48 protein-coding genes and 10 tRNA genes (1 of these 58 running past the window's edge) are annotated in these 56,885 nt (G+C 66.4%); 37 read left to right on the top strand and 21 right to left on the bottom strand.

Translation table 11 applies throughout. The annotated features are described in order from the left end of the window. The 5 genes from ABE483_RS15325 to ABE483_RS15305 all read right to left on the bottom strand — a co-directional run. Positions 1-205: the 5' end (the start) of a glutathione S-transferase N-terminal domain-containing protein gene (locus tag ABE483_RS15325; protein ID WP_346481970.1), read on the bottom strand. The gene continues 407 nt to the left of window position 1, outside the view; the window shows 205 of its 612 coding nt (coding positions 1-205); its start codon is at positions 203-205; its stop codon lies off the left edge, out of view. A gap of 89 nt (positions 206-294) precedes the next feature. Next, positions 295-753 (bottom strand): cell wall hydrolase, encoded by a 459-nt coding sequence (locus tag ABE483_RS15320; protein WP_088435200.1) that lies wholly within the window; start codon positions 751-753, stop codon positions 295-297. Positions 754-1,044: 291 nt separating this feature from the next. Then, positions 1,045-3,078, bottom strand: coding sequence for an NADPH-dependent 2,4-dienoyl-CoA reductase (locus ABE483_RS15315; protein ID WP_346481969.1), 2,034 nt, complete (start codon positions 3,076-3,078; stop codon positions 1,045-1,047). Positions 3,079-3,183: 105 nt separating this feature from the next. Then, complete coding sequence (locus tag ABE483_RS15310; RefSeq protein ID WP_313217333.1) at positions 3,184-3,795, bottom strand: hypothetical protein; 612 nt, start codon at positions 3,793-3,795, stop codon at positions 3,184-3,186. A 98-nt stretch (positions 3,796-3,893) separates the two neighbouring features. Beyond that, positions 3,894-4,919: a zinc-binding alcohol dehydrogenase family protein gene (locus ABE483_RS15305; RefSeq protein ID WP_346463654.1), complete on the bottom strand. Its 1,026-nt coding sequence runs from the start codon at positions 4,917-4,919 to the stop codon at positions 3,894-3,896. Positions 4,920-5,292: 373 nt separating this feature from the next. Between ABE483_RS15305 and ABE483_RS15300 the strand changes: the two genes are divergently transcribed. The 4 genes from ABE483_RS15300 to ABE483_RS15285 all read left to right on the top strand — a co-directional run bounded on the left by ABE483_RS15300 (position 5,293) and on the right by ABE483_RS15285 (position 8,427). Next, entirely contained in the window at positions 5,293-6,384 is a 1,092-nt protein-coding gene (locus tag ABE483_RS15300) for an OmpA family protein (protein ID WP_088435197.1), read from the top strand. 226 nt (positions 6,385-6,610) lie between these two features. Next, complete coding sequence (locus ABE483_RS15295; RefSeq protein ID WP_313209609.1) at positions 6,611-7,120, top strand: hypothetical protein; 510 nt, start codon at positions 6,611-6,613, stop codon at positions 7,118-7,120. Between the two features lie 19 nt (positions 7,121-7,139). Continuing rightward, positions 7,140-7,991, top strand: coding sequence for a pseudouridine synthase (locus ABE483_RS15290; protein ID WP_313209607.1), 852 nt, complete (start codon positions 7,140-7,142; stop codon positions 7,989-7,991). Between the two features lie 91 nt (positions 7,992-8,082). After that, complete coding sequence (locus tag ABE483_RS15285; protein ID WP_313209605.1) at positions 8,083-8,427, top strand: hypothetical protein; 345 nt, start codon at positions 8,083-8,085, stop codon at positions 8,425-8,427. A gap of 249 nt (positions 8,428-8,676) precedes the next feature. Here the strand turns inward: ABE483_RS15285 and kbl are convergent, their stop codons facing one another. Continuing rightward, positions 8,677-9,888, bottom strand: a complete 1,212-nt coding sequence (kbl, locus tag ABE483_RS15280; protein ID WP_313209603.1) for a glycine C-acetyltransferase — start codon at positions 9,886-9,888, stop codon at positions 8,677-8,679. Between the two features lie 192 nt (positions 9,889-10,080). Here kbl and ABE483_RS15275 point away from each other — a divergent pair, with 192 nt between their 5' ends. Continuing rightward, a complete protein-coding gene (locus tag ABE483_RS15275; RefSeq protein WP_137190938.1) occupies positions 10,081-10,782 on the top strand; it encodes a TorF family putative porin in 702 nt (233 codons plus the stop codon). Positions 10,783-10,964: 182 nt separating this feature from the next. Here ABE483_RS15275 and tdh read toward each other — a convergent pair whose 3' ends face one another. Beyond that, positions 10,965-11,987 (bottom strand): L-threonine 3-dehydrogenase, encoded by a 1,023-nt coding sequence (gene tdh, locus ABE483_RS15270; RefSeq protein ID WP_123728470.1) that lies wholly within the window; start codon positions 11,985-11,987, stop codon positions 10,965-10,967. Between the two features lie 220 nt (positions 11,988-12,207). Between tdh and ABE483_RS15265 the strand changes: the two genes are divergently transcribed. The 7 genes from ABE483_RS15265 to ABE483_RS15235 all read left to right on the top strand — a co-directional run bounded on the left by ABE483_RS15265 (position 12,208) and on the right by ABE483_RS15235 (position 20,973). Beyond that, the gene (locus ABE483_RS15265; protein ID WP_313209599.1) at positions 12,208-14,370 is read left to right on the top strand and encodes a S46 family peptidase; all 2,163 of its coding nucleotides are present in this window, start codon (positions 12,208-12,210) and stop codon (positions 14,368-14,370) included. 345 nt (positions 14,371-14,715) lie between these two features. Further along, entirely contained in the window at positions 14,716-15,360 is a 645-nt protein-coding gene (locus ABE483_RS15260) for a histidine phosphatase family protein (protein ID WP_313209597.1), read from the top strand. A 51-nt stretch (positions 15,361-15,411) separates the two neighbouring features. Next, positions 15,412-16,689: a bifunctional tetrahydrofolate synthase/dihydrofolate synthase gene (gene folC / locus ABE483_RS15255; RefSeq protein ID WP_346481968.1), complete on the top strand. Its 1,278-nt coding sequence runs from the start codon at positions 15,412-15,414 to the stop codon at positions 16,687-16,689. Positions 16,690-16,787: 98 nt separating this feature from the next. Continuing rightward, positions 16,788-17,816 carry an SPOR domain-containing protein gene (locus tag ABE483_RS15250; protein WP_346463648.1) on the top strand — a complete coding sequence of 343 codons (1,029 nt, stop codon included), beginning with the start codon at positions 16,788-16,790 and terminating at the stop codon, positions 17,814-17,816. 58 nt (positions 17,817-17,874) lie between these two features. Further along, complete coding sequence (locus ABE483_RS15245; protein WP_346466517.1) at positions 17,875-18,606, top strand: CvpA family protein; 732 nt, start codon at positions 17,875-17,877, stop codon at positions 18,604-18,606. A 30-nt stretch (positions 18,607-18,636) separates the two neighbouring features. Next, the gene (gene purF / locus ABE483_RS15240; protein ID WP_019185825.1) at positions 18,637-20,103 is read left to right on the top strand and encodes an amidophosphoribosyltransferase; all 1,467 of its coding nucleotides are present in this window, start codon (positions 18,637-18,639) and stop codon (positions 20,101-20,103) included. 9 nt (positions 20,104-20,112) lie between these two features. After that, a complete protein-coding gene (locus ABE483_RS15235; protein WP_313217344.1) occupies positions 20,113-20,973 on the top strand; it encodes a ferritin-like domain-containing protein in 861 nt (286 codons plus the stop codon). Here ABE483_RS15235 and ABE483_RS15230 read toward each other — a convergent pair. The 10 genes from ABE483_RS15230 to ABE483_RS15185 all read right to left on the bottom strand — a co-directional run bounded on the left by ABE483_RS15230 (position 20,946) and on the right by ABE483_RS15185 (position 35,911). Further along, on the bottom strand, positions 20,946-22,433 hold the full coding sequence (locus ABE483_RS15230; protein ID WP_346481967.1) for a DUF2235 domain-containing protein: 1,488 nt from the start codon (positions 22,431-22,433) through the stop codon (positions 20,946-20,948). The two genes, ABE483_RS15235 and ABE483_RS15230, sit on opposite strands and share 28 nt — an antisense overlap. A gap of 87 nt (positions 22,434-22,520) precedes the next feature. Continuing rightward, entirely contained in the window at positions 22,521-23,264 is a 744-nt protein-coding gene (gene lpxH / locus ABE483_RS15225) for a UDP-2,3-diacylglucosamine diphosphatase (protein ID WP_313217347.1), read from the bottom strand. An 88-nt stretch (positions 23,265-23,352) separates the two neighbouring features. After that, positions 23,353-23,886: a phosphatase PAP2 family protein gene (locus tag ABE483_RS15220; RefSeq protein WP_313209580.1), complete on the bottom strand. Its 534-nt coding sequence runs from the start codon at positions 23,884-23,886 to the stop codon at positions 23,353-23,355. Further along, positions 23,867-25,006, bottom strand: coding sequence for a glycosyltransferase family 1 protein (locus ABE483_RS15215; RefSeq protein WP_346481966.1), 1,140 nt, complete (start codon positions 25,004-25,006; stop codon positions 23,867-23,869). Before ABE483_RS15215 ends, ABE483_RS15220 begins: the two co-directional genes overlap by 20 nt. A gap of 147 nt (positions 25,007-25,153) precedes the next feature. After that, the gene (locus ABE483_RS15210) at positions 25,154-28,063 is read right to left on the bottom strand and encodes a TonB-dependent receptor (protein WP_346481965.1); all 2,910 of its coding nucleotides are present in this window, start codon (positions 28,061-28,063) and stop codon (positions 25,154-25,156) included. 229 nt (positions 28,064-28,292) lie between these two features. Then, complete coding sequence (gene ppx / locus ABE483_RS15205; protein WP_313209572.1) at positions 28,293-29,819, bottom strand: exopolyphosphatase; 1,527 nt, start codon at positions 29,817-29,819, stop codon at positions 28,293-28,295. Positions 29,820-29,941: 122 nt separating this feature from the next. Next, a complete protein-coding gene (gene ppk1 / locus ABE483_RS15200; protein WP_313209570.1) occupies positions 29,942-32,023 on the bottom strand; it encodes a polyphosphate kinase 1 in 2,082 nt (693 codons plus the stop codon). Beyond that, the gene (gene phoR / locus ABE483_RS15195; protein ID WP_313209568.1) at positions 32,020-33,360 is read right to left on the bottom strand and encodes a phosphate regulon sensor histidine kinase PhoR; all 1,341 of its coding nucleotides are present in this window, start codon (positions 33,358-33,360) and stop codon (positions 32,020-32,022) included. The genes ppk1 and phoR overlap by 4 nt, the downstream gene beginning before the upstream one ends. A 98-nt stretch (positions 33,361-33,458) precedes the next feature. Continuing rightward, positions 33,459-34,148 carry a phosphate regulon transcriptional regulator PhoB gene (gene phoB, locus ABE483_RS15190; protein ID WP_121042967.1) on the bottom strand — a complete coding sequence of 230 codons (690 nt, stop codon included), beginning with the start codon at positions 34,146-34,148 and terminating at the stop codon, positions 33,459-33,461. Positions 34,149-34,270: 122 nt separating this feature from the next. Further along, positions 34,271-35,911 carry a M48 family metalloprotease gene (locus ABE483_RS15185; protein WP_346481964.1) on the bottom strand — a complete coding sequence of 547 codons (1,641 nt, stop codon included), beginning with the start codon at positions 35,909-35,911 and terminating at the stop codon, positions 34,271-34,273. Between the two features lie 141 nt (positions 35,912-36,052). On the opposite strand from ABE483_RS15185, the gene grxC reads away from it, so the two are divergent. The 5 genes from grxC to ABE483_RS15160 all read left to right on the top strand — a co-directional run bounded on the left by grxC (position 36,053) and on the right by ABE483_RS15160 (position 39,979). Further along, positions 36,053-36,352: a glutaredoxin 3 gene (gene grxC / locus ABE483_RS15180; protein WP_019185813.1), complete on the top strand. Its 300-nt coding sequence runs from the start codon at positions 36,053-36,055 to the stop codon at positions 36,350-36,352. Then, positions 36,349-36,741: a carboxymuconolactone decarboxylase family protein gene (locus ABE483_RS15175; RefSeq protein ID WP_256776270.1), complete on the top strand. Its 393-nt coding sequence runs from the start codon at positions 36,349-36,351 to the stop codon at positions 36,739-36,741. Before grxC ends, ABE483_RS15175 begins: the two co-directional genes overlap by 4 nt. Before the next feature lie 334 nt (positions 36,742-37,075). Next, positions 37,076-38,083, top strand: a complete 1,008-nt coding sequence (locus ABE483_RS15170) for an isocitrate dehydrogenase (RefSeq protein WP_313209560.1) — start codon at positions 37,076-37,078, stop codon at positions 38,081-38,083. 210 nt (positions 38,084-38,293) lie between these two features. Next, positions 38,294-38,992: a cysteine hydrolase gene (locus tag ABE483_RS15165; RefSeq protein WP_346481963.1), complete on the top strand. Its 699-nt coding sequence runs from the start codon at positions 38,294-38,296 to the stop codon at positions 38,990-38,992. Positions 38,993-39,055: 63 nt separating this feature from the next. Then, on the top strand, positions 39,056-39,979 hold the full coding sequence (locus ABE483_RS15160; protein ID WP_346481962.1) for a LysR family transcriptional regulator: 924 nt from the start codon (positions 39,056-39,058) through the stop codon (positions 39,977-39,979). 47 nt (positions 39,980-40,026) lie between these two features. Here the strand turns inward: ABE483_RS15160 and ABE483_RS15155 are convergent, their stop codons facing one another. Then, positions 40,027-40,785 (bottom strand): Bax inhibitor-1/YccA family protein, encoded by a 759-nt coding sequence (locus tag ABE483_RS15155; RefSeq protein WP_313209552.1) that lies wholly within the window; start codon positions 40,783-40,785, stop codon positions 40,027-40,029. A gap of 178 nt (positions 40,786-40,963) precedes the next feature. Between ABE483_RS15155 and ABE483_RS15150 the strand changes: the two genes are divergently transcribed. The 16 genes from ABE483_RS15150 to ABE483_RS15075 all read left to right on the top strand — a co-directional run bounded on the left by ABE483_RS15150 (position 40,964) and on the right by ABE483_RS15075 (position 51,598). After that, a tRNA-Pro gene (locus ABE483_RS15150) sits at positions 40,964-41,040 on the top strand. A 45-nt stretch (positions 41,041-41,085) separates the two neighbouring features. Beyond that, positions 41,086-41,162: transfer RNA gene (locus ABE483_RS15145), tRNA-Arg, on the top strand. Positions 41,163-41,197: 35 nt separating this feature from the next. Beyond that, a tRNA-His gene (locus ABE483_RS15140) sits at positions 41,198-41,274 on the top strand. A gap of 81 nt (positions 41,275-41,355) precedes the next feature. After that, positions 41,356-41,431, top strand: a tRNA-Lys gene (locus tag ABE483_RS15135). Positions 41,432-41,592: 161 nt separating this feature from the next. Beyond that, positions 41,593-41,668 (top strand) — tRNA-Lys (locus tag ABE483_RS15130). 189 nt (positions 41,669-41,857) lie between these two features. Further along, positions 41,858-42,130, top strand: coding sequence for a hypothetical protein (locus ABE483_RS15125; protein WP_346481961.1), 273 nt, complete (start codon positions 41,858-41,860; stop codon positions 42,128-42,130). A 106-nt stretch (positions 42,131-42,236) separates the two neighbouring features. Next, positions 42,237-42,321: transfer RNA gene (locus tag ABE483_RS15120), tRNA-Leu, on the top strand. A gap of 234 nt (positions 42,322-42,555) precedes the next feature. Next, entirely contained in the window at positions 42,556-43,848 is a 1,293-nt protein-coding gene (tig, locus tag ABE483_RS15115) for a trigger factor (RefSeq protein WP_121042977.1), read from the top strand. 66 nt (positions 43,849-43,914) lie between these two features. Then, positions 43,915-44,541: an ATP-dependent Clp endopeptidase proteolytic subunit ClpP gene (gene clpP, locus ABE483_RS15110; protein WP_019185804.1), complete on the top strand. Its 627-nt coding sequence runs from the start codon at positions 43,915-43,917 to the stop codon at positions 44,539-44,541. Between the two features lie 126 nt (positions 44,542-44,667). Continuing rightward, positions 44,668-45,957, top strand: coding sequence for an ATP-dependent Clp protease ATP-binding subunit ClpX (gene clpX / locus ABE483_RS15105; protein ID WP_019185803.1), 1,290 nt, complete (start codon positions 44,668-44,670; stop codon positions 45,955-45,957). A gap of 142 nt (positions 45,958-46,099) precedes the next feature. Beyond that, on the top strand, positions 46,100-48,574 hold the full coding sequence (gene lon / locus ABE483_RS15100; RefSeq protein WP_313209543.1) for an endopeptidase La: 2,475 nt from the start codon (positions 46,100-46,102) through the stop codon (positions 48,572-48,574). A 207-nt stretch (positions 48,575-48,781) separates the two neighbouring features. After that, on the top strand, positions 48,782-49,054 hold the full coding sequence (locus ABE483_RS15095) for an HU family DNA-binding protein (RefSeq protein ID WP_019185801.1): 273 nt from the start codon (positions 48,782-48,784) through the stop codon (positions 49,052-49,054). An 11-nt stretch (positions 49,055-49,065) separates the two neighbouring features. Then, positions 49,066-49,140, top strand: a tRNA-Val gene (locus tag ABE483_RS15090). Between the two features lie 28 nt (positions 49,141-49,168). Further along, positions 49,169-49,245: transfer RNA gene (locus ABE483_RS15085), tRNA-Asp, on the top strand. Positions 49,246-49,335: 90 nt separating this feature from the next. Next, positions 49,336-49,412, top strand: a tRNA-Asp gene (locus tag ABE483_RS15080). 212 nt (positions 49,413-49,624) lie between these two features. Continuing rightward, on the top strand, positions 49,625-51,598 hold the full coding sequence (locus ABE483_RS15075; RefSeq protein WP_346481960.1) for a peptidyl-prolyl cis-trans isomerase: 1,974 nt from the start codon (positions 49,625-49,627) through the stop codon (positions 51,596-51,598). Positions 51,599-51,710: 112 nt separating this feature from the next. Here the strand turns inward: ABE483_RS15075 and ABE483_RS15070 are convergent, their stop codons facing one another. After that, positions 51,711-52,925, bottom strand: a complete 1,215-nt coding sequence (locus tag ABE483_RS15070; protein ID WP_313212251.1) for a transglycosylase SLT domain-containing protein — start codon at positions 52,923-52,925, stop codon at positions 51,711-51,713. Continuing rightward, positions 52,922-53,689: a hydroxyacylglutathione hydrolase gene (gloB, locus tag ABE483_RS15065; RefSeq protein ID WP_313217366.1), complete on the bottom strand. Its 768-nt coding sequence runs from the start codon at positions 53,687-53,689 to the stop codon at positions 52,922-52,924. The genes ABE483_RS15070 and gloB overlap by 4 nt, the downstream gene beginning before the upstream one ends. A gap of 11 nt (positions 53,690-53,700) precedes the next feature. On the opposite strand from gloB, the gene ABE483_RS15060 reads away from it, so the two are divergent. Genes ABE483_RS15060 through dnaQ form a run of 3 tightly spaced genes read left to right on the top strand, consistent with a single transcriptional unit; the run spans position 53,701 to position 55,545 of the window. Next, positions 53,701-54,345 (top strand): methyltransferase domain-containing protein, encoded by a 645-nt coding sequence (locus ABE483_RS15060; protein ID WP_313212249.1) that lies wholly within the window; start codon positions 53,701-53,703, stop codon positions 54,343-54,345. Between the two features lie 11 nt (positions 54,346-54,356). Further along, on the top strand, positions 54,357-54,809 hold the full coding sequence (gene rnhA, locus ABE483_RS15055; protein ID WP_121042991.1) for a ribonuclease HI: 453 nt from the start codon (positions 54,357-54,359) through the stop codon (positions 54,807-54,809). A 4-nt stretch (positions 54,810-54,813) separates the two neighbouring features. After that, positions 54,814-55,545, top strand: coding sequence for a DNA polymerase III subunit epsilon (gene dnaQ / locus ABE483_RS15050; RefSeq protein ID WP_313212247.1), 732 nt, complete (start codon positions 54,814-54,816; stop codon positions 55,543-55,545). A gap of 45 nt (positions 55,546-55,590) precedes the next feature. On the opposite strand, the gene ABE483_RS15045 is transcribed toward dnaQ, so the two are convergent. Then, the gene (locus ABE483_RS15045) at positions 55,591-56,295 is read right to left on the bottom strand and encodes a protein phosphatase 2C domain-containing protein (RefSeq protein ID WP_019185793.1); all 705 of its coding nucleotides are present in this window, start codon (positions 56,293-56,295) and stop codon (positions 55,591-55,593) included. Between the two features lie 166 nt (positions 56,296-56,461). Between ABE483_RS15045 and ABE483_RS15040 the strand changes: the two genes are divergently transcribed. Further along, positions 56,462-56,552 (top strand) — tRNA-Ser (locus ABE483_RS15040). Positions 56,553-56,885: the final 333 nt, after the last annotated feature.

The following is a 56,885-nucleotide window of genomic DNA, read 5'->3' as shown; positions in this document are numbered from 1 at the left end:
TGTAACCCATGATGGCGGCGTTCTGGGTCAGCACGAAATCGCCATCGACCACCACCGGGACCGAACCGGCCGGATTGATGGCCAGAAACGCGGGCGCCTTCAGGGTGTCCTTGTCGAGCAGTTCCACCTCGAACGGCTGGCCGGTCCACTGCAGGGCGATGTGATCGGCGGTGGAGCAGGCTCCGGGCTTGCTGTACAGCTTCATGGGAACTCCGTTGCGGATGGGTGGAAGGTGAGCCGCCCACTATTCCAGAGCCGGCCCCGCATCCTCAACGGTATGGCCGTAACAGATCGTTACGACGCGCGTGGCTTGAGTTTCTGCACGCGATAGAAGGTGTGATCACCGATCGTGGCCACCTGGTAGGCGTTGCGCCAGCTCGGGTTGGCGATCGCCAGGGCGGCGAAGTGGCTGGCGCCGGGCACGATTTCCTTGCGCTCACCAGCCGGCAGGGCCCAGTTGCGCTCGGCATCGAAGGCGACGGTCATCGCTTCCTGCCAGGCATCGGCGTTGCCGAGCTGGGTGCCGGGCGCGACGATGGTCGGGGCGAACTGCTTGCGGGCGGTCACCACCTGGCACATCGAGTCGCCCCACAGGCCGCTGTCCAGGCGGCGCAGGGCCACTTCCGCGACGGCTTGCTGGCCGCGCAGGGTCTGGTCACGCGCTTCGAGGTAAACGGTCGTGCTCAGGCACAACGAATCGGCGGCAGGCTGCGGCAACAACTGTGACAGCCAGAGAATCCAGGCCAGTTTCATAAATCTCCTTGCTCCGTGTGGGCCGCACCTGGCTGTTCCATCCGATCATTCGGACGGGGCGAGGGTTACGACTTGGCGTCATGGGGAGGCGGCCATCGGGGCCGCCCGGGGGCGGACCCGAATAGACGTGGGGTCCGCGCGCTCACTCGAACTGGGTGGTGAGCGGGAAAGTTGGCGCACGATAGGGGGGGATTTCCCAATACATCCTGAACCCGAAAGCTTGACATTCAGGTTCGGAGGCAGGGCTGAATCGGCGGTTCAGCCCCGTATTCAGGTTGATGTCGATGCGGATCAGAGCGCGGCGGCGACCCGGCTGCCCTGATCGATCGCGCGCTTGGCGTCGAGTTCGGCGGCCACATCCGCACCGCCAATCAGCTGTGCGTTGATGCCGGCGGCCTGCAGTGCGGCGTGCAGGTCACGGCGCGGTTCCTGCCCGGCGCAGACCACCACATGGCTCACCGGCAGCAGCTGTTCCTGGCCGTCCACGCGGATGCGCAGGCCGGCGTCATCCACACCCAGGTACGTCACGCCACCGAGCATGGTCACGCCCTTGGCCTTGAGCGTGGCGCGGTGGATCCAGCCGGTGGTCTTGCCCAGGCGGGCGCCGGGCTTGCCCGGGCTGCGCTGCAGCAGCCAGACCTTGCGGGCGGGGGCTTCAGGTGCCGGTTTGGCGAGCGCGCCGCGGCCCTCGAACGTCGGGTCCACGCCCCACTCGGCCATCCAGCGTGCCGGGTCCAGCGCGGAGGAGGGCCCTTCGTGGACCAGGAACTCGCCGACATCGAAGCCGATGCCGCCCGCGCCGATGATCGCGACCTGCTCGCCCACCTGGACCCTGCCAAGCAGCACATCCAGATACGTGACCACCTTGGGGTCGTCGGCACCGGGGAAATCGACCCGGCGCGGGGTGATGCCGGTGGCGATCACCACCGCGTCGAAACCGGCCAGCGCGGCCACGTCGGCCACGGTGTCCAGCTTCACCTCGACGCCGGTCTCGCCCAGCTTGTGGCGGAAATAGCGCAGCGTCTCGTGGAATTCTTCCTTGCCCGGGATGCGCTTGGCGACATTGAACTGCCCGCCGATCTCGCTGCCGGCATCGAACAGCGTGACCGCGTGGCCGCGCTCGGCAGCCACGGTCGCGCAGGCCAGCCCGGCCGGGCCGGCGCCGACCACGGCGATCCGGCGCGGGGCGCTGGTCGGGCGGTAGACCAGTTCGGTCTCGTGCACGGCACGCGGGTTGACCAGGCAGCTGGCGGTCTTGTTCTCGAACACGTGGTCCAGACAGGCCTGGTTGCAGGCGATGCAGGTGTTGATCGCCTCCGGACGGCCGGCGCGCGACTTGTTGGCCCACTGCGGGTCGGCCAGCAGCGGCCGCGCCAGCGAGACCATGTCGGCACCGCCCGCGGCAAGGATGCGCTCGGCCACGTCGGGCATGTTGATGCGGTTGGTCGCGATCACCGGCACGCGCACGTGCGGTTTGAGTTTGCCGGTAACCGCCGCGAAGGCGCCGCGCGGTACCGAGGTGGCAATGGTCGGGATGCGCGCTTCGTGCCAGCCGATGCCGGCGTTGATCAGGGTCGCGCCCGCCGCTTCGATGGCCTGCGCCTGCTGCACGATCTCGGCCCAGTTGCTGCCGTCGGGCACCAGATCCACCAGCGAGAGCCGGTAGATGATGATGAAATCCGGGCCGCAGGCCTCGCGGATGCGACGCACGATCTCCACGGCGAACTGCATGCGCTGGGCGGCGTCACCGCCCCAGCGATCGGTACGCTGGTTGGTACGCGGGGCGATGAACTCATTGATCAGATAGCCTTCCGAGCCCATCACCTCGACGCCGTCGTAGCCGGCCTCGCGGGCCAGCCGCGCGCTGCGCGCGTAATCGGCGATGTGGCGCTCCACCCCGCGCGCCGACAGCGCCCGCGGGGTGAACGGGTTGATCGGGGCCTTCAGCTTGGAGGGAGCCACCGAGAGGGGGTGGTAGGCATAGCGGCCGGCATGCAGCAGCTGCAGGCAGATCTTGCTGCCGTTGTCGTGCACGGCCCGGGTGACCTGGCGATGCGGTCGCACCTCCCACGGCCAGGACAGCTTGCCGCCGAATGGCTTGAGCCAGCCAACCACGTTGGGCGCGAAGCCACCGGTGACGATCAGCCCGACGCCGCCGGCGGCACGCTCGGCGAAATAGGCCGCCAGGCGCGGGAAATCGCGCGCACGGTCTTCCAGGCCGGTGTGCATGGACCCCATCAGGACCCGGTTGCGCAGCTGGGTGAAGCCCAGGTCGAGCGGGGTGAACAGGTGCGGATAGGCGGTGGATTCGGCGGCTGGCGACATGTGGATACGCTTGCGTACGGAAGCCCGCAGGGTGCCGCGAATGCCCCTGAAGAGCAAGGGCATGTGTCCGCCAGGGGGTCGGCCGTTGGTCGGCACGGACGCCCGCTAGGGCGTGGCAGCTGCCGGGCTGGGCTTGCGGATACCGAACAGCGGCAGGGTGACGCCGCACAACGGGCCGATCAGCAGCGCGAAGGCGAGCGTGCCCACGCCGACGTTGCCGCCAAGCCACCAGCCGATCAGCAGCACGGTGCCTTCGATCGCGCTGCGCACGATCCAGATCGGCCAGCCGGTGCGGGCGTGCAGGCCGGTCATCAGGCCATCGCGCGGGCCGGGGCCGAAGCGTGCGCCGATGTACAGGCCGGTGGCCACCGCGACCATCAGCAGGCCGCAGATGAACATCGGGATCTGCCAGGCCAGGCCCTGCACCTGCGGCAGCAGCCACAGCCCGAACTGCGCGCTGGGGCCGATCAGCAGTACGTTGAGCACGGTGCCCAGACCGGGCTTCTGCCGGATCGGCCACCACAGCAGCAGCACCAGCGCGCCGATCACATTGGTGGCCACGCCGAAGGACAGCGGCGTCTGCAGCGCGATGCCCTGTGACAGCACATCCCAGGGCGCCACGCCGATCGCCGCGCGGATCATCACCGCCGCGCCGAAGCCATACAGGAACAGACCAAGCAGGAGTTGCAGCAGGCGCAGGGGCAGGGACGTGGGCATGTCGGCTTCACCGGAAGGGCCACTGACTGTAGGGGGCCCTTCGCATGGCCGACAGATACAGATGCGCGCGAATCTGCGCAGACACATTGCCGCGCGCGTCAGTCCCAGCCGGACAGCACCAGTTTGCCGATCACGCCGCCGCCTTCCAGCTGGCGATGTGCCTCGCGCAGGTTCGCTGCCGTGATCGAGCCCAGATGCGTATGCGCGGTCGTGCGCAGTTCGCCGGCGTCGATCAGACTGGCGGCCCGGCTCAGAATGCGGTGCTGTTCGATCATGTCGTCGGTCTGGAAGCGCGACCGGGCAAACATGAACTCCCAATGGATGCCGATACATTTGGCTTTGTAGGGATCGCCGATGCGCAATGGTCCGCGCGGCTCAACGATCAGCCCCACATGTCCCTGCGGGGCCAGCAGCTCGCCCAGCGCCTCCCAGTAGTGGTCGGTGTCGGCCAGGTTCAGCGCCACCTGCACCTGCGCGATGCCCAGTGCCTGCAGTTGCGCTGCCAGCGGCTGGCGATGATCGATCACGTGGTCGGCGCCCATCTGTACGCACCACGCGCGGGTCTGCTCGCGCGAGGCGGTGGCGATCACGCTGAAGCCGGCGTGGCGCGCGAGCTGGATCGCAATCGAACCGACGCCGCCGGCACCCCCGATGATCAACAGGTGCTGCCCGCGGTGGCGGCTGTCTTCAAAGTGCAGCGGCATGCGCTGGAACAGCAGTTCCCATGCGGTCAGCGTGGTCAGCGGCAACGCTGCAGCCTCGGCGAAATCCAGCGTGGTGGGTTTGCGCCCGACCAGGCGTTCGTCCACCCACTGGTATTGGGCATTGCAACCGGAGCGGGTGACATCGCCCGCGTAATACACCTCATCGCCGGGGGCGAACGCCGTGACCTCCGGGCCCACCGCCTCCACCACACCGGCCGCGTCATACCCCAGGATGCGCGCAGGATTCTCCTGCTGCGGGCGCGGCGCGCGCTGTTTGGTGTCGACCGGATTGACGGAAACAGCATGTATTCGTACCAGCAGGTCGCGTCCCTGCGGCACGCCCGGTGGCGCAATGCGCAGGTCCTGCAGCGCGGCGGGGTCTTCAATCGGCAGATACTGGGTCAATCCCACGGCTTTCATATCGGCTCCGGATACGGGGGAATCGCCCTCATCATACGGATCACGACGCTGCTGTTTTTGCGCTGAATCAAGGCGCAATCGCCATTTGAACCCTAACGTGAAAAATGTGTCGCTACGTCGCCTGAATTAGGCAAAACCCTTGTCATTGCTGGGTCTTGCGGAATTTCATCAACCTGTATAGGGTGCCACCAGCTGGACCCGGTAGAGGTCTGGCGGTCGTCTTCACATGTTACGGGACTGTTAACATCACCTTCACTCGCCTGAGCATAATGTTCGCGGCGGTGGCGTGCTGAATCGGCAGTCTGAAAACGACGCAGTAGTGCTGGCCCATGCCTCTACCGGTTTCATACCCCCGAAATAGGAGCTGTACTCAATGAACAAGAAGATCCTCACTGCCGCGCTGCTGGGCGGTCTGGCTTTCGCCCAGGCTGCATCGGCGCAGGATTTTGACGACCGCTGGTACCTGACCGGTTCGGCCGGCTTCAACTTCCAGGATAGCGACCGTCTGACCAACGACGCTCCGTTCGTTACCCTGGGCCTCGGTAAGTTCATCAGCCCCAACTGGTCGCTGGATGGCGAGCTGAACTACCAGAACCCGAACTTCGACGCCAACCAGGATCTGAACTGGAGCCAGTACGGCGCCTCGCTCGACCTGCGTCGCCACTTCATCCAGGAAGGCCGCGGCTGGAACCCGTACCTGCTGTTCGGCCTGGGCTACCAGAAGTCGGAAGAAGAGTACGCAGCGCTGAACACCAACGGTCCGCGTGAGCGCAAGGACGGCAACTTCGCCGCCAAGCTCGGCGTCGGTCTGCAGACCACCTTCGAAAAGCGCGTCGCCGTGCGTGCCGAAGTGGCCTACCGCGCTGACTTCGACGACCAGAGCATTGCTGCTCCGAGCGAAGACTGGTTCGGCGACGTGCTGGCTTCGGTCGGCGTCGTGATCCCGCTGGGCCCGGCCCCGGTTGCTGCCGTGCCGGCTCCGGCTCCGGTTGCGCCGAGCTGCGCCGATCTGGATGACGACGGTGACGGCGTCAACAACTGCGATGACAAGTGCCCGAACTCGCAGCCGGGTCAGACCATCGGTCCGGACGGTTGCCCGGTCCCGGTGTCGATCGATCTGAAGGGCGTGAACTTCGACTTCGATAAGTCGAACCTGCGTCCGGACGCGGTTGCGATCCTGAGCGAGGCTTCGGAAATCCTGAAGCGTTACCCGGATCTGCGCGTTGAAGTGGCCGGTCACACCGATTCCAAGGGTACCGACGCTTACAACCAGAAGCTGTCCGAGCGTCGTGCTACCTCGGTGTACAACTACCTGACCCAGAACGGCGTTGACGCTTCGCGTCTGGTCGGTCCGATCGGTTACGGCGAGAGCCGCCCGATTGCGCCGAACACCAACCCGGATGGTTCGGATAACCCGGAAGGTCGCGCCAAGAACCGTCGTACCGAGCTGAACGTCCAGAACTAATCCTTCTGGCAGTACAGTCTCAATAAGCAGGGCCCGGCATTGCCGGGCCCTGTTTTTTTTTGTCTTCTCTCACCTCGACACATAGGCCCTTCCGCGCGCGCCGTCGGGTCGAATCCTGAAAATCGACAATAAATCCAACAAGTTGCCGTATTCATTGAAGGTGGCGCTTGAAAGACGTTGTGGCGCTGTTAAACTCGCCGCGTCGACCCCTTCCTGGATGCATCCCATGCAGCGTTTTGCACTGGCCGCCGCGCTTGGCCTGGCCCTGGTTCCCACCGCCCACGCTGCCGTGGACTGTTCGGCACCTGCCAGCGCATCGCCGCTGCCGCTGCCGGCCACCGCGATCGCACCGGTGGCCGAAGAGCTGTACATCCGCAACGTCCAGTTGGGCATGCCTGCCGGCGTATTGACCTCCAGCTACGACCGCGAGCAGTCGCTGGACAGCGTGCTGCAGCGCCTGCGCATCGACGGCTGCCAGAACATCGCCAAGGCGATCCCCAGTGCACCGGTGATCAACCCGAACGATCCGGCCGCCTACAAGCCGCAGACCGAGTTCGACAACACGCCGTGGCGCTTTGACATGAGCCAGAACGGCAAGCGCATGACCGCCGAAGAATTCGACGCCTGGATGAAGGCGCGCGGTGTGCGCGTGGTCAAGGCGCGCCCGGTACCGGCTGCCGTGCCGGCCGCCACCACCGAAGCACCGGCTGAGACCAAGCCGGCGGACAAGAAGTAAGCCGCCTGAGCGGAGCACGATGACGACACGCCGGCCACCCGCCGCGAACGCGTCCCGACCACGCCGCCCCGAGCGGCGTGCGAGCCCCGCAACAGGCACCCGCAACGCCGCCTCCAGCCCCCCCGCGGGCGCACCGCGGCATGGTCTGGCGCGCGTGCTGTCCAAAGCCGGGCTGTGCTCGCGCACCGAAGCCGCACGCTGGATCGCCGATGGCCGGGTGACGGTCGACGGCCGTGTCATCAACAACCCCGAATTTCCGATCATCGACGGGCGCCATCACGTGCGCGTGGATGGTCAGCCGCTGGATGCGCCCAAGCGCGTGCACCTGATGCTCAACAAGCCGCGTGGCCTGGTCACCACCGCGCAGGACGAGCGCGGTCGCGATACCGTTTACCGCTGCTTCGATGCTGCCGGCCTGCCGTGGATCGCGCCGGTCGGGCGCCTGGACAAGGCCAGCGAAGGGCTGCTGCTCTTCAGCAATGATCCGCAATGGGCCGCGCGCCTGACCGATCCGGCCACCGGCCCGGACAAGACCTATCACGTCCAGATCGATGCCATCCCCGATGCGGCGCAGCTGCAGGCGTTGTGCGCGGGGATCGAGGACGAAGGCGAGCTGCTGCGGGCGCGGCGCGCCACGCTGCTGCGCAGCGGCGACAAGACCGCCTGGCTGGAAGTGGTGCTGGAGGAAGGCCGCAACCGGCATATCCGCCGCCTGCTCGCCGCATTCGACATCAACGTGCTGCGCCTGGTGCGCGTGGCGATCGGCCAGCTGCCGCTGGGCGAGCTGGGCAAGGGCGCCTGGCGCGAGCTCAGCCAACACGATCTGGATCTGCTTCATGCCGTGGCCGACAGCGCCGCGGCCACACCGTGACCTTGTGGCCTGCCGGCATGTGGCAGGCCAATCGACCCGGGCAATGGATGGCCTTCGAAGGGACGTTCCGTTCAACACCGGGAGTAAGACCATGCACGTCAGTACCCTCAACCGTTCCCTGTTCCGCGGCGCCTGCCTGCTGTTGCCGGCCGCGCTGCTGACCGCCTGTGGCGGCCACAAGCAGATCGCCAAACAGGATCCGCCGGTGACCGACAAGGTGGTGGAGATCAGGATCCCCGAACTGGATGGCCGCGGCAGCTACCGCTTCCTGATGAGCGATGGCGACAAGCGCATGAGCGCTGATGAGTTCGATGCCTGGATGAAGGCCAACGGTATCCGGGTGGCCAAGGGCAATGGCCAGGATGGTCCGGTTGCGGCACCGGTGGTGGTGGCCAGCAAGGAAGAGGCCAAGGACAAGAAGAAAAAGAAGAAGTAACCCCGCCGCGCGCGTCGCACCGACGGTAGAGCCGACCGTTGGTCGGCTGAGGCACGCAAGGCGTGCCCCCGCATCCGCTATCCACACCCCCACGACGGTAGAGCCGACCGTTGGTCGGCTGAGGCACGCAAGACGTGCCCCGTATCGGCTGTTCATGACCTGCGACGAGAGGCAGCCGACCAACGGTCGGCTCTACCTCCGTGACGCGCGGGTGCGACGGCCGTGCCGACCGTGGGGCGGCTGGGGCCCTCAGGCCTTGATCACGCCCAGCTCGACGCCGATCCGGGTGAAGGCATCGATGGCGCGGTCCAGGTGCGCACGCGTGTGCGCGGCGCTGATCTGGGTGCGGATGCGGGCCTGGCCCTTGGGCACCACCGGGAAGAAGAAGCCGATCGCGTAGATGCCTTCCTCGAGCAGGCGCTCGGCGAACTTCTGCGCCAGCGGCGCGTCGTACAGCATCACCGGGCTGATCGGATGCACGCCCGGCTTCACATCGAAGCCCGCCGCGGTCATCTTCTCGCGGAAGTAGGCGGTGTTCTGCGCCAGGGTATCGCGCAGGTCATCGGCGGCGGCCAGCATCTCGAAGGCCTTGATGCCGGCGGCGACCACGTGCGGCGGCAGCGAGTTGGAGAACAGGTACGGGCGCGAGCGCTGGCGCAGCAGTTCGATCACTTCGGCGCTGGCGCAGGTGAAACCGCCCAGTGCGCCGCCCATGGCCTTGCCCAGGGTGCCGGTGATGATGTCGATCTTCTCCAGCACGCCCTTGACCTCGGCCGAGCCGCGGCCCGTGGCGCCGAGGAAGCCGGTGGCATGGCATTCGTCGATGTGGACCAGCGCGTTGTACTTCTTCGCCAGCGCGGTGATCTCATCCAGCGGGGCGATGAAGCCGTCCATCGAGAACACGCCGTCGGTGGTGATCAGCTTGGTCTTGCAGCCGGCCGCATCGGCGGCCTGCAGCTGGGCTTCCAGATCGGCCATGTCGCAGTTGGCGTAGCGGAAACGCTTGGCCTTGCACAGGCGCACGCCATCGATGATCGAGGCATGGTTGAGCGCGTCGGAAATGATCGCGTCGTGCTCGCCCAGCAGCGGCTCGAACAGCCCACCGTTGGCGTCGAAGCAGGCCGCGTACAGGATGGTGTCCTGCTTGCCGAAGAAATCGGCGATCTGCTTTTCCAGCTGCTTGTGCAGGTCCTGGGTGCCGCAGATGAAGCGCACCGAGGCCATGCCGAAGCCGTGGGTATCCAGCGCATCCTTGGCGGCCTGGATCAGGTCGGGGTGGTCGGCCAGGCCCAGGTAGTTGTTGGCGCAGAAGTTCAGCACCGTACGTCCGTCGTCCAAGGTGATCTCGGCCGACTGCGGGCTGGTGATGATGCGTTCGGACTTGAACAGGCCCTGGGCGCGGATCGCTTCCAGTTCTTCAACGTAGTGCTGGGTCAGCGAGGCGGTGGTGGCGTCGGTCATGGCAGGCAGTCTTCGGCACGGGAAACCCGGGATTTTACCTGTCGGCGCCGGGCCCGGGGGCGCAGGCGGGGTCTGGCCGGGCCGGCGGTGGGCGAAACGGTTGCACACGTGATTGTTGCATCGCAATATCAATCAGGTTAAAAAACCGTAAACCCCGCTGCACTGCCCACCCCACGTCTGGAGAGACCCCGCATGAACCACGCCACGCGCTGTACCGCCGCCGCTGTGCTATGCGCCGCCCTGCTTGCCCCGTTTGCCGCCAGCGCCCAGGACGAGGCCGAATCGCCGTTCAGCTGGAACGTCACCGCCGTATCGGACTACGTGTTCCGTGGTGTATCCCAGACCGATGAGGATCCGACCCTGCAGGCCGGCTTCACCTATACCTCCCCGGTCGGCCTGTATGCGGGCGTGTGGGGCTCGGGCGTGGACTTCGGGCCGGGCGACCCGAGCACGGAGATCGACTACCTGATCGGCTACGGGGTGGATGTCACCGACGGCGTCAATTTCGACGTGCTGCTCAACCGCTACACCTATCCGGGCGCCAGCGAGCTGAACTACAACGAGCTGATCACCACCACCACCTTCGCCGAGCAGTACAAGCTGACGGTGGCCTACACCGACGACCTGTCCGGGTCCGATACCAAGAGCTGGTATTACGCGGTGGGCGGCGAGTGGGGCCTGCCCAATGATTTCACCCTGAGCGCGAACGTGGGCCGTACCTCGCTCGAGACCGATTTCGGCAAGGACTACACCGACTTCAACGTCGGCGTGAGCCGCCAGTTCGGCCTGTTCAACCTGGGCCTGGGGTACCACGGTACCGACGGCGCTGGTCGCGACAACAACGGCAAGCTGGCGGACAACCGCGTGGTGTTCACCGTAGCCGTGGGCAAATGACCTGACGCTGCGATGGACATGAAAAAGGCGCCGCAAGGCGCCTTTTTCGTTTGCCGAGGCGCGCACCGACCAACGGTCGGTACCTACCGGGGCCATGCCACCGCCGAGGCCCGAACCGACCATGCCTGGTAGGTCACGACCGTTGGTCGTGACACCGACCGGCGCGCCAACGGCGCGATGCCTCAGTTCCAGCTCAGCACGACCTTGCCGGCCTTGCCCTGTTCCATCAGATCAAAGCCCTTCTGGAAATCATCGATCGGCAGCTGGTGGGTCATCACCTTGCCGAGCGGGAAACCGGACAGCACCAGCTGGGTCATCTTGTACCAGGTCTCGTACATCTTGCGGCCGTAGATGCCCTGCACGGTCAGGCCCTTGAAGATGATCTTGTCCCAGTCGCAGCCGGCGCCCTTGGGCATGATGCCGAGCATGGCGATCTTGCCGCCGTGGTACATGCAGTCGAGCATGTCGTTGAACGCGCGCGGATTGCCGCTCATTTCCAGGCCCACGTCGAAGCCCTCCATGTGCAGTTCCTTCATCACGTCCTTGAGCGAGGTGTTGGACACGTTCACCACGCGGGTGGCGCCCATGTCGGCGGCCAGCTTCAGGCGGAAATCATTGACGTCGGTGACCACCACGTTGCGCGCACCGATGTGCTTGCAGATGCCGGCGGCGATGATGCCGATCGGGCCGGCACCGGTGATCAGCACGTCCTCGCCGATCACGTTGAACTCCAGCGCGCAGTGCGCGGCGTTGCCGTACGGATCGAAGAAGGCGGCCAGCTCGGAGGGGATCTGATCCGGGATCGGCCACAGGTTGCTGGCCGGCATCACCATGTATTCGGCGAAGGCGCCGTTGACGTTGACGCCGATGCCCACGGTGTTCGGGCACAGGTGCTGGCGGCCACCGCGGCAATTGCGGCAATGGCCGCAGACGATATGGCCTTCGGCCGAGACGCGCTGGCCGATTTCATAGCCGGTCACGCCCGGGCCGATCTCGGCGATGCGGCCGACGAATTCGTGGCCGATGGTCAGGCCGGGCTTGATCGTGCGCTGGCTCCATTCGTCCCACAGGTAGATGTGCAGGTCGGTACCGCAGATGGCGGTCTTTTCCAGCTTGATCAGGACCTGGTTCGGGCCGGGTGTGGGGACCGGAACTTCTTCCAGCCAGATGCCCTTGGCGGCTTCGCGTTTGACCAGGGCCTTCATTGTTTGCTGCGCCATCGGGGTGGAACTCGTCTGGGGGAAAACGCGGATTATAGAGCCGCTGGCGGTTTTCCCATGTTGCAGCGCGGGTGGGCTGGGAGGTGGCCATGCCCCTCATTGCCGCACTGCGTGCGGCCAGCCGACCATGGGTCGGCTCTACCGGGCTTCGGGACGGCGCAGCGGCTGGGCTAGAATCGGCGGTTCTTTCACCAGGGGCTGCTCTATGCGCTCGAACCTGCTCGCTTTCTCCGTCGTCGCCAGCCTTGGGCTGGTCCAGGTCGCCCATGCCGCAGAAGGCATGTGGGTGCCGCAGCAGCTGCCGGAAATCGCCGGCCCGCTCAAGCAGGCCGGCCTGAAGCTGTCCCCGGAGCAGATCTCCAACCTGACCGGCGACCCGATGGGCGCGGTGGTGGCGCTGGGTGGCTGCACCGCCAGCTTCGTCTCTCCGCAGGGCCTGGTGGTCACCAACCACCACTGTGCCTACGGTGCGATCCAGCTGAATTCGACGGCCGAAAAGAACCTGATCAAGGACGGCTTCAACGCGCCGACCCTGAAGGATGAGCTGAGTGCCGGCCCCAACGCCCGCGTGTTCGTGCTGGACCAGATCACCGACGTGACCGACCAGGCCAAGGCCGCGATCGCCGCCGCCGGCAAGAACCCGCTGGCCCGTACCCGCGCGCTGGATGCCTTCGACAAGGCCCAGACCGCTGCGTGTGAAGCCGATGCCGGCTTCCGCTGCCGCCTGTACAGCTTCTCCGGCGGCAACACCTACCGTCTGTTCCGCAACATGGAAATCAAGGACGTGCGCCTGGTTTACGCGCCTCCGGGCAGCGTCGGCAAGTTCGGTGGCGACATCGACAACTGGATGTGGCCGCGCCACACCGGCGATTTCTCGTTCTACCGCGCCTACGTGGGCAAGGACGGCAAGCCGGCCGCCTTCTCGGCCGACAACGTGCCCTACCAGCCCAAGCACTTCCTGAAGTTCGCCGACCAGCCGCTGGGTGCCGACGACTTCGTGATGGTGGCCGGCTACCCGGGCCGCACCAACCGCTACGCGCTGGCCGGCGAGTTCAATGAAACCGCCAGCTGGACCTACCCGACCATCGCGCGCCACTACAACGCGGTGCTGAAGATGATCGACGAGGCTGGCAAGGCCGACCCGGACGTCAAGGTGAAGTACGCGGCCACCGCGGCCAGCATGAACAACGTGGCCAAGAACTACGCCGGTCAGCTGGAAGGCTTCAAGCGCATCGACGCGGCCGGCCAGAAGCAGGCCGAAGAAGCCGCCGTGCTGGCCTGGTTGAAGAAGCGTGGCGCCGCCGGCAAGCCGGCCCTGGCGGCACATGCGCAGCTGATCCAGCACCTGGATACCAGCAAGGCCACGCGTGAGCGCGACCTGTTCGTCAGCCAGTTCAACAGCACCTCGGCCGTGGGCTCGGCGATCACCCTGTACCGCCTCTCGATCGAGCGCAGCAAGGCCGATGCCGAGCGTGAAGTCGGCTATCAGGAACGCGATCTTCCCTCCATCGAAGGCGGCCTGAAGCAGATGGACCGCCGTTACGTGCCGCGCATGGACCAGCAGCTGCAGACCTACTGGCTGAGCCAGTACGTGGCCCTGCCGGCCGCGCAGCGCACCAACGAGGTGCTCAACCAGTGGCTGGCAGGCAGCGATGCGGCCGCCGTGCAGGCTCTGGTTGGCAAGCTCTCGGGCACCAAGCTGGGCAGCCTGGATGAGCGCCTGACGTGGTTCAAGGCCGACCGTGCGGCGTTCGAGGCCAGCACCGATCCGGCCATCCAGTACGCGGTGGCGGTGATGCCGGCGCTGCTCAAGCAGGAAGAGCAGAAGAAGACCCGCGAAGGCGAGTCGCTGGTGTCGCGCCCGCTGTATCTGCAGGCCGTGGCCGACTACAAGAAGAGCAAGGGCGAGTTCGTCTATCCGGACGCCAACCTGTCGCTGCGCATCACCTTCGGCAACGTCATGGGCTACGGCAAGGATGGCGTGAACTACACCCCGTTCACCACCCTGGAAGGCGTGGCGGCCAAGGAAACCGGCGAAGATCCGTTTGATTCGCCGAAGGCGCTGCTCGATGCGGTCAAGGCCAAGCGTTACGGCGGCCTGGAAGACAAGCGCATCGGCTCGGTGCCGGTGAACTTCCTGTCCAACCTGGACATCACCGGCGGCAACTCCGGTTCGCCGGTGCTGGACGCCAACGGCAAGCTGGTCGGCCTGGCCTTCGATGGCAACTGGGAGTCGGTGAGTTCGAACTGGGTGTTCGATCCGGTGATGACCCGCATGATCGCGGTCGACAGCCGTTACATGCAGTGGATCATGCAGGAAGTGGCGCCGGCGCCGCAGCTGCTGAAAGAACTGAACCTCAGCAAGTAAGCCGCCCCGTCGGTTTCCAGAACCCCGCAGCGACATCTGCGGGGTTTTTTTATGGTCCGCTATACCTCCAACGCGAGGCGTCTTGTTTTTCCCTGAAGGAGCGCGCCGGGCAGGGCTGGGTTCACGGCGCGTCCTGCCAGAGGCTACCCGGCCTCAGCCTGCGCGGGGCCGTCAGGCGCCACGCTTTACGAGCCATCCGCCACCAAGCCGCCGAGCAAGCAGATCACGTGCACCAAACAGCCGCACAGCTTCACAGCCGCGACCGGGTATCATCCCTGTTCCGCGTGCTTTCACAGGATGTGAACGAAGCGCCGGAACCTCCTCCCCCAAGGACCCCTTGTCCGCATGCGCATCCTGCTTGCCCGTCACGGCGAAACGCCGTGGAATGCCGAAGGCCGCTACCAAGGCCAGATCGATATCCCGTTGTCGCCGATCGGCGAAGCCCAGGCCAAGGCACTGGGGGAACGTCTGAAGTCCGTCGACATCACCCGCGCCGTTGCCTCACCGCTCTCGCGTGCCCAGCTCACCGCCCAGCTCGCCCTGGGTGCAGACCGTGCCCCGATGCTGCAGACCGAGCCGGACCTGCAGGAAATCGCCCACGGCGAATGGGAAGGCCTGCTGGCCAGCGAAATCCACGACAAGGATCCCTCCCGCCTGCGCGCCTGGCGCGAAGAGCCCGATACCGTCCTGATGCCCGGCGGCGAATCGCTGCGCCTGGTGCTCGAACGCAGCTGGCGTGGCCTGGCCCGTGCCGCTGAAGGCCTGGGCGAGCACGACACCCTGCTGGTGGTCGCCCATGACGCCGTCAACCGCGTGATCCTGTGCCGCATCCTCGGCCTGCCGATCTCGCGCCTGTGGACCTTCCGCCAGGCACCGACCACGCTGAACCTGCTCGAAGGCCCCGACCTCGATCAGCTTGAAGTCGTCCGCCTCAACGACTGCGCGCACCACACGCCGTTCTTCGGCGAAGCCAAGCACCGCGCGCTGTAACGCACTGCGTCCCATCCTGCCGTCCGCCCCAACGATTCCGATCCAACGACCATGACCACCACCGCCCGCCCGCAGACCCTCTCCGATTGGCTCAGCTACATCGAGCAGCAGCACCCCGCCACCATCGACATGGGGCTGGACCGGGTGCGTACCGTGGCGCAGGCGATGGGGCTGGGCGTGCCGGCCGAGCGCAGCATCGTGGTCGGTGGCACCAACGGCAAAGGCTCCACCGTGGCCTTCATCGAGGCCATCGCGCGCGCTGCCGGCTGGAAGGTCGGTGCGTACACCTCGCCGCACCTGCTGCGCTACAACGAGCGCGTGCGCATCGATGGCCAGGACGCTACCGATGACGCCCTGATGGCGGCCTTCAACGCGATCGAAGACGCGCGTGGCGACACCACGCTGACCTACTTCGAATACGGCACGTTGGCCGCCCTGCAGCTGTTTGCGCAGGCGGGCCTGGATCTGGCCGTGCTTGAGGTCGGCCTTGGCGGCCGTCTGGATGCGGTCAACATCGTCGATGGCGACGTGGCGGTGATCACCACCGTCGACATCGACCACAGCGACTGGCTGGGCGAGGACCGCGAAGCGATCGGGACCGAGAAGGCCGGCATCATCCGTGGGTGGAAGCCGGTCATCCTCGGCGAAATCGATCCGCCCTCGAGTGTGCTCGCGCGTGCCTATCTGGTGGGTGCCAACGCCATCCGTGGTGGCAGCGATTTCTTCGCCGATGCCATCGATGGCGAGCGCTGGCGCTGGCGCGATGTCGGCTTCCGTATCGAACTGCCGCACCCGACGCTGCGCGGGCCCATCCAGCGCGCCAATGCCGCGACGGCGATCGCCGCGCTGCGTGCGCTGGATCGCCCGCTGCCGCGCACCGCCTTCATCGAAGGCGTTGCCGCCGCGCGTATCCGTGGCCGCCTGCAGGCCTTTGATCGTGACGGCGTGGAGGTGCTGGTCGATGTCGGTCACAACCCGCAGGCCGCGCGCGAACTGGCCACCGCGCTGAAGGCCAGTCGCGTCACCGGCGACACCATCGCGGTGTTTGCCGCCCTGCAGGACAAGGATGCCGCCGGGGTGGTCGAGGCCTTGGCCGATCAGGTCCAGCAGTGGCACCTGGCCGGGCTGGAGGGGGCACGTGCGCAGAGCGCCGAGGAACTGCGGGCACGCCTGGCCGGTACGGCTGCGGCCGGCGCGACACCGCACGCCACCGTCGTGGACGCCCTGCAGCATGCCGTGGCGCAGGCCAAGGCCGGCGATCGCGTGCTGGTGTTCGGCTCCTTCCACACCGCCGCGCAGGCGCTGCAGACCCTCGAACCCGGCGCCTGAGGGGGCTTTGCAGCGCCGTTCAGCCGCATCAGCCGCCGCACACGCGCGCACCCGTATAATTGCCGTGGCATTCCGCCGCGCCGCCTGCCTGCCTTCACGTGGATACTCCTCTGAAACAGCGACTGATTGGTGCCATCGTCCTGGTGGCGTTGGCCGTGATTTTCCTGCCCATGCTGGTCAAGGGTCCCGCACCTGACAGTGGTGTCGCCAACGTGCCGATCAGTGCACCGGCCGCGCCGTCGGATGGCCAGTTCGAAACCCGCGAGCTGCCGCTGGTCGCCCCCACCGGTGGCGCCACCGGCCTGCAGAGCGGGGCATCCACGACCCAGCCGCTGGCCGACAGCGCTGCGCTCGCCGCCGATCCGGCGCCGGCAGACACCTCGCCGGCCGTCGCCGCCGGCAACTACGCCGTCAGCTTCGGTGCCTATGCCACCGAAGCCGATGCCGACCGCGTCATCGCTTCGTTGAAGAGCGCCCAGCTCGCCGGCTTCCGCGAGCCGGCCACGATCAACGGTCGTCAGGCCTGGCGCGTGCGCGTCGGTCCCTACGCCGATCGCGCGCTGGCCGAAGCCGGCCGCCTGCAGGCGGTGAAGGTGCGCAATGACGTCAAGGCCGAGGTCATCACCCTGGATGCCCGCGCCGATACCGCGGTTGCCGCCACGCCGGCCGGCCCTGCACCGGCCCCGTCGGCGGCTCCGGCCGCCTCCAGTGCTGCCGCCGCGCCGGCGGGCAATACCGTGAAAACCGAATCCCTGCCGGCCGAGCCGGTCGCGGCCGCCAAGCCCGAACCGAAGCCGGCCGCGCCCAAGCCCGAGCCCAAGCCGGCCCCGGCGCCCAAGCCCGAGACTGCCGTCGCGGCACCGGCTGCTCCGGCGGCCCCGGCCGCCAGCAGCGTCGGTTTCGCCGTGCAGCTCGGTGCCTTCGGCCAGGCGGCCGAGGCCAACGCGCTGCGCGACAAAGTCCGCGCCGCCGGCTTCAGCGCCTTCGTGGAGCAGGTCCGTACCGACAAGGGCACCCTCAACCGGGTCCGCGTCGGGCCGGTCGCCAACCGCGCCGATGCCGAGAACCTCAAGGCCCAGGTGGCCGCCAAGGTCGGCGTGGCCGGCATGGTCCGCCCGCACCCCTGATGCCTGAGCTGCGCCGCCCCGCACCCGCTGGACGGCGCCTACCGCGCGGCCTGCCGGCATGATCGACATCGTCCTGCTGGTCCTGATCGGGGCCTCCGTCCTGCTTGGCCTGATGCGCGGCTTCGTCGGCATCGTGGTCAGCACGCTGTCCTGGCTGCTGGCCGGCTGGGCCGCGTTCCTGTTCGGCAATGACGCAGCCCATTGGTGGGCGGCGCCGCTGGAACCGGGCACCGGCCATTACGTTGCCGGCTACCTGGGGGTGTTCCTGATCGTCATGATCGCCGTCGGCCTGATCGGCATGCTGATCAAGGCGGCCGTGAAAGTGACCTGCCTGACCGGTGCCGACCGCCTGCTGGGCGGTGCATTGGGCCTGGTCCGCGGCGCCTTCCTGGGCTGCGTGCTGCTGATGCTGGCCGCCTTCACGCCGCTGCCGCAGGAGCCGGCCTGGCAGACCTCGCAGGTGCGGCCGCTGCTGCAACCCGGGGTGCGCTGGATGCAGGCGCAGCTGCCCGAGATGGCGTTGCCGGAGGTGAATCTGCCGCAACTGCCGACGATGGATTTGGGCAAGCCGCTCGCGACAGGCGATAATGGCGTCCTTGGCGAAGTAGTGGCAGGGCGCGGATGGCCGCGTCCCGTTGACGAGGGGAGGGAGACGGCACCTGCCGACGCTGCGGCGCGCGGGCCGACTTCCACACTGCCAGTCAATATCGAGCCGGCGCATCCGCGTCCGGACGACACCGCTCCGGCACGGAACGGTACCTCCGGCCAGGCACGGCCACCTTCACTGTAGATGGGCGCAGCCCAGCGGAGAATTCGCACCATGTGTGGCATCGTCGGAATCGTCGGCAACCAGAACGTCGCCGGGCAGTTGTATGACGGCCTGACCGTCCTCCAGCATCGTGGCCAGGACGCGGCCGGCATCGCCACCGCCGACGGCACCCGCCTGCGCGTGCAGAAGGCCAATGGCCTGGTGCGCGATGTGTTCGATGCCAAGCGGATGTCCACGCTGGAAGGCCGCGTCGGCATCGCGCATGTGCGCTATCCCACCGCCGGTTCGGAAGGCATGGACGAGGCGCAGCCGTTCTACGTGAACTCGCCGTACGGCATCGCGCTGGCCCACAACGGCAACCTGATCAATACCGAAGCCCTGCGCCAGCAGGTGTTCGAGCAGGACCGCCGCAACGTCAACACCGACTCGGACAGCGAAGTGCTGTTGAACGTGTTCGCGTTCGAACTGGACGCACAGCGCCAGCTGACCCCGGAAGCGGCGATCCGCGCCGTGGCCGCCGTGCACCGCCGCGTCAAGGGTGGCTATGCGGTGATCAGCGTGGTGCTGGGCCTGGGCCTGGTGGCCTTCCGTGATCCGCACGGCATCCGCCCGCTGGTGCTCGGCAAGCGTGCCCACGCCGAAGGCGACGAATACATCGTGGCCTCCGAATCGGCCGCACTGGACGTGCTCGGCTTCCAGCGCGTGCGCGATGTGCGCCCGGGCGAAGCGCTGGTCATCACCGCGCGTGGCGAGCTGTTCTCCGAAGTCTGCGCCGAACCGGTCGAGCACAGCCCGTGCATCTTCGAATACGTGTACTTCGCCCGCCCGGATTCGATGATCGACAACGTCTCGGTGCACAAGGCGCGCATGCGCATGGGCATCAAGCTGGGCGAGAAGATCCTGCGCCTGCGCCCGGATCACGACATCGACACCATCATCCCGATCCCGGATACCTCGCGCGATGCCGCGCTGGAGATCTCCAACACGCTCGGGGTGAAGTACCGCGAAGGCTTCATCAAGAACCGCTACATCGGCCGCACCTTCATCATGCCGGGCCAGGGTGAGCGGGTGAAGTCGGTGCGCCGCAAGCTCAACCCGATCCACCTGGAGTTCCGCAACCGCGTGGTGCTGCTGGTCGATGATTCGATCGTGCGCGGCACCACCAGCCAGCAGATCGTGCAGATGGCGCGCGACGCCGGTGCCCGCAAGGTCTACCTGGCCAGCGCCGCGCCGCCGGTGCGTTACCCCAACATCTACGGCATCGACATGCCGGCCGCCGAAGAACTGGTCGCGCACAACCGCAGCATCGAAGAAATCGAGAAGCACCTGGGCTGCGACTGGCTGATCTACCAGGACATCGAGGACATGGAAGCGGCGGTGAGCGAAGGCAACCCGGAGCTGAAGTCGTTCGATTCCTCGTGCTTCAACGGCGTCTACCCGACCGGGATCGAGCCGGGCTATTTCGAGCGCATCCAGCAGCTGCGTTCGGACGATGCCAAGCACAAGCGTCGCGCCTGAGGGCAGGGCATGAGTGACGTGTTGGACAGCGCGGCCGGCGATCTGCTGCAGGCCGCGCAGCAGTGCCTGGCCGAGCCGGATCCGTTGCGCAAGGTCGCGTTGACCCAGCACTACGCCGTGCAGTTCCGTGCCGGTCGCCTGAAGGCACCGGCCGATGCGCCGGCGCCGGAGCCGATCCGGATGCCGGGCCGCCCGGCCCGGCCCACACTCGTCCACCCGCGGGATCTGCCGCGTCGTGGCCTGGGCAGCGTGGAAGGGCGCGCGGCGTTCGTGCACGCCATCGCGCATATCGAACTCAATGCGATCGACCTGGCCTGGGATGCGGTCTACCGTTTCCGCGGCCTGCCGGGCTCCTTCCATGCCGACTGGGTCAGCGTGGCCGATGACGAATCGCGCCACTTCATGCTGCTGCACGATCGGCTGCAGGCCAACGGCTATGCCTACGGCGATTTCGACGCGCACAACGGCCTGTGGGAAATGTGCGAGAAGACCGCGCATGACGGGCTCGCGCGCATGGCGCTGGTGCCGCGTGTGCTGGAAGCGCGCGGGCTGGATGTCACCCCGGGCATGATCGTGAAGCTGCGCGCCGGAGGCGACCATGCCACCGCCGATGTGCTGGAGATCATCCTGCGCGAAGAGGTGGCGCATGTGGCCGCTGGTTCGCGATGGTACCGCTGGTACTGCACGCGCGAGAACGTCGAGCCACGCCCGCGGTTCATGGCATTGCTGCGCGAGTACGCCGGCGGCTTCCTGTATGGCCCGTTCAACCTGGAAGCCAGGCTGCTCGCCGGCTTCGACGAAGAAGAACTGGCCGAGCTGATCGAACAGACCGAACTGCGCGGTCAGGTGTTGGCCAGCACCACGCGCTGACCGTTTTCGGTCGGCCGGTTGACGTAGAACAGCCCTGGCCCCGGCCGATACGGCAGTTCCCGCGCGCCTTCATCGGCGGCATAGAGCAGGGCAGTGTCGCCCAGGGCATCGAAGTTCCAGTGCGCGGACTGCATCAGGTAATGCTGGCGAAGCGTGCGTTCCTGCGCGGCATCCAGCGGATGGCCGGCCAGCAACCGGGCCGCGATGGGCTGCAGTGCCGCGGGCAGTGCGAGTGCGGGCAACGCGTCCGGTGAGGTTGTCCAGGCGACACCTGCCGCGGCCGCACGCTGGTGCAGCAGCCGCAGCGCGATGAACTGGTAACGCGCATCGATCTCGCGGCGCAGCACCACCGCCGCGTACGCCCGCAGGGTGAATTGCGGCAGGACGCTGCGGCTGCCGGCGACCCGCTGCTGCTGCCAGTGGTGCCAGACATCCACCCAGATCGCGTCATCCCCCAGCCCCAGTGCGCGCTGCCAGCGCCGACACGTCGCCTGTGCGGCGCGGTAGACCGTGCTCGCGCGCAGCAGCGCCAGCGGCGGTACATCGCCTGCGGCCAGTCCGGTGCCACGCAGCAGCTGTCCCTCCGGCCGGCTCAGCAGCTTGGGTCCTTCGATGCGCTGGTCGTAGCCGCCGCCGATGTTGGCGTGCACGCCTGGCAACGCGATCTCTTCATGTTCGGGCGCCACGCTGGTCAGCGCGAAATGCTCGCGGTGCTCATCGCGCGCGACCAGCTGCACTACCTTGTCCGCGCAGCCGGCGGGCAGGGCGACCACCGGCATCTCATCGCCATGCTGGCGGCCGATCGCCACCACGGTATCGAGCAGGCCGACGAAGCGCACCGGCCGCACCGTGTCTGGAAATCCCGGCGCCAATGACCAGCCCGAGCGCACCAGTTGCTCGCGCAGCCACGCGGCGGCACCGGGTGCGTTGAGCACGTTCACCGCGTCGCGCGCGCTGGCCGCGCCACGCGAATAGCCGAACAGATCCATCCGCACGCTGCCGAGTACGTGGCCAGGGTGCGCACGGGCGAGCTGGCGCAGCGCGTCGGGCAGCAGCTGCTCCAGCGCCCGGCGTCGCTTCGCGCGGACACCGGTGCGACCGATGCCGAACGCCAGCCCCAACAGGTCGTCGTCTTCACCGGTGCGCGTGCCCACGCCCTCGATATAGAGCGACAGCGCGAGCGTGTTGCCTGCGGGCGGCATCTGCCGATGGTCCGGATACAGCGCATGCAGCCGCGCGATATTGGTCAGGCCGTTGCTGTAGCTGCTGGTCAAGCGGCTCTGGTACGGGGAGGCATCATCGGCGACCACGGCCGGTGGGCGCGGTGTGGGCGTCGTGGCGCCTGCCGGGCGTGAGGCGCGCTGCAGGTTGTCAGCGTTGTTGCGGGTGCCGTCGAAGAACAGACCGATGTGCAGGGACACCGTCGGCGCCGTCGTCGGTTGGGTAGCTGCCACCACCATATCGTCCCTGCTCCCCGAGGATGCCCGGCTAAGGTAGCGCGGAAGCCCCGCGCCGGAACAGCACGGCAGGCCAGGCCGCTGCCGGCGTCAGGTCGCCAGCGAATCCAGTGTCCAGCCGTCCGGTGTGACGCGCAACACCGAGCCCTGTTCGTACCAGTCGCCCAGCACGATGCGGGTGCAGTCGCGGCCACCGGCCTGCAGCGCGTGGATGGCCGGGCGGTGGGTGTGGCCGTGGATCATCGTGTCCACGCCGTAGCGGCCGAAGGTGGCATCCACTTCCGCCGGCGCGACATCGGTGACGGTCTCGAACTGGGCACGGTCACCCTGCTTCATTTCCGACTGGCGTGCCTGGCTGGCATCGCGCGCCTTCTGTGCGAAGGCGATGCGCGCGGCCAGCGGCTGCGACAGGAACTGCGCCTGGAACACCGGGTCGCGGGTCTGCGTGCGGAACTGCTGGTAGGCGATATCGTCGGTGCACAGCAGGTCGCCGTGCTGCAGCAGCACCGGGCGGCCATACAGATCAATCACGCTCGGGTCGGGCAGGATCGTGAACCCTGCGCGGCGCGCGTAGTCCTCGCCGACCAGGAAATCGCGGTTGCCGCGGATGAAGTACACCGGCACGCCGGCATCGGCCACGGCATGCAGCGCGACGGCCACCGCATCGGCGGCCGGGGAGGGCGTGTCATCGCCGATCCAGGCTTCGAACAGATCGCCCAGGATGTACAGGGCCTCGGCCTGCATCGCTTCATCGCGCAGGAAGGCCAGGAACAGGTCGGTGATGGCTGGACGACTCGGGTCCAGGTGCAGATCGGAGATGAACAGCGTGGTCATGGACCCATTGTAAAACGGGATCACGGGGCGAGGCAGCGCGACAGGTGAACTGCCCTTGTCGAGTCGAAAGGGGGCGCGGCGATCCTGGCTACAACGGCAGCCATTGCAGGCTGGCGGCGGCCAGCAGTGCGGCGATGCCGGTCGCGGCCAGCACATCGCTGGGGTAGTGCAGGCCCAGCACCACCCGCGACAGGCCGATCAGCACGGTGAACGGCACCAGCAACGGGGCCAGCCACGGGTAGTAGGCCAGTGCCACGATCGTGAAGGACACCGCGTGCAGAGTGTGCCCGGACGGGAAACTGAACTCGTCCAGCGGCGCCACCCAGGCGCGGATGCGCAGGTCGGCGGCAAATGGCCGCGGGCGGCGCGTCCAGCGCTTGAGGCCCTTGTACAGCAGCAGTGCCATCAAGCCGGTGGCGGCCATGTGCAACGAAGCACGCAGGCCATCCAGGCCGTCCAGCAGCACCAGCGCGCCCATCAGCGCGTACCAGAACGCGCCATCGCCCAGGCGGCTGATCACCGCGAAGGCATGGCGGATCCGGCGGTGCCGACAGTAGTGGTTGGCGCGGCGGCACCAGCGGGTTTCGCGCCCGCGCAGGGCATCAAGCGGCGTGGTCGGCATGCGGCCTCCGGGCCTGGGCCAGTTCAGCCAGCAGCGCATCGAACTCGGCGACCACGTGCTGCGGATGCAGCCGCTTCATCGCGGTGGCGGCAGTGCGGCCGAGCCGGTGGCGCAGGGCGTCGTCGCCGGCCAGCTGCACGGCGGCGGTCACAAACTCGCTGTCGTCATTCACGGCGATGCCGCTCTCATCGGTGCGCAGGTATTCCCGGGCGGCGCCGTAATCGAAGGCGACCGTGGCCAGACCGCTGGCCATGGCTTCAAGGGTGACGTTGCCGAAGGTCTCGCTGCGGCTGGGGAACAGGAACAGATCGCCGCTGGCGAAGTGCCGCGCCAGCGCATCCCCGCGCTGCACGCCGCAGAAGATGAAGTCCGGATTGTCGTGGGCCAGCTTGGCGCGTGACGGGCCATCGCCGACGAACACGAACCGCGCCTTCGGCCGCACCTGCTGCAGGCGGCGGAACGCTTTGACCGCCAGCCCGAGGTTCTTTTCCGGGGCGATGCGGCCGACGTAGATCGCGGCAAAGCCGTTGCCATCGATGCCCCACTCCTCGCGCAGCGCCGGGTCACGGCGCTCGGGCTCGAACTGACTGCTGTCCACGGCGCGCGCCAGCAGGCGCACGCGATCAAAGCCCTGCTCGCCGAGGAACTGCTGCAGCTCCTGGGTCGGCACCAGGGTGGCATCGGCCTGGTTGTGGAAGCGGCGCATCCAGCGCAGCGCGGCGGCCTGCAGCCAGGCCACGCCGTAGTCGGGCAGGTACTCATCGAAGCGGGTATGGAAGCCGGTGGCGACCGGAATCCCGAGGCGCCGCGCGGTGCGCAGTGCCGACCAGCCCAGCGGGCCTTCGGTGGCGATGTAGATCGCGTCCGGCCGCTGCTGCTGCCACTGGCGGCTCAAGCGGGAGGGTGCGGGCAGGCCGAAGCGCAGGCCGGGGTAGCGCGGCAGGTTGGCGCCGGTGACCAGCACCGTGCCGTCCACCGCCTCGGCATCGGAGGGTTGCCGGGGCCGGACCAGATCGACCTGATGGCCGGCGGCACGCAGCCCCAGTTCCAGGCCCTGTACGGTCAGGGCAACGCCGTTGACTTCAGGGGGGTAGGTTTCGGTGACGATGGCATAGCGCATGGCGGGCCTCCGGTATGCCACGCATGCTGGGGCCGGGCGATGTAGCCGACATGACCGCCGTATGACGTTGGGATGACGCACGCACCGGCAGTAAAAAGCCACGGCCCCGAAGGGCCGTGGCGATCAAGCGTTGTTACCCGGCGGCGATCAGAAGCGCTGCTGATATTTCATGTACATGAAACGCCCGATATCGTAGCCGCCGTAGTAGGAGAAGTTGGAGTTCGGCTGGCTGTACATGATGGGGCCGTACTTTTCGAACACGTTGTTGGCACCGACCGAGACGGTCGCATCCCACGGCAGGGTGTAACGGAACTGCAGGTCGTGGAAGGTGACCGAGCCACGCTGGTTGTAGTCACGCGAGCCGGCGTACCACGGCGCCTGCACGCCCGGGTCGGAACATTCGTCCGGACGGGTCGTCGCGTTGATGCAGCGTTCCTTGACCCCGGCGTAATAGCGCGCGGTCCAGCTCACCCCGAAGTTTCCCACGTCCCAGCCCAGGGTCAGGTTGGAGCGCACGCGGAAGCCGCTGCCGATGCCGTTGCTTGGGGTGGGCACGACGTCGGTGTCGTTGGTCGTACGCGACAGATACGAGCTGACATAGGTGGTCGTCCAGCCCGTGGTCAGCTTGCCGTAAGCGGTATCCAGATGGTGGCTGAGCTCCAGGTCGTAGCCTTCGGTTTCCAGGAAGCCGGAGTTGCGCTTGCCGTACTTCAGCGTGTCGACGATGCCGGTCACCGGATCGCGCGTGAAGCCACTGCAGCGCGACGCGATGCCCTGCTCATAGCAGTCGCGCAGCAGGTCGTTGGGATGATCGTTGACGATGGTGTTGTCGATGCGGATCTTCCACCAGTCCAGCGCCACGTTGAGGTTGGGCACGAAGCCAGGGCTCCAGACCAGACCCAGGGTACGGCTCGTTGAGGTTTCCGGCTGCAGATCCGGGTTGGAGCCGTTGGTGAACGGCACCGGGGTCTGGGCGCTGCTGCTGGTGATCGGCACGCCGCCCTGGCGCAGCTGGCGGTAGCTGTCCGCATTGGCGATGTCGGCGGCGCACCGTGCGCGGACCTCGGCACTGCTGGCCGAGGCACCGTAAACGGTGTCGCAGGGATCACGGTAGCCGGTGGTGAAGGTTTCCGAGCCGCCGCCGTACAGATCGGAGATGGTGGGGGCACGGAAGCCCTGCGCCCACGTGCCACGCACCAGCAGCTGCTCGATCGGTTTCCACTTGAAGCCGAACTTGCTGTTGAGGGTGTTGCCCAGGGTGTTGTAGTCCGAGTGGCGGGTGGCCGCGCTCAGGCTCAGCTCACGCGCGCCGGGCAGGTCGGCCAGGATCGGCACGCTGAGCTCGAGGTAGGCCTCATTGACCTTGTAGCCGCCCCCGGTCGGACCGGCGGCCAGATTGGTGGTGGCACCGCTCTGGGCCAGCGGATCGGGGATGAACTCACCGGCCTCCTTGCGGGTTTCCACGCCGAAGGCGAAGCCCAGATCACCGGCCGGCAGCGTCATCACCGTGCCGGCGATGCTGGCGAACGCATTGCGGGTGGTGGTCTTGCCACGGGAGATTTCCGGCGGGAACAGGTAGTCGATCAGCGCCTGGTTGCCGGTCAGGCCATTGGGGTCGTTGCTGCCGTAGGGCACCAGCGGATTCCACGGCATGCAGCCGGCAATCGGCGCGCCAGGAACGCCGCATTCCACCTTGCCGGTAGCCTCGTTGTAGTACGACGGGCCGACCGCGTTCTTGACGCGTTCCTTGTTGAGGTTGCCGGTGGAGGTCTGCAGCAGTTCGCTGCGGTTGTATTGATAGCCCACTTCCCAATCGAAGTAGCGCTCGCCCACCTCGAAGCTGCCTTCCAGCGTGGCCACGGCGCGCCAGGTGGTCAGCTCGCTGGTGCTGACCCGCGGGACCTCCCAGGCGCGACGGTTCCAGGCGATGTCAGTGGGGTTCCCATGGCCGTGGTGGTTGCCGAACGGGTTGAACCAGCTGTCGGCCGACATCGGCCCGATGCCGGCGGTGGCGGACTGCAGCGGATAGCCGGCCACCTGGCGGGTGGACGTGCGCTTGTTGTAGCCCAGCTGCGTGGTCAGGCGGATGTCATCGGTCAGGTCCACGCGCCCATCGAGGAACAGCGAATCGCGCTTGAGGGGCGAGATCAGGTGCATCTGCTCCGGTGCGTTGCTGACATCGCCGGTGAACGGGGTCAGGTCGCTGAGATGATAGTTGGCCGGGTTGGTCGGGCCGGTACCGCGATCCAGCGAGTAGTTGCAGCCTGCCGCGGCGGTGCAGCCCGGGCCCTTCAGGCCGTTGATCTGACCCCACTGACTGACCTGGGTCCAGTCGTCGCCGGGGTGGCGCGTGGTGTTCGGGAATTGGCTGAACCAGCGATCGCGTGCCCACACCCCCTTCTCTTCGGTGTGCTCGGCCGAGAAGGTCAGCGAGGCGCGGTCGTTGGACCAGCCGGCCACCACGTCGACGCTGTTACGCGCGCCATCGCCCTGGCTGTACTGGCCTTGGTAGACGTTGGCAGTGACGCCATTGACGTTGCTGCGGGTGATGATGTTGATCACGCCGGCCATGGCGTCCGAACCATAGATCGCCGAGGCACCGTCCTTCAGCACCTCCATGCGTTCGATCGCCGAGACCGGCACGCTGGAGATGTCCTGGTAGCCGCCGGTGTTGATGCCCAGGCGCTTGCCGTTGATCAGCACCAGGGTGCGCTGCGCGCCGAGGTTGCGCATGTCGATGTAGGTGCCACCGGCGTTCTCGCCAGCGGCCAGTACGTTGGAGCGGCTGATGGACGGGCTGCCCACCGCGGTCAGGTTCTGCAGGATGTCGGCGACCGAGCTGAAGCCCTGGCGCTCGATGTCGGCGCGGCTGATCGCGAGCACCGGCTGGGCGGATTCGACATCGACCTGGCGGATGCGCGATCCGGTGATCTCGATGCGGTCCAGGGTGGTCGGGGTGGCGTCCTGGGCGAGGACGGCGGTGGAAGCCAGGCCAGCGGTGCCGGCCACCAGGGCAAGGCGGATCGCCTGCCCCAACGGGGTGGTGGATGAAGACATGATCGACTCTCTCTCTTATCGGAACGACGTCCAAGAGGTCGGCGGACCAAGTACCGCCTTCCTCAAAAATCCAGCCGTGTGAAGGCCGGTGTCCCGAGAGTAGATCGATTGGTTAAGTTTCCATGAGGGAGATGTGAGGGTGTTCTCACAAATAATTCACGGGTACGGCGTTCTGCGAAGTCAGCCTGAAAATTGCTGCAGATGCACGCTACGAAGCAGGCAAAAAGCGTCAGGCAACGAAGGGTCGGAACTGCACCCCCAGCCCGGCCATGCCCTCGGTTTCGCCGATCAGGTCCGCGCGCAGCAGCGGACGCGCATCGATGTACGCCTGCGGCAGGATCAGCGACAAGCGCGCGTCATCGGCGGTCAGTTCCAGTGCGGGCATCGGTGTGTCTTCGTGCGCGCGGTTGAGCAGGACCGCCAGGCGCAGCAGCGCGGTCATGCGCCGTGCCGGCTGCAGGAGACGTTCGGGCAGTGCATCGAAGGCGGACTTGGAAATGTTGCGGCGATGGCTGCGCACCAGCGCGGCCAGCAGCTGCTGTTCCTGCCGCGAGAAACCGGCGATGTCCGAGTTCTCCAGCACGTAGCTGCCATGCACGTGGTAACCGCTGTGCGCGATCATCAGGCCGAGCTCGTGCAGCCGCGCGGACCAGCCGAGCATGCGGGCATCGTCCGGATCCAGCTGCCAGCTTTCTTCGACCTGGGCGAGCAGGTTCATGGCCGTGCTTTCCACGCGATCAGCCTGGACGGTATCGATGCCGTAACGCTGGGTCAGTGCCGCGACCGATTCGTCGCGCAGGTCGTTCTCGCTGGCGCGGCCGAGGATGTCGTAGAGAATGCCCTCGCGCATCGCGGCCTTGCTGACCAGCAGCTTCTGCAGCCCGAGTGCCTGGAAGGCGGCTTCGAGTACCAGGATGCCACCGGCGATGATCGGGCGACGATCCGCGGAGAGGCCCGGCAGATCGATGTCTTCGATGCGCTTGGCCTTGAGCAGCTCATCGCGCAGCTGCGGCAATGCCTCGGCGGTGATCGCGCCCTTGCTCAGTTTCATGGTGGCGCAGATTTCGCTGATCGCCTTGTGCGTGCCGGAGGACCCCAGTGCTTCGTGCCAGCCCAGTGCGCGGTACTTGTTGGCGAACTGCTGGAACTCCGCGCCGATTTCGGTCAAGGCGTCCTTCCAGCGCTTCTTGCTCAGCTTGCCGCCCGGGAAGAAGCGGCGCGTGCTGGCGATGCAGCCGGCCTGCAGGCTTTCGCGCTCCAGGGTCTGCATGCCCTGGCCGATGATGAATTCCGTGGAGCCACCGCCGATATCGATCACCAGCCGGCGCTGGTCCGCCTTGGGCGGCTGCGCATGGGCCACGCCGAGGTAGATCAGACGCGCCTCTTCGCGGCCGCTGACCACTTCGATCGCATGCCCGAGCGCGGTTTCGGCCGGCATCAGGAAGGCCTGCGGCGAGCGCAGCTGGCGCACCGTGTTGGTGGCCAGCGCGCGGACGCGTACCGAGGGGATCGCACGGATGCGCTGGCCGAACCGGGCCAGGCATTCCAACGCGCGCTGACGGGCCTCGGCGGACAGGCCGCCTTTGCCATCCAGGCCATCGGCCATGCGCACGGTCTCGCGCAGGCGGTCGACCACCCGCAACTGCCCGAGGGTGTATCGCGCGATGACCATGTGGAAACTGTTGGATCCCAGGTCGATGGCGGCGAGCAGGTCGCCATCCTGCAAAGCGGGCGGAGTCGTGGAGGTATGCGGCATTTGCGAATGTTAGCCGAACGGTGGGTCGCGAAGTCACCGCGCGCCCTTCACATGGGCAGGCTGCGACGACCGGTCGCATCGAAGGGGCAGGCAATTACCGCGTACCGACCAACGGTCGGTACCTACAGACCCTGCAGCAGGGCCATCTGCGCCGCGTGCGGCGGCTCGTCGTGGCCGGGCGTGCACTTGATGTAGCTGCCGTCGGCCTGCAGCTCCCAGGCGTTGAGGTTGTCGTCCAGGTAGTTCTGCAGCACGTCGCGGTAGACCTTGCGTGCCAGTTCCGGGTCCAGGATGGGGAAACAGGTCTCGACCCGGCGCAGCAGGTTGCGCTCCAGCCAGTCCGCGCTGGCGCAGAACAGCTCCGAGGCCCCATCGTTGCCGAACCAGTAGACCCGGCTGTGTTCCAGGAAGCGGCCGACGATCGAGCGCACCCGGATGGTGTCCGAGACACCGGGGACGCCGGGGCGCAGCGTGCAGGCGCCGCGCACGATCAGGTCGATCTGCACGCCCGCCTGCGAGGCCGCGTACAGGGCCCGGATCATCTGGGGTTCGTTGAGGGCGTTCATCTTGGCGATGATCCGCCCCGGACGGCCACTGGCGGCCAGGCGTGTTTCGCGCTCGATCCGCTGCAGCAGACCCGGGTGCAGGGTGAAGGGCGACTGCAGCAGGCGCTTGAGCTTCATCCGCGGGGCCAGCCCGGACAGCTGCTGGAACAGCAGGTGCACATCGTTGCCGATGTCCGGATCGGCGGTGATCAGGCTCAGGTCGGTGTAGGCCCGCGCGGTACCGCTGTGATAGTTGCCGGTGCCCAGGTGCACGTAGCGGCGCAGCTTGCGGCCTTCGCGGCGCACGATCAGCAGCATCTTGGCGTGGGTCTTGAAACCGACCACCCCGTAGACGACCTGCACGCCGGCTTCCTGCAGGCGGTCGGCCAGGCCGAGGTTGGCTTCTTCATCGAAGCGCGCGCGCAGCTCGACCACGACGGTCACGTCCTTGCCGTTGCGTGCGGCCTGGATCAGCGCATCGACGATCAGCGAATCCTTGCCGGTGCGGTACAGCGTCTGCTTGATCGCCAGCACGTTCGGGTCGACGGCCGCCTGCTTGATCACGTCCAGCACGGCAGTGAACGCATCGAAGGGGTGGTGCAGGAGCACATCCCGGCGCGCGACGATCTCGAAGATGCCATCGCTGTCGCGCAGCACGCGCGGGCTCAGCGAGGGGTACTTCAGGTCCGGCCGCTGGATCACGTCGTACAGCTGGACCACGCGGTTGAGGTTGACCGGGCCGTCGATGCGGTAGACCGCGTTTTCGGTCAGCCCGAAGTTCTGCAGCAGGGTGCGCACGATGTCGCGCGGGCAGTCCTGCGCGATCTCCAGCCGCACGGCCGGGCGGTAGCCCCGGTCAACCAGCTCATCGCGCAGCGCCAGCGCCAGGTTCTCGACCTCTTCCTCGTCCACCACCAGCTCGGAATTGCGGGTCACGCGGAACTGATACGCGCCCTGGACTTCCATGCCCGGGAACATCTCATCGACGAACGTGGACAACACCGAGGACAGGAACACGAAGGTCTGCGGGCCGCCGAGTTTTTCCGGCAGCTGGATGATGCGCGGCAGTGAACGCGGTGCACGCACGATCGCCAGATGCCCAGCGCGACCGAACGCGTCGGTGCCCTTGAGCACGACCACGATGTTCAACGACTTGTTGAGGATCTTCGGGAACGGGTGCGACGGATCCAGGCCGAGCGGGGACAGCACCGGCATGATCTCGTTGCGGAAATACGCCCGCAGCCAGCGCTTCTGGCGATGGTTCCAGGAGTGCCGGCCGAGCACGTCGATGCCGGCTTCATGCAGTGCCGGGCGCAGGGTCTCGTTCCAGCAGCGGTACTGCTGGTCCACCAGCTGCGCGGCACGGTCATGGATGGCGTTGAGGATCGCCTGCGGCGTCATGCCGTCCGGCGCTGGCGGCAGGCCGAACTCCTGCGCATGGCGCACCGCGGCCGCGCGGATCTCGAAGAACTCGTCCAGGTTGGTGCAGGAGATGCACATGAAGCGCAAGCGCTCCAGCAGCGGTACCTGCGGGTCCATGGCCTGGGCCAGCACGCGGAAGTTGAAATCCAGCTGCGACAGCTCACGGTTGATGTACAGCGCCGGATCGCGCAGCGGATCGCCGTCCACAGGCACGGCGACGGGAACAGGAGTGCTCATGCGGAAAAGTCTTCAGAAGAAGGAAGGGAGACGACCTCGTTGCGCGCACGCACCTGGTCGGCATCGAAATGGCACGAGAACGTGCTGCCTTTACCCACCTCGCTCTGGATCTCCAGGCGGGCGTGGTGCAGGCCGAGAATGTGTTTGACGATCGACAGCCCCAGGCCGGTGCCGCCGCTTTCGCGCGAGCGGCTGCTGGAGACACGGTAGAAGCGTTCGGTCAGGCGCGGCAGATGGTTGGCCGGGATGCCGTAACCGGTATCGCGTACCGACAGCACCACACCTTCGCCTTCGCGCGCGAACTCCACTTCCACGCGGCCACCGGCCGGGGTGTAGCGCACCGCGTTGGTGACCAGGTTGGAGAATGCGCTGTGCAGTTCCTTGTTGGAGCCCTGCAGATCCACACCGGCGGTATCGATGATGCTGATCTGGTGACGGCCCTGGCTGTGTGCTTCGGCCTCGCGACGCAGCGTGGCCAACATCGGCGTCATCGCCACGGCTTCGGCTTCGGTGTGTTCCTGCGATTCCAGCCGCGACAGGGTGAGCAGGTCTTCGACCAGCTGCGCCATGCGCTGGGATTGCTTGCGCATTTCCTCCAGCATCGGGCCGGTGCCGGGGAAGTCCTCCGGGTCCATCATGTCCAGGTAACCGTGCACTACCGTCAGCGGCGTGCGCAGTTCATGCGAGACGTTGGCGACGAAGTCGCGGCGGACCTGTTCCAGTCGCAGCAGCTTGCTGACGTCGCGTGCGATCAGCAGCCAGTAATCGGGCGAGTAGGGGATCAGGCGCAGGTTGAGGCGGATCGCCGGATCGACCGGGGAGGGCACATCCAGGATCGGTTCGGCATTGCGGCCCCCGGCCAGCCAGTGCGCCAGCGGCATCGGCTGCAGGCGTTCAACCAGCGCTTCGCCCAGGTCGCCCGGGTGGTGCAGACCGAGCAGCGAGGTCGCCGCTTCGTTGAACCACTGCACGCGCTGGCTGTTGCGGTCGACCACCACCACCGCATCCGGCAGCGCGGCCGCAGCAGCGCGATAGCTGCGCAGCATGTCCAGCAGGCGACGCTTGCGCGTGCGCATTTCCCACTGGTTGCGGTAGAGCAGGCGGTCCAGCTCGTTCCATACACCGGTGCCGTCACCCATATCCCAGCGATGGCGCGCGGTGAGGCCGCGCAGCACCCGGCGCAGCCGCCAGTAATGCCACGCCAGTGCACCGATGGAGGCCAGTGCGATGCACATCCACACATGTCCGACTGCCAGGCCCAGCAAGCCGGCCGCGAGCAGCAGGGCGGCGAGGGTGGCCAGCGTTTTCAACCAGGCAGAACGGATGTGGCGGGGCATTGCGGTCTCGCAGAAAGTGCGGTCCTCGGACTCGATCCAAGGTTATAGCAGGAGTGGCCGGAACCGGGCATGCGCGCCCGGGACCGGCCCGACGAGACTCAGGTGGACGTCGAGAACCGGTAGCCGGCGCCGCGTACGGTCTGCACCATGTTCTCCGCGGCGAACGGCTCCAGCGTCTTGCGCAGGCGGCGGATGTGCACGTCGATGGTGCGCTCCTCCACATACACGCTGCCGCCCCACACGTGATCCAGCAACTGGGCGCGGGTGTACACGCGCTCAGGGTGGGTCATGAAGAAGTGCAGCAGACGGTACTCGGTCGGACCGATCGGCACCGGCTGGTCGCCGGCGAAGACGCGGTGCGCGGCGCCATCGATGCGGATCGTACCGACCGCGACGCTGCCATCTTCGTCATCGTCGCGGGCGCGGCGCATGACCGCACGGATGCGGGCCAGCAGTTCGCGCGCCGAGAACGGCTTGACCACGTAGTCGTCCACTCCGGCTTCCAGGCCACCGACGCGGTCGTTCTCTTCCCCGCGCGCGGTCAGCATGATGATCGGCACTTCGCGGGTCAGGGCTTCTTTGCGCCAGCGCCGGGCCAGCTCCAGGCCGCTGGTGCCCGGGAGCATCCAGTCCAGCAGGATCAGGTCCGGGACGCGATCGGCGATGGCGGTCTGCGCCTCGCGCGCGTCGCCGGCATGGATCGGGTCGTAGTCGCCCTTGCGCAGGGCAAAGGCGACCATTTCGCGGATCGCGGGTTCGTCATCGACGATCAGGATGCGTTTCTGCACGTGCCCACCGTATTGCTCATCAGATCGGGATTGAGCTCAGTAGACTACGGTTTCATGACAGGTTTGTGACGAGGGGGCCGTTCCCGTCGTGGGCCGCCATCCCACCGTCACCCGGGCGCGCCTCAGCGGCGGTCCAGCTCCGGGTCGTCGATTCCCTGTCGGCGCATTTCCAGCACCGTGGGGGTGATGCTCTCGATCCGGGCATCGACCCGGGCACGGCCGACATAATCCAGGTTCGGCTGCCGCTTCAAGGCCTGCAGCTGGATCAGCGCCTGCTCCGGGCGGCCACTCAGGTACGCGGCTTCGGCATAGGCCTCGCTGGCCCGGGTGGTGTCGCCAGCCAGTTCGCTGGCGCGGGCGAAGCGCTGCTGGAAGACCGGATCATTGCCGCTTTGCGACAGCATCGGGCGCAGCATCGCCTGCGCGCGCTGGCCGGCCTCGCGGCCGCCTTGCTCATTGAGGATGGCCGCATAGGTCAACGCGACCGGGCGGCTGCCGGGGTGCTGGCGCATCAGGGTTTCGAACCGGGCGTTGGCCTGCACCGGCTGGCCGCTGCGGGACTCGGCCTCGCCCAGCGCCAGCGCCACCCAGACATTGTCCGGGTGGTCGCGCAGCAGCTCGCCCAGATCCCGGGTGGCCTGCGCGGCCGCACTGTTGCGCAGCCGGCCCAGGGCCAGCCCGTAGCGTTGCGGCTCGGTCAGCCCGGTCTTCTGCGCGCGCTGCAGGCTTTCGTATTCCCGGATGACATCGCCGGGGGTGTCGGCGCTGAGCACGCGCAGGCGCTCGCGTGCCCACTCGAACTGGCCGGTGCTGCCGCGGCTGAGCGCGTTGACCGAAATCTGCATTGAGGCCGGCAGCAGCGGATTGCTCCGCCGCACCAGCGGCTCGGAGAGGGCTGGATCGGACGGGTTCACCCGCTCCTGGCGGACCCCGCCGGGCACCTCGGTGGTGAGCAGCACCGTGTCCTTCTTCATCTGCTCGGCGCGGGCCTTGGCCTCGCTGATGCGGGTGGTGGTGACCGGGTGGGTCTGCAGGAAATCCGGGACGCTGTAACCGCCCTGGTTGCCCCGCATCGAGGCCGACATGCGCTCGAAGAAGCCGGCCATCGCATCCACGTCGTAGCCGCTGCGGGCGAGCGTGCGGATGCCCAGGCGGTCGGCCTCGGATTCGTTGGAGCGGGTGTAATTGATCTGGCGCTGCTGCATCAGGCCCATGCCCGAGGTGATCGCGGCCATGGTGGCATCACCGGAGGAGTTGCCGCCGGCCTGCTGCGCGGCCACGATCGCGGCAAGCATGCCGAGCAGGATCGGGATCTGGTCGCGCTGGGCACGTTCGACACCGCGCAGCACGTGCTGCTGGGTGACGTGGGCGATTTCGTGGGACAGCACCGCGGCCACTTCGTCCTCGCGCTCGGCGGTCAGCACCAGGCCCGCGTTGACCCCGATATAGCCGCCGAGGGTGGCAAAGGCGTTGATCTGCCGGTCCTTGAGCATGAAGAAGGTGTAGGACTGACGCGGCTGGGCACTGTTGGAGCCCAACCTGGCGCCCATGGTCTGCAGCCAGTCATCGACCAGCGGATCATCGAGCAGATAGCCGTAGTTGCGCAGTTCGCGCAGCATCATCCCGCCGTACTCGGCCTGCCGGGCCGGGGTCAGCAGCTCGCCGGCCGAGGACCCGATGTCCGGCAGCTTGCTTTCCTGGGCCCCGGCCAGCGGCACGGCCAAGGCCAGGGTCAACGCGGCAGAGAGCAGCAAGGGGCGCAAACGGAGCTCCTGGGGGAAGACGGACGACAGCGTGACAGGGCCAGTGCAACCTGCAGTTAAATCACAGTGTTGCGGTGGTGACGTGGAAAATCCAGCGGACCGCTACCATATACAGACCAACGTTCCGCTGTGGAGTTTCCCGTGAGCCAAGATGCTGTTTCCACCCCCGGTGGCGCACCCGCCATCACCATCTACTCGACCGCGGTGTGCCCGTACTGCGTGGCCGCCAAGAACTTCCTGAAGAGCAAGGGCCGCGACTGGACCGAGGTCCGGATCGATCTGGACCCGGTCGAGCGCGAGAAGATGATGGCCAAGACCCGCCGCACCAGCGTGCCGCAGATCTTCGTGGGCGAGGTCCATGTGGGCGGCTACGACGACATGATGGCGCTGCACCGTGCCGGCAAGCTGGAGCCGCTGCTGGCCGGGCAGGACCCGGCATGAGCGCGGCCGACGACGGCAGCAAGGACCGCATCGCCGAATTCACCGAGTTCCGCCAGCGCATGAACCAGCGCATCCTGGGGGAACCCAACCAGGTCGTGCGCCGCTTCTTCGCGCTGGATACCCAGACCTACCAGGCCGGCGCGCTGGATGTGAAGACCAAGGAGCTGCTGGGCCTGGTCGCCTCGATGGTGCTGCGCTGCGATGACTGCATCAGCTACCACGTGGCCCAGTGCAAGGACGCCGGCGTGACCCGCGAGGAGTTCTTCGAGACCTTCTCGGTCGGCCTGGTGGTCGGCGGCTCGATCGTGATCCCGCACCTGCGCCGGGCCGTGGACTTCCTGGATCAGCTTGAAGGCGGTGCCGACGCGCCGGCTGTTCACGAGCATTGAGACCGGGGCCGACCCGGCCCCGCCGCGGTAGAGCCGACCGTTGGTCGGCTTCGTTGGCCCCCAGCGCTCTCGGTGCTGCAACGGTCTCCCGTTCATGTTCTGGACCACGTTTCCACCGACCAACGGTCGGTGGCTACCCATCGTTCAGCACCCCGTGATTGCCGGCGCGGGGTAGAGGAGGCATGCGCGGCAATTCTGCCTTGCCCGCCTAAGACCAATGGCCCATTTGGGGTCCATCGGGCGGGTAAGGCATAATTGCCGATGAAACTTCCCTTGCGCCCGCGCTTTGCGCACCTCACGGATGGCGCTCCCCCTCGGTTCGGAATACACATCAATGACGCAGAAAATCACGGTCATCCGCGGTGACGGCATCGGCCCGGAGATCATGGACGCTACCCTGTTCGTGCTCGGCAAGCTGGACACCGGCTTTGAATACGAAGACGCCGACGCGGGCCTGGCTGCGCTGGAAAAGCACGGCGATCTGATGCCGGCCTCCACGCTGGAGTCGATCGCACGCAACAAGATCGCGCTGAAGAGCCCGCTGACCACGCCGGTCGGTGGCGGCTTCACCTCGATCAACGTCAGCCTGCGTCGCCATTTCGACCTGTACGCGAACGTGCGTCCGGCGGTCTCGTTCCCGAACACCAAGTCGCGTTTCGGCGACGGCGTGGACCTGATCACCGTCCGTGAGAACACCGAAGGCGCGTACCTGGCCGAAGGCCAGGAAGTGTCGGCCGATGGCGAGACCGCCTTCTCCGGCACCCGCATCACCCGCAAGGGCTCCGAGCGCATCGTGCGCTACGCCTTCGAGCTGGCCCGCAGCACCGGCCGCAAGAAGGTCACCGCCGTGCACAAGGCCAACATCATCAAGTCGACCTCGGGCCTGTTCCTGGCCGTGGCGCGTGAAGTGGCAGCCAAGTACCCGGACATCGAGTTCCAGGAAATGATCGTCGACAACTGCTGCATGCAGCTGGTGATGCGTCCGGAACAGTTCGATGTGATCGTGACCACCAACCTGTTCGGCGACATCATCTCCGACCTGTGTGCCGGTCTGGTCGGCGGCCTGGGCCTGGCCCCGGGTGCCAACATCGGTGAGAACGCGGCGATCTTCGAAGCCGTGCACGGCACCGCGCCGGACATCGCCGGCCAGGGCAAGGCCAATCCGTGCGCGCTGCTGCTGGCCGCTGCGCAGATGCTGGACCACGTCGGCCAGGTCGAGAACGCCGAGCGCCTGCGCAAGGCCATCGTGGCCACGCTGGAAGCCAAGGATTCGCTGACCGGCGACCTGGGTGGCACCGGCAACACCATGGGCTTTGCCCAGGCCATCGCCAGCCGCCTGTAAGCGCGCGGGTCGGTTGTCCAGAAAGCGGGGCGCTGCGGCGTCCCGCTTTTTTGTTGCCTGTTCGATGGCGGGTTCGATGGCGATCCCGAGGGCACGGTCATCCATCAATCTGTGCGAAAAATGCACAGATGGTGTGCGGGTAGCTGGCTGTTGGTGCACGGATCCGGCGCGCACCATGCACGCCATCCCAACCACAGCAGGAGCCTCCCCATGAACTTCGCCTCCCTGATCGGCCTGGCCGGCATCCTCGGTGTCGCCACCGCGTCCGCCCCGCCCGCCGCCGAGCCGGCCCACCCGACGATCCGCCACATGGCGGGCGCGCAGGACGCGAGGGCATTGCCGGCCGGCAAGACCGCGTTGCTGGTGATCGACGTCCAGAATGAGTACTTCGCCGGCGGCCGCATGCCCATCCCTGATGGCGATGCCGCCCTGGCCCAGACCCGCCGTCTGGTGGACTTCGCCGATGCCCACGAGATCCCGGTCATTCACGTCCAGCACGTTCTGCCGGCCGGGGCGCCGCTGTTCGCCGAAGGCGGCCGCACGGTCCAGTTCCACCCGCAGATGCAGCCGCGCAAGGGCGAGCGGGTGATCGCCAAAGACAACGTCAGCGTGTTCGCCGGTGCCTCCGGCCCGGTGCTGGAGCAGGCACTCAAGGAGGCTGGAATCGACACGCTGATCATCGCCGGGCTGCAGACCCACGCCTGCGTCGCCGGTGCTGCACGCGATGCCGCGCCGAAGGGCCTGAACGTGATCGTGTCCTCCGATGCCACCGCCAGCCGTGACCTGGACCTGCGTGACGGCAGCCGGGTCGGGCATGCCAGCCTGCACGCCGCCGCGCTGGCCAGCATCGAAGACACTTACGGCACCGTGCTGGGGACCGATCAGATACTGGCGCTGCCGGTCCGCTGAGCCGCACGGGCCTTGTTATGCTGCCGGCATCGCCACAGGTGCCGGCCGTTGCACGGGAGCGTGATGGACCAGTTTTCCGCCATGAAGGCGTTCCGCAGCATCGTCGATGCCGGCAGTTTCACCGCCGCCGCCGAGCGCATGGACACCACCCATTCGTCGATGTCGCGGCAACTGCGCCAGTTGGAAGCCCACCTGGGTTCACGCCTGCTGGATCGCAACAGCCGCCTGCTGACGCTGACCGAAGCCGGGCGGGCCTATTACCAGGACTGTGTGGACATCCTGGACCGGCTGGAGGTTGCCGAGCAACGCCTGCAGGCCGATCACGATGCACCCAGTGGGCTGTTGCGGGTCAGTGCACCGCTGGTGATCGGCACCCTGGAGCTCTCGCAATGGCTGCCTGCATTCCTGGCGCAATACCCCGGCATCGCGCTGGATCTGTCCTGCGATGATCGCCTGGTCGACCTGATCGGTGGCGGTTTCGACATGGCCCTGCGCATCGCCGGGCCGCTGGCCGACAGCACCTTGGTGGCGCGCGAACTGGCCGTTACCGACATGGTATTGGTGGCATCGCCACGCTACATCGCGCAATGGGGACTGCCACGCCATCCGTCGGATCTGGGCCGGCATGCGCTGATCGGCTTCGGCGGCGCGCGCGCGCTGTCGGCATGGACGTTGACCTCCGCGCGCGGTACGCAGGTGGAGGTCATCCCGCAGGGGCGGCTGCGCGTGGATGCGATCCCCGGGCTGCATGCCGCCGTGTTGGCCGGGCAGGGCATTGCCGCGTTCACCCGCCTGACCGTTCAGGATGATCTGCTGCACGGGCGACTGGTGCGCGTGCTGCCGCAGCACCATGCCGGCCGCCGGCACTATTACGCGGTGTATCCGCATGCCCGCCAGCTGGCCCCGAAGGTGCGCGCGCTGGCCGGATTCATGGCCCGGCATTACGCAGCCCTCCAGCAACTGCCGCCGGTGATCCCCGAGACATGAAAAAGGCGCCTTGCGGCGCCTCTTTCATCGTGCAGTGAGCGTGTGGCTCAGCGCTGCTGGATCTTGGACAGCAGGCGCAGGAATTCCACGTACAGCCACACCAGCGTGACCATCAGGCCGAACGCGCCGTACCACTCCATGTACTTCGGTGCGCGTGCCTCGGCGCCGGTTTCGATGAAGTCGAAATCCAGCACCAGGTTCAACGCGGCCACCACCACCACGAACAGGCTGAAGGCGATGCCCATCCAGCCGCCTTCGTGGATCATCGGCACGTTGATGTTGAAGAAGCTGAGCACAAACGAGGCCAGGTACAGCAGCGCGATGCCGCCGGTTGCCGCCACCACGCCCAGCTTGAAGTTCTCGGTGACCTTGATCAGGCCGCTGCGGTAGACCGCCAGCATCACGAACATCGTGCCGAAGGTCAGCATCACCGCCTGCATCACGATGCCGGGGAACTTGGCATTGAACATCGCCGAGATCGCACCGAGGAACAGGCCTTCGACGAGTGCATACATCGGTGCGGTGACCGGCGACCATTCCTTCTTGAACACGGTCACCAGGGCCAGCACCAGGCCGCCGATCGCGCCAACCAGCGTGTACAGCATGGCGCTGGAGGTGGGCAGGCCATTCGCATCGACTGACTGGCTCCACGCGAAGGCGGCCGTCAGCACGGTGAGCAGCAACAGGACGCCGGTCTTGTTGACGGTGCCGTTGATGGTCATCGCCTGGTCGGGGCGGGCCACGACCGAGCCGCTGGCCAGGTCGAGGAAGGTCGACTCGGAAAGTGCGGGATTGCCGCTGCGCATTGCCAATCTCCTTGATGGGGTAGGGGTTCGGCCATCCGGCCGCTGACCCGAGCATAGCGGAAGCGGCCCTCGGTCACGACGACATGTGAATTGATGTGTGAAAACCGTTGACAGATGCCACACCGATTCCCACAATAGGCGGCTCTTTCGGGGGGAACCCCGGAGGGAAACAAACCGCCGGGGTATAGCGCAGTCTGGTAGCGCGCCTGCTTTGGGAGCAGGATGTCGGGGGTTCGAATCCCTCTACCCCGACCAAGCCCGCTGCTCAAATCGGGATTGGAATGCGACAATCCGGATCGAGCGCCCGTAGCTCAACTGGATAGAGCACCGGCCTTCTAAGCCGGCGGTTACAGGTTCGATTCCTGTCGGGCGCGCCATTCGGTGCAAGCGGTAGGAAGCAAAGTTTTCAGTGGTGGCTGTAGCTCAGTTGGTTAGAGTTCCGGATTGTGATTCCGGTGGTCGGGGGTTCGAGTCCCCTCAGCCACCCCACTGATTCAAACTGGTTCATCGAAAGTGAATCAGGGTTGCAAAAGGCAGCACACACGCTACAATGTGCGCCTGAGTTTTTCAGGGCTGTTAGCTCAGTTGGTAGAGCAGTTGACTCTTAATCAATAGGTCCAAGGTTCGAATCCTTGACAGCCCACCAAGACAGAAGCCATCGGGTCCGCCCGGTGGCTTTTTTCTTGTTCGCGACATGACGTTGAACAGCTGGCGCGTTGGCGGTCTACTGCCGGCATTGGCCGCCCGTTCAAACAAAACGCTTGCGTCGCGTGCAGGAAACCCTGCATAATTCGCCTCCCGATTTTCGGGCTGTTAGCTCAGTTGGTAGAGCAGTTGACTCTTAATCAATAGGTCCAAGGTTCGAATCCTTGACAGCCCACCAAGACAGAAGCCGCCTGGTCCGCCAGGCGGCTTTTTTCTTTTCCGGGGTGCGTATCTGAAAGCCTCCTGAAACCGGGGTCGAACGCGACACCCTGCGTTTCCAAGCTGCGCGACAGCGCACGGATCGCAACCGACAATCAGGTTCCACTCGATGGGCCGCGCCCAAGGCGCCCATCGAGGTACGCACATCATGACTCTCAGGATCCTTGCCGCCGTGGCGTTGACCGCCTGCGCGGCCGCGGCCACGGCCGCCACGGCGGCCGAAACGCCCGCCCACGCGTCGCTCGACCCGGTCCTGGCCGGTTATGCCACGACCGTATTCCGCAACAATCTTCCTCCCGGCGATGTCCAACCGGCCAAGCCACTTGCGCGTGTCTCCATGCAGGGCGCTCCCCAGGGCGAAGATCGGCTAGACATGGCGGAAGCGCCATTGCGTCCCGACGTGACGCTGCCTGCGCGATAGCCGCTGATCGGCGGGGTGGGGCACGCGCTTCACCCCATTAAGCGACATGACGACCTTCCGCTTTCCGGCCCCGCCTGCAACAATGTGCGCCTGAGCTTGCAGGCTCGCGAAAGTGGCGGAATTGGTAGACGCCCTGGATTTAGGTTCCAGTGCCGCAAGGCGTGGGGGTTCGAGTCCCCCCTTTCGCACCAGTGCAGGGCGTTTTCGCCGGCACCATGACCATGGGCACGTCCCGGATCGGGGAGACGGCCACATGCTGGGCCCCTGGCGGCCCCCGGTCGTTCTCGGCCCGCGCTGGCGGCGCTGGCGTTTATCGGCGAAACTACAGGGCTGCGGCGGGCATGCGCGTCCACGACCCCGCGTCCAAAACCCGTTTCATCCATCACATCGTGCCGGGGCCCATGCCGCCGGTGGCAGGAGTCAACATGCAAGCTTCGATCGAATCCACTGGCAATCTGGAACGCCGCCTGACCTTCTCGCTGCCGGAAGACCGTCTGCAGACGCACATCAGCGGCCGTCTGGGCGAAATCGCCCGCACCACGCGCATCAAGGGCTTCCGTCCGGGCAAGGTGCCGGCCAAGGTGATCGAGCAGCGTTTCGGCCAGCAGGTCCGCAGCGAAGCCGTCGACGGCCTGCTGCGTGAGACCTTCGATGCCGCCCTGCGCGAGCACGAGCTGCGCATCGCCGGCACCCCGCGCATCGACAAGGGCGAGGGCGAGCTGTCCTTCGTGGCCACCGTCGAGCTGGTGCCGGACTTCGGCGACGTGGACGTCAGCAAGCTGACCGTGGTCCGCCACACCGCCGAGATCAACGACGCCGACATCGACCAGATGATCACCAACCTGCGCGAACAGCGCCGCAGCTGGAGCCCGGTCACCCGTGGCGCCCAGGACGGCGATCTGGTCGCCCTGGAAACCTGGTCGCAGGCCGGCGATGAGCGCCTGCCGGCCGAAGGCACCGAGAAGGGCAGCGTGATCGTGGGCCAGGGCATGATGTTCGAGCAGATCGAACAGGGCCTGGTCGGTCTGACCGCCGGTGAAGAAAAGACCCTGGACGTCGAGTTCCCGGCCGATTGGCGCGTGCCCGCGCTGGCTGGCAAGCAGGTCAAGGTCACCGTCAAGGCGGTGGACGTGTCCGCGCCGGTGCTGCCGGAGGTGGATGCCGAGTTCATCAAGAGCTTCGGCGTGAAGGGTGGCGACGTGGAGCAGTTCCGCAAGGACATCCGCGCCAACCTGGAGCGTGAGCTCAAGGGTGCCCTGATGAACCGCCTGCGCCGCGAAGTCGGCGAGCAGCTGATCGCCGCCTATGCCTCGGTGGAAATGCCGCCGCGCCTGGTCGAGAACGAAGCCCGCGCCATGCTGGATCAGCAGCTCGAGCAGATCCGCCGCAGCGGCCGCAACCCGGGCGACGTCCCGGCCGATGCCCATGAAGGCTTCAAGGAAGCGGCCGCCAAGCGCGTGCTGGTCGGCCTGCTGGTCGGTGAAGTGGCCCGCAAGAACGACCTGCGACTGGACCCGAAGCGCCTGAATGAAACCATGCGCCTGATCGCGTCGACCTATGAAGAGCCGGAACAGGTCATTGAGATGTACCGCAACGACCCCCAGCTGATGAGTGGGCTGCAGAATCGTGTGATGGAAGAGCAGGTGATCGACTGGATCGCCGAGCGCGCCCAGCACACCGAAGAGAAGCTGTCGTTCCAGGACGCGATCCGTCAGTAAGCGGCCCGCGTTTTACGCCCCGCGCCCCGGCGCGGGGTCGTTCCCCCCAAAATAGGTGCCTCACTAATGGACAACCGAACCACAGCCCTGAACATGGTTCCGATGGTGGTCGAACAGACCAGCCGCGGCGAGCGCGCCTATGACATCTATTCGCGCTTGTTGAAAGAGCGTCTGATCTTCCTCGTGGGCCCGATCGACGATCACATGGCCAACGTGGTGGTGGCGCAGCTGCTGTTCCTGGAAGCGGACAACCCGGAAAAGGACATCAGCATCTACATCAACTCGCCCGGTGGCGTAGTCACCGCCGGCATGGCGATCTACGACACCATGCAGTACATCAAGCCGGACGTGAGCACCATCTGTGTCGGCCAGGCCGCCTCGATGGGCGCCCTGCTGCTGGCATCCGGCGCGGCCGGCAAGCGGTATGCGCTGCCGAACTCGCGGGTGATGATCCACCAGCCGCTGGGCGGTTTCCAGGGCCAGGCCACGGATATCGATATCCATGCCCGTGAAATCCTGACCCTGCGTTCGCGCCTGAACGAAGTGCTGGCCAAGCACACCGGCCAGTCGCTGGAGACCATCGCCCGGGATACCGAGCGCGACAACTTCAAGAGCGCGGCCGATGCAGTGGCCTACGGTCTGGTCGATCAGGTCCTGGAGCGTCGTCCGGAAGAGTCGATCCAGCCGGCGTAAGGTTGTGCCAGGCCGGGAAACCGGCTTGTTTCCACCGGGTCAGGCGGGACTGGCGTCCTCCTGACCCTGTGCTATTCTCGAATCGAACCCCCGTTCAGTCGGGTGGGGTAACTGGGTAAGCGAAGCATGAGCGAAGACCGCCAAGGTCGTTCCACGGACACCGGCAAGATCCTCTACTGCTCTTTCTGTGGAAAGAGCCAGCATGAGGTGCGCAAGCTGATTGCGGGTCCGAGCGTGTTCATCTGCGATGAATGCGTCGAGCTGTGCAACGACATCATCCGTGAGGAGCTGGAGGAGAAGGCGCAGTCGGCCCGCAGTTCGCTGCCCAAGCCGCGCGAGATCCTCGAGGTCCTGGACCAGTACGTGATCGGGCAGAACCGCGCCAAGCGGACCCTGGCCGTGGCCGTATACAACCACTACAAGCGCATCGAGAGCCGCCAGAAGAACGACGAAGTCGAACTGGCGAAGTCGAACATCCTGCTGGTCGGTCCGACCGGTTCGGGCAAGACGCTGCTGGCCGAAACCCTGGCCCGCCTGCTCAATGTGCCGTTCACCATGGCCGACGCCACCACGCTGACCGAAGCCGGTTACGTGGGCGAGGACGTGGAGAACATCATCCAGAAGCTGCTGCAGAAGTGCGATTACGACGTCGAGAAGGCGCAGCAGGGCATCGTCTACATCGATGAAATCGACAAGATCTCGCGCAAGAGCGAGAACCCGTCGATCACCCGCGATGTGTCCGGCGAAGGCGTCCAGCAGGCCCTGCTGAAGCTGATCGAAGGCACCGTGGCCAGCGTGCCGCCGCAGGGCGGTCGCAAGCACCCGCAGCAGGAATTCCTGCAGGTGGACACCAAGAACATCCTGTTCATCTGTGGCGGCGCGTTTGCCGGCTTGGACAAGGTGATCCAGCAGCGTTCGAACGATTCGGGCGGCATCGGGTTCGGTGCCAAGGTGAAGAGTTCCGAGCGCAAGCAGGAAGTGGGCAAGATCCTGGCGGAAGTCGAGCCGGAAGATCTGATCAAGTTCGGCCTGATTCCGGAGTTCGTCGGCCGCCTGCCGGTCGTGGCGACCCTGGAAGAGCTGGACGAGGCTGCCCTGGTGCGCATCCTCACCGAGCCGAAGAACGCCATCACCAAGCAGTTCAAGAAACTGTTCGAGATGGAACACGTCGAGCTGGAGTTCCGCCCCGACGCCCTGGCCGCGATCGCCCGCAAGGCGCTCAAGCGCAAGACCGGTGCCCGTGGCCTGCGTACCATCGTCGAATCGGTCCTGCTGGACACCATGTATGACCTGCCCTCGGCAGAGAACGTCAGCAAGGTGGTAGTGGACGAATCGGTGATCGAACACAAGTCCGAACCGTACCTGATCTACCAGACGCCACCGGCGCCTGAACAGAAGGCGGCTGGTGCTGAATAATCAGTTCAAGTAATTGAATTGAAAGAATTTTTTCAGAACAGCTTGCATCTAGAAGCCGATGGCCCCATAACGAGGCCATCGGCTTTTTTTGTATCCGGGCGAGGCGCCCGGAGGCCATCCCCACTGTTCCACTGGAGCCCACATGGCCCGTTCCCCAACTGAGACTCTCGACCTGCCGGTACTGCCGCTGCGTGACGTGGTGGTGTTCCCGCACATGGTCATTCCGCTGTTCGTCGGCCGTGACAAGTCCATGCATGCGCTGGAGCAGGCGATGGAAGCGGACAAGCGCATCCTGCTGCTCGCGCAGAAGTCCGCCGAGACGGATGATCCGTCCGCCGCCGATCTGTATCAGGTCGGCACGCTTGCCCAGGTCCTGCAGCTGCTGAAGCTGCCCGATGGCACCATCAAGGTGCTGGTCGAAGGCCTGTCGCGGGTCAACGTCACCGACGTGACCGAGCGCGATGGCTCGCTGCACGGCGTGGGCATGGAAATCGAATCGGACGAATCGCGCGAGCCGCGCGAGATCGAGGCGATCGCCCGCTCGCTGATGTCGCTGTTCGAGCAGTACGTCAAGACCAACCGCAAGCTGCCGCCGGAGCTGCTGCAGACCCTGGCCGGCATCGATGAGCCCGCGCGCCTGGCCGACACCATCGCCGCGCATATCAGCGTGCGCCTGGCCGACAAGCAGCGCCTGCTGGAAACGCTGCAGATCGGCGACCGCCTGGAAATGTTGGTCGGCCTGGTCGATGGCGAGATCGACGTACAGCAGATGGAAAAGCGCATCCGCGGCCGCGTGAAGTCGCAGATGGAAAAGAGCCAGCGCGAGTACTACCTCAACGAGCAGATGAAGGCCATCCAGAAAGAACTGGGTGACCTGGATGACGCGCCCGGCGAGATGGACGAGCTGGCCCGCAAGATCGCCGAGGCGGGCATGCCCAAGCCGGTGGAGACCAAGGCCAAGGCCGAGCTCAACAAGCTCAAGCAGATGTCGCCGATGTCGGCCGAAGCCGCCGTGGTGCGCAACTACCTGGATTGGCTGCTGGGCGTGCCGTGGAAGAAGCGCAGCAAGGTCCGCAAGGACCTCAAGGCCGCGCAGGACACGCTGGATGCCGATCACTTCGGCCTGGACAAGGTCAAGGACCGCATCCTGGAATACCTGGCCGTGCAGTCGCGCGTGAAGCAGATGAAGGGCCCGATCCTGTGCCTGGTCGGCCCGCCCGGTGTGGGCAAGACCTCGCTGGGCCAGTCCATCGCCAAGGCGACCAACCGCAAGTTCGTGCGCATGAGCCTGGGCGGCGTGCGCGACGAGGCCGAGATCCGTGGCCATCGCCGCACCTACGTCGGCTCCATGCCGGGCCGCATCGTGCAGAACCTCAACAAGGTGGGCAGCAAGAACCCGCTGTTCGTGCTCGATGAGATCGACAAGATGTCGATGGACTTCCGTGGCGATCCGTCCTCGGCGCTGCTGGAAGTGCTCGATCCGGAGCAGAACAACGCGTTCAACGATCACTACCTGGAAGTGGATCTGGACCTGTCCGAAGTGATGTTCGTGGCGACCTCCAACTCGCTCAACATCCCCGGCCCGCTGCTGGACCGCATGGAAGTGATCCGCATCCCCGGCTACACCGAGGATGAGAAGCTCAACATCGCCATGCGCTACCTGGTGCCCAAGCAGATCAAGGCCAACGGCCTGAAGCCGGAAGAGCTGGAGATCGAGGCCGACGCGATCCAGGACATCGTGCGCTATTACACGCGCGAATCCGGCGTGCGCAACCTCGAGCGCGAAGTCGCCAAGATCTGCCGCAAGGTGGTCAAGGAGATCGCGCTCGCCGGTCCGGTGGCACCGGCCAAGCCTGCCAAGCCGGCCAAGGCCGGCAAGAAGGCCAGCGCGAAGAAGAAGGCGCTGGTGGTGGTCAACGGCAAGAACCTGGACAAGTACCTGGGCGTGCGTCGCGTCGATTTCGGCCGTGCCGAAGAGCAGAACGAAGTGGGCCTGGTCACCGGCCTGGCCTGGACCGAAGTGGGCGGCGATCTGCTGCAGATCGAATCCACCCTGGTGCCGGGCAAGGGCCAGCTGATCCTGACCGGCCAGCTGGGCAACGTGATGAAGGAATCGGCCTCGGCGGCGCTGTCGGTGGTGCGTTCGCGCGCCGAGCGGCTGGGCATCGACAACGAGTTCCTGCAGAAGCACGACGTGCACGTCCATGTGCCCGATGGCGCCACCCCGAAGGATGGCCCCAGCGCGGGTATCGCCATGGTGACCTCGCTGGTGTCCACGCTGACCAAGGTGCCGATCCGGGCCGAAGTGGCGATGACCGGTGAGATCACCCTGCGAGGCCGCGTCACGGCCATCGGCGGCCTCAAGGAGAAGCTGCTGGCGGCGCTGCGTGGCGGCATCACCACGGTCATCATCCCCGAGGAGAACCGCAAGGATCTGGCCGATATCCCCGCCAATGTCACCCGCGATCTGAAGATCGTGCCGGTGAAGTGGATCGAGGAAGTGCTCGACCTGGCGCTGGAGACGCCGCTGACGGCACCGAAGCCCAAGAAAGATGGGCAACGTGTCACGGTACGCGGCAAGTCCAAGACAGCTTCCACGACCCGCGTCAAGCACTGACGCGTGCTGTGGAAATGCCCGAAACCCGCGTCGTTATTGGCTTTTCAGCTTGCGCGGGTAGGGGGGCACTGGTATAAAAGCACCACTCGCGAGTCAGCGTAATTCTGAATTCGGCGAACTGAGAACTTCACTGGCATTCGACGGCGTATCGTCGTCGGGTGTCTCAATGTTGAATCCGCGGAATCCCCGCCAAAGGAGCTGTAGAGAATGAACAAGACCGAATTGATCGACGCCGTTGCTGAAGCCGCCGACCTGACCAAGGCCGAGTCCAGCCGCGCCGTTGATGCCGTCATCGCTTCCGTCACCAAGGCCCTGAAGGGCGGTGACGCGGTGACGCTGGTGGGCTTCGGCACGTTCCAGGTCCGCGACCGCGCTGCCCGTACCGGCCGCAACCCGAAGACCGGCGACACCATCAAGATCGCTGCGTCGAAGAATCCGTCGTTCAAGGCTGGCAAAGCCCTGAAGGATGCCGTAAACTAAGCGGCTTGCTGGGGTGCTTAGCTCAGCGGTAGAGCGTCTCCTTTACACGGAGAGGGTCGGGGGTTCGAAACCCTCAGCACCCACCAAGCACTGCCAGTAAAAGTTTTGAAATGTGGAGCGGTAGTTCAGCTGGTTAGAATGCTGGCCTGTCACGCCGGAGGTCGCGGGTTCAAGTCCCGTCCGCTCCGCCAGTTTTTAAAAAAACCTCGAAAAAAGCAGTATTTCGGGGTGGGCAATCTGAATATCTTCGGATAGAATGAGCGCCTGCAAAGTTCAAGTGCGGAGCGGTAGTTCAGCTGGTTAGAATGCTGGCCTGTCACGCCGGAGGTCGCGGGTTCAAGTCCCGTCCGCTCCGCCAATCTTTGAAAAGCCCTTGGTGAAAACCAAGGGCTTTTTTTTTGTTTTCCATCCAGCAGATCGATCGACAGTGCGGCACACGCCGTTGGTCCGTCATGATCGGCAGGTGCGGCAGCGGGAGGATCGCGCGCAGGGGCGGGCGCGGGCACTTTTGGAGCCTGCCGCGAAGCGGGTTACACTGCCGGGCTCGCCAATCAGGCCTTGATTTTTCCCATGCTGCAGAAACTTCGCGACAAGACCTCGGGCTGGATCGTTACCGTGATCCTGGGGCTGCTGATGATTCCGTTCCTGTTCGTGATCGACTCCAGCTACCTCGGTGGCGTCGGCTCGCAGAACGTGGCCAAAGTGGCCGCCCCGCCGACCTGGTGGAAGTCCGCCCCGTCGTGGTGGCCGGTTTCGTTCCTGTGGCAGCACCATGAGATCAGCTCCAATGATTTCCGCGTGCGCTTCGAGCAGGCGCGCCAGCAGGCACGCCAGGAACAGGGCGAGGATTTCGATCCGCGCCAGTTCGAAAGCACCGAAAGCAAGCTGGCCGTGCTCGATCAGATGATCGATGAGCAGGTCGTGCGCCTGGCCGGCGAACAGTCCGGCATCGTGATCGGTGATGGAGCGGTACGCGAGTACATTTCCTCGATCCCGGCCTTCCTCGGTGCCGATGGCAAGTTCAACCAGGACAACTACCGCATCGCGCTGGCCAGCGGCAATCCGCCGCGCACCCCGACGCAGTTCGAAGCGCTGGTGCGCGAGAGCATCCAGCAGTCGATCATTCCGTCGGCCCTGCAGCGTTCCGGGTTCACCACCCAGAGCGAAGCCGAGCGCCTGATGAAGCTGTTGGGTGAAACCCGTGATGTCGAACTGGCCGCGCTGCCGGAAACCCCGGCCGATACCGCCGAAGTGACCGACGCGCAGATCAAGCAGTGGTACGACAGCCACACCAAGGATTTCCGCCAGCCGGAGACGGTGTCGCTGGAGTACGTCGAGATCAACGGCGCGAACCTGCCGGCCCCGGCGGCAGCTGACGAGGCCACCCTGCGCAAGCGCTATGAAGATGAGAAGGCACGCTTCGCGACGCCGGAGCAGCGTCTGGCCTCGCACATCCTGATCAGCGCCGACGGCAGCGATCCGGCCAAGCTCAAGGCCGCCCAAGAAAAGGCCACGCGCCTGGCCGCGGAAGCGAAGGCACCGGGCGCCGATTTCGCCGCACTGGCCAAGGCCAACTCCGAAGATCCGGGCTCCAAGGACACCGGCGGCGACCTGGGCTGGGTGGAACGCGGCGCGATGGTGAAGCCGTTCGAAGATGCCCTGTTCGCCATGAAGGCGGGCGAGGTCACCGGTCCGGTCAAGACCGATTTCGGTTTCCACGTGCTCAAGCTGCGTGAGACCAAGGGTGGCGAAGGCCGTTCGTTCGACGAGGTCCGTGACCAGCTGGCCGCCGAGCAGCTCAAGGCCGACACCGACCGCGTGTTCACCGAGCTGAGCGGCCGTCTGGTGGATCTGGTCTACAAGAACCCGACCTCGCTGGAAGGCCCGGCCAAGGACATGAGCCTGCCGGTGCAGACCATCGGTCCGTTCACCCGCACCACCGCCAGTGGCATCGCCGCCAACCCGGCCGTACTGCGCGCGGCGTTCTCCGACATCCTGACCCAGGACGGCACGGTGAGCGACCCGATCGAGCTGGGCCCGAACCACAACGTGATGATCCGCGTGACCGAGCACAGCCCGGAGCAGGCGCTGCCGCTGGCCAAGGCCCGTGAGCAGGTGATCGCCGCGATCCATGCCGACCGCACCCGACAGGCCTCGGAGAAGGCCGTGGACGCCGTGCTGGCCAAGCTGAAGGCCGGGCAGACCCTGCAGGCGCTGGCGACCAGCGACAAGCTGCAGATCAGCCCGCTGCCGGGCCTGCCGCGTACCCAGCCGGTGCCGACCCCGGAGATCAACCGCGCCGTGTTCAGCGCACCGCTGCCGGCCGAAGGCAAGCCGAGCTACGGCAAGGTTGCCGTGCAGGGCCGCTACGTGATCTACGCGGTGACCAAGGTCACCCCGGGCAACGTGGCCGAAGTGGATGCCGCCCAGCAGCAGCAGCTCAAGGAGCAGCTGAGCCAGATCGACGGCATGGCCGCCGCCAAGGCCTACGTCGACGCCATGCGCAAGCACTTCAAGGTGCAGACCGAAGAAGCCAACCTGTAACCGGGTCGGCTTCTGCTGGACAGCAAAAAGCCCGGCAATGCCGGGCTTTTTGTTGAACGACACTGCCCGGCAGAACCGGGCAGTGTCGTTACCCGCAATGGGATCCGCGCACTCAGTCTTCGACGCGCAGCACCGCACCGGGCTTCAGCACACTGCTCCCGCTGAGCCCATTGAGCGACAGCAGGGCCTTCAGCGGCATCCCGTACCGGCGGGCGATGGTCCAGGGCGACTCGCCGTCGCGCACGGTGTGCCGGCGGCTGCGCGGGCGATCCGCGCTGGCTACCGTGCGGGTGGCTGCCGGCGCAGGCGTCGTGCGCGCCGCCGGGGTGTCCACCGGTGCGCTGGGGGCCAGCGCAATGGCGGCCACGCTGGCGCTGGCGTCCACCGGTGCATGCGCAGTCGGAGCCAGCACCGTCACCTGGCCGGACGGGCGGCCTTTGCCGCTGGCCAGGGCCGGGTTGAGGCGGGCGATCCGCGCCGGATCCAGATCGCGCTGCTGGGCCCACTGCTGGACGCTGGTGCCGGCCGGCAGGGTGTGGCCCTTCAGCACGGGCACGGTGCGATCCAGCGAGGCCATCACCGCCGGCTCGGTTTCCGCGTCTTCCAGCACGCAGGCCAGCGCATGCAGCTTCTCGACATAGGCATAGGTGACCGGCGACAGCCCCGGCAACTCGGCCGGCCGCGCGTTCTGCGCGTTCATGCCGGCCTTGCGCAACGACTGCAGCACCCGGTACTCACCGGCGTTGTAGGCCATCGTCGCCAAGCGCCAGTCGCCGCCGAACATGCCGTGCAGGGTCTTGAGGTAACGCACCGCGGCCTGGGTGGAATCCACGGCCGAGAGGCGACCGTCGTAGCCCGGGGTCATCTGCACGCGGTGGTTCTTGGCGGTGGTGGCGATGAACTGCCACAGGCCGGCCGGGCCGCCGCCGTTGCGGGCATTGGGCCGGTAGCCACTTTCCACGAAGGGAATCAGCGCGAATTCGGTGGGCAGGTCGGACTTGCGCAGCTCTTCGACCACGTAGCCGAACAGCACCAGCGCATCGTCATCCTGGTTGGCCAACCGCGAGGGGGCATGCGCGAACTGCTTCTGCCAACGCGGGCTGGTCGCCTCGGCGTTGCAGGTGGGTTCGGCCAGACCATCGCGGAAGCTGGCGAAGATGTCCTGCCCGTTGCGCACCGAGGCCGGCGGCAGCGCCGCAGCGGTCAGGGGGAGGGAGGACAGGCCGGCCACGTTCTGCGACATGCCGGCGGTCAACGACTGGGCGCCCGCGCTGCCGGCCACGGCGATCGCCAGGCCAAGCGCGAGCGGCAACAATCGCCGACTCATGTTCGAAATCCGTCTTTCCAGTGTCGCAGCCCTGCGACAACATCGACTTCATCGGTTACGGGACGCCCAAGATGGGCGCTGACGGCCGCCTGGATGGCGGGGGTGTTCGTACGCAGGAACGGATTGCATTCCAGCTCGCTTGCCAGTGAAACCGGCAGCGTGGGCAGGTCATCGCGGCGCATGGCCAAGGCCTCCTCATGGCGCTGCGACAACGCAGCGTTGGTGGGGTCTACATGCCGCGCGAAGACGGCATTGGACAGGGTGTACTCGTGGGCGCAACAGACCATCAGTTGCGCTGGCAGGGACGCCAGCTTCCGCAGGGATGCCAGAAGCTGGGGAGGCGTACCTTCGAACATCCGCCCACAGCCCAGGCTGAACAACGCATCGCCACTGAAAAGGTGTTCAGCGGTGTGAAACGCGATATGGCTCCGGGTGTGCCCGGGCACGGATACTACGTGGAACCCCAGCCCCAGTGCCTGAACGCATTCACCTTCAGCCACCCGGTGGGCAGGGACCGCGATGCGCGGTTCCACCGGTGCGTAGACCTCCACCGCGGGAAACCGGGCCTGCAGCTCGGCCACGCCGCCGATGTGGTCGTTGTGGTGGTGGGTCAGCAGAATGCTGTGCGGGACCCATCCCTGCTGCGCTGCGGCGGCCAGGACGGGGTCGGCCTGGCCGGGGTCGATGACCACGGCGCGGCCGTCGTCGGCGACCAGTGCCCAGATGTAATTGTCCGCAAACGCGGGTAGGGCGGTCAGTCGCATAGAATTGGACCATGCCCCCCGCACCGAGCCCCCGTCAAGCGACAGTCGCATCCTGGTTTGATACTGAACCGGCACAAGCGTTGTGCCGGTTGGAATCGGAGCGGTTGCGCAGCCTGCTGGCCGAGCGCCCGGTGAACCCCTGGTTGTGGGTGGCGCCGACGCCTGGCTGGCTCGGGTGCGTGGATCTGCCCGGCCGCGGCCTGCGCCTGTACCGGGACGGCGCGGCTTACGCCGGGGATGTGCACTGCGGGCTGCCGTTGCCGCTGCCGGATGAGAGCGTCAATGCGATCGTCCTGCAGCATGTCACCGCGCGGGACGCCGAGGCGTTGATCGCCGACTGCGCCCGTGTACTGATGCCGGGCGGCCGCCTGTGGCTTTCCACCCTCAACCCGTTCAGCCCGTACCGCCGGCAGTGGCGCCATCACGGGCTGGTCGTGCGCAGCCCACAGCGGCTGCGCCACACCCTCGCGCAGGCTGGCCTGAGCTGCGAAGACCTGCAGTACCTCGGCCCGATGTGGCGCGACCGCTCGCCGGCGCGGCGCGATCTGGCCCCGCTGCGGGCCGCCTGTCTGTTCACCGCTGAAAAACGCACTCTGGCCTTGCCGGGACCGACGCCGGTGGCTGCGCCACGCTGGCACGGCACCGTGGCCACCTGATCTGGAATGGAATGAAGACGATAGAAATCCACACCGACGGTTCCTGCCTCGGCAATCCCGGCCCTGGCGGCTGGGCGGCATTGCTGCGCTACAACGCGCACGAGCGCGAACTGAGCGGTGGTGAAGCGCATACCACCAACAACCGTATGGAGCTGATGGCGGCCATCTCGGGGCTGGAAGCCCTCACCGAGCCGTGCAACATCGTGCTGTTCACCGATTCGCAGTACGTGCGCCAGGGCCTGACCGAGTGGATGCCCGGTTGGATCCGCAAGAACTGGAAGACCGCCGGCGGCTCGCCGGTCAAGAACCGGGAACTGTGGGAGCGCCTGCATGCGGCCACGCTGAAGCACACCATCGACTGGCGCTGGGTGAAGGGCCATTCCGGCGACCCGGACAACGAGCGCGTGGATCAGCTGGCGCGCGACGCCGCGATCCGGATCCGCGCCGCCGGCCCGGTACACTGAGCCCATGCGTCAGATCATCCTTGATACCGAAACCACCGGCCTGGAATGGCGGAAGGGCAATCGCATCGTCGAAATCGGCTGTGTGGAACTGCTCGAGCGCCGCCCCAGTGGCAACAACTACCACCAGTACCTCAAGCCGGACTGCGAGTTCGAACAGGGCGCGCAGGAAGTCACGGGCCTGACCCTGGAGTTCCTGGCCGACAAGCCGGACTTCGCCCAGGTCGTCGACGACTTCCTGGCCTACATCGATGGCGCCGAGCTGATCATCCACAACGCGGCGTTCGATCTGGGCTTCCTGGACAACGAGCTGTCGCTGCTGGGCGACCACTACGGCAAGATCACCGACCGCTGCACGGTGATCGATACGCTGAAGATGGCGCGCGAGCGCTTCCCGGGCCAGCGCAATTCGCTGGATGCACTGTGCCGTCGCCTGGGTGTGGACAATGCCCACCGCCAGCTGCACGGCGGCCTGCTCGATGCGCAGATCCTGGGCGATGTGTACATCGCGCTGACCTCGGGCCAGGAAGAAATCGGCTTCGGCTCGGCCGATGACCAGAAAACCGGCAGCGCCCACGCGCAGACCTTCGACACCTCGCGCCTGCTGCCGCGCCCGCGCGTGGTCGCCACGGCCTCGGAGCGGGAAGCGCACGAAGCGCGCCTGGCCAAGCTGCGCAAGAAGGCCGGCCGCGCGATCTGGGATGGTGAGCCTGAAGCGGTGGAAGCGGTCAGCGCCTGACGGCCCGCCCCCGGTAGATCCCGACCGTTGGTCGGGATGCCTGCCTCAATGGCACCGCACCAGGATCACGGTGATGTTGTCCGAGCCGCCGCCATCCAGCGCGGCGGCGACCAGGGTATCCACGCATTCCTGCGCACTGGCATCGTCGAAGGCGAGGGTGCGGGCGATGCCCTTGTCCTCGACCTCTTCGGTCAGCCCATCACTGCACAGCAGCAGCTGCATGCCCGGGCGCAGCTCGCCGGTGGTGGTCGCCACATTCAGGTGCGCCGGATCGGTCACCCCCAGCGCCTGGGTCACCACATTGCGATGCGGATGAGCACGCGCCTGCTCGGCGGTCAGATTGCCCTGCGCGACCAGTTCCTGGACCACGCTGTGATCCTGGCTCAACTGGGCCAGCTTGCCGTCGCGCCACAGGTACGCGCGGCTGTCGCCGACCCACGCCACCTCATACCGATTGCCCTGCACACGGGCCGCCACCACGGTGGTGCCCATCGGCAGGCTGTCGTTGCGGCGGCGCGAGGTGCGGATGATTTCCTCATCGGCGATCCGGATCGCATGCGCCAGCGTCGCCCCGCGGCGGATCTCGCGCACGATGGTCTCGCGCGCCAGCGCACTGGCCACCTCACCGCAGGCGTGCCCGCCCATGCCATCGGCGACCAGCCACAGCGCCAGTTCGCCATCCCCGTAATACGTATCCTCATTGAGGTCGCGGCGCAGGCCGGGGTGGGTCAGGTGTCCGAATTCGATCATGAAGGCGTGTGCCGGTGAGGATTGCGAGGGATAACGGCATGATCGCGGCCCGCCGGACATCCGGCAAGGCATCCATACAGAAGAAATTCACTTCGCCGGTGCGGAATGACTTGTCGTCAGCGCGTCCTGCCCGTATCATTCGCGTCCCGGTTCGCCGGGACCATCTGGAGAGGTGGCAGAGCGGTTGAATGTACCTGACTCGAAATCAGGCAGGCGTTTATAGCGCCTCGGGGGTTCGAATCCCCCCCTCTCCGCCAGATAAAAAGAAAAGGGCTGCCCATTGGGCAGCCCTTTTCTTTTTATCTGGCCTGATGGGCGGACGAGAACCCCCGACGGGGGTTCGACGGATCTGCAGGAGCAGATCCGGACAGACGAACGTCTGGCCCTGGAGCGCGCAGCGCGGAAGGGCTGGGCCCATGGATGGGCCCAGCAATCCCGGCAATGAAGCGGCCACCCTGCAAGCCACGCGACGTCATCGCGGTAGCAACTGTCTTATCAGGTGCAGACCAACGCGGCCTCGGCGTCCCGCTTGCGGGCGTTGAGGATGACCAGCATCTTGCGCATGACCGCTACCAGCGCCACCTTGCTCG

Source organism: Stenotrophomonas sp. TWI602 (genome assembly GCF_039674045.1).
Taxonomy (GTDB): Bacteria; Pseudomonadota; Gammaproteobacteria; order Xanthomonadales; family Xanthomonadaceae; genus Stenotrophomonas.
Note: the sequence above shows the minus strand (reverse complement) of the source record. Positions and strands in the feature narration are given on the sequence as shown.

Coding starts and splice junctions, on each gene's coding strand:
- ABE483_RS15320 (WP_088435200.1), bottom strand. CDS start 753: ATGAAACTGGCCTGGATTCTCTGGCTGTCACAGTTGTTGCCGCAGCCT.
- ABE483_RS15315 (WP_346481969.1), bottom strand. CDS start 3,078: ATGTCGCCAGCCGCCGAATCCACCGCCTATCCGCACCTGTTCACCCCG.
- ABE483_RS15310 (WP_313217333.1), bottom strand. CDS start 3,795: ATGCCCACGTCCCTGCCCCTGCGCCTGCTGCAACTCCTGCTTGGTCTG.
- ABE483_RS15305 (WP_346463654.1), bottom strand. CDS start 4,919: ATGAAAGCCGTGGGATTGACCCAGTATCTGCCGATTGAAGACCCCGCC.
- ABE483_RS15300 (WP_088435197.1), top strand. CDS start 5,293: ATGAACAAGAAGATCCTCACTGCCGCGCTGCTGGGCGGTCTGGCTTTC.
- ABE483_RS15295 (WP_313209609.1), top strand. CDS start 6,611: ATGCAGCGTTTTGCACTGGCCGCCGCGCTTGGCCTGGCCCTGGTTCCC.
- ABE483_RS15290 (WP_313209607.1), top strand. CDS start 7,140: ATGACGACACGCCGGCCACCCGCCGCGAACGCGTCCCGACCACGCCGC.
- ABE483_RS15285 (WP_313209605.1), top strand. CDS start 8,083: ATGCACGTCAGTACCCTCAACCGTTCCCTGTTCCGCGGCGCCTGCCTG.
- kbl (WP_313209603.1), bottom strand. CDS start 9,888: ATGACCGACGCCACCACCGCCTCGCTGACCCAGCACTACGTTGAAGAA.
- ABE483_RS15275 (WP_137190938.1), top strand. CDS start 10,081: ATGAACCACGCCACGCGCTGTACCGCCGCCGCTGTGCTATGCGCCGCC.
- tdh (WP_123728470.1), bottom strand. CDS start 11,987: ATGAAGGCCCTGGTCAAACGCGAAGCCGCCAAGGGCATCTGGCTGGAA.
- ABE483_RS15265 (WP_313209599.1), top strand. CDS start 12,208: ATGCGCTCGAACCTGCTCGCTTTCTCCGTCGTCGCCAGCCTTGGGCTG.
- ABE483_RS15260 (WP_313209597.1), top strand. CDS start 14,716: ATGCGCATCCTGCTTGCCCGTCACGGCGAAACGCCGTGGAATGCCGAA.
- folC (WP_346481968.1), top strand. CDS start 15,412: ATGACCACCACCGCCCGCCCGCAGACCCTCTCCGATTGGCTCAGCTAC.
- ABE483_RS15245 (WP_346466517.1), top strand. CDS start 17,875: ATGATCGACATCGTCCTGCTGGTCCTGATCGGGGCCTCCGTCCTGCTT.
- purF (WP_019185825.1), top strand. CDS start 18,637: ATGTGTGGCATCGTCGGAATCGTCGGCAACCAGAACGTCGCCGGGCAG.
- ABE483_RS15235 (WP_313217344.1), top strand. CDS start 20,113: ATGAGTGACGTGTTGGACAGCGCGGCCGGCGATCTGCTGCAGGCCGCG.
- ABE483_RS15230 (WP_346481967.1), bottom strand. CDS start 22,433: ATGGTGGTGGCAGCTACCCAACCGACGACGGCGCCGACGGTGTCCCTG.
- lpxH (WP_313217347.1), bottom strand. CDS start 23,264: ATGACCACGCTGTTCATCTCCGATCTGCACCTGGACCCGAGTCGTCCA.
- ABE483_RS15220 (WP_313209580.1), bottom strand. CDS start 23,886: ATGCCGACCACGCCGCTTGATGCCCTGCGCGGGCGCGAAACCCGCTGG.
- ABE483_RS15215 (WP_346481966.1), bottom strand. CDS start 25,006: ATGCGCTATGCCATCGTCACCGAAACCTACCCCCCTGAAGTCAACGGC.
- ABE483_RS15210 (WP_346481965.1), bottom strand. CDS start 28,063: ATGTCTTCATCCACCACCCCGTTGGGGCAGGCGATCCGCCTTGCCCTG.
- ppx (WP_313209572.1), bottom strand. CDS start 29,819: ATGCCGCATACCTCCACGACTCCGCCCGCTTTGCAGGATGGCGACCTG.
- ppk1 (WP_313209570.1), bottom strand. CDS start 32,023: ATGAGCACTCCTGTTCCCGTCGCCGTGCCTGTGGACGGCGATCCGCTG.
- phoR (WP_313209568.1), bottom strand. CDS start 33,360: ATGCCCCGCCACATCCGTTCTGCCTGGTTGAAAACGCTGGCCACCCTC.
- ABE483_RS15175 (WP_256776270.1), top strand. CDS start 36,349: ATGAGCGCGGCCGACGACGGCAGCAAGGACCGCATCGCCGAATTCACC.
- ABE483_RS15170 (WP_313209560.1), top strand. CDS start 37,076: ATGACGCAGAAAATCACGGTCATCCGCGGTGACGGCATCGGCCCGGAG.
- ABE483_RS15165 (WP_346481963.1), top strand. CDS start 38,294: ATGAACTTCGCCTCCCTGATCGGCCTGGCCGGCATCCTCGGTGTCGCC.
- ABE483_RS15160 (WP_346481962.1), top strand. CDS start 39,056: ATGGACCAGTTTTCCGCCATGAAGGCGTTCCGCAGCATCGTCGATGCC.
- ABE483_RS15155 (WP_313209552.1), bottom strand. CDS start 40,785: ATGCGCAGCGGCAATCCCGCACTTTCCGAGTCGACCTTCCTCGACCTG.
- ABE483_RS15125 (WP_346481961.1), top strand. CDS start 41,858: ATGACTCTCAGGATCCTTGCCGCCGTGGCGTTGACCGCCTGCGCGGCC.
- tig (WP_121042977.1), top strand. CDS start 42,556: ATGCAAGCTTCGATCGAATCCACTGGCAATCTGGAACGCCGCCTGACC.
- clpP (WP_019185804.1), top strand. CDS start 43,915: ATGGACAACCGAACCACAGCCCTGAACATGGTTCCGATGGTGGTCGAA.
- clpX (WP_019185803.1), top strand. CDS start 44,668: ATGAGCGAAGACCGCCAAGGTCGTTCCACGGACACCGGCAAGATCCTC.
- lon (WP_313209543.1), top strand. CDS start 46,100: ATGGCCCGTTCCCCAACTGAGACTCTCGACCTGCCGGTACTGCCGCTG.
- ABE483_RS15095 (WP_019185801.1), top strand. CDS start 48,782: ATGAACAAGACCGAATTGATCGACGCCGTTGCTGAAGCCGCCGACCTG.
- ABE483_RS15075 (WP_346481960.1), top strand. CDS start 49,625: ATGCTGCAGAAACTTCGCGACAAGACCTCGGGCTGGATCGTTACCGTG.
- ABE483_RS15070 (WP_313212251.1), bottom strand. CDS start 52,925: ATGAGTCGGCGATTGTTGCCGCTCGCGCTTGGCCTGGCGATCGCCGTG.
- gloB (WP_313217366.1), bottom strand. CDS start 53,689: ATGCGACTGACCGCCCTACCCGCGTTTGCGGACAATTACATCTGGGCA.
- ABE483_RS15060 (WP_313212249.1), top strand. CDS start 53,701: ATGCCCCCCGCACCGAGCCCCCGTCAAGCGACAGTCGCATCCTGGTTT.
- rnhA (WP_121042991.1), top strand. CDS start 54,357: ATGAAGACGATAGAAATCCACACCGACGGTTCCTGCCTCGGCAATCCC.
- dnaQ (WP_313212247.1), top strand. CDS start 54,814: ATGCGTCAGATCATCCTTGATACCGAAACCACCGGCCTGGAATGGCGG.
- ABE483_RS15045 (WP_019185793.1), bottom strand. CDS start 56,295: ATGATCGAATTCGGACACCTGACCCACCCCGGCCTGCGCCGCGACCTC.